51 protein-coding genes, 1 tRNA gene and 1 pseudogene (1 of these 53 running past the window's edge) are annotated in these 57671 nt (G+C 70.8%); 29 read left to right on the top strand and 24 right to left on the bottom strand.

The genetic code is table 11. The features are described 5' to 3' along the window. On the bottom strand, window positions 1–580 hold the 5' portion of the coding sequence (gene pstB / locus K6U06_RS12015; RefSeq protein WP_316044715.1) for a phosphate ABC transporter ATP-binding protein PstB. It extends 275 nt beyond the left edge of the window; only the first 580 of its 855 coding nucleotides appear in the window; it begins with the start codon at window positions 578–580; the stop codon falls past the left edge of the window. A 244-nt stretch (window positions 581–824) separates the two neighbouring features. Here pstB and K6U06_RS12020 point away from each other — a divergent pair, with 244 nt between their 5' ends. Together K6U06_RS12020 and K6U06_RS12025 are read left to right on the top strand one after the other, a co-directional pair. Then, window positions 825–2054, top strand: a complete 1230-nt coding sequence (locus K6U06_RS12020) for an ATP-binding protein (RefSeq protein ID WP_262322176.1) — start codon at window positions 825–827, stop codon at window positions 2052–2054. After that, on the top strand, window positions 2047–2760 hold the full coding sequence (locus K6U06_RS12025; RefSeq protein ID WP_262322177.1) for a response regulator transcription factor: 714 nt from the start codon (window positions 2047–2049) through the stop codon (window positions 2758–2760). The genes K6U06_RS12020 and K6U06_RS12025 overlap by 8 nt, the downstream gene beginning before the upstream one ends. Before the next feature lie 34 nt (window positions 2761–2794). Here the strand turns inward: K6U06_RS12025 and K6U06_RS12030 are convergent, their stop codons facing one another. Continuing rightward, entirely contained in the window at window positions 2795–3565 is a 771-nt protein-coding gene (locus tag K6U06_RS12030; protein WP_262322178.1) for a hypothetical protein, read from the bottom strand. A gap of 61 nt (window positions 3566–3626) precedes the next feature. Between K6U06_RS12030 and K6U06_RS12035 the strand changes: the two genes are divergently transcribed. Together K6U06_RS12035 and K6U06_RS12040 are read left to right on the top strand one after the other, a co-directional pair. Then, window positions 3627–5420, top strand: coding sequence for an MFS transporter (locus tag K6U06_RS12035; protein ID WP_262322179.1), 1794 nt, complete (start codon window positions 3627–3629; stop codon window positions 5418–5420). After that, window positions 5417–6001: a metallophosphoesterase family protein gene (locus tag K6U06_RS12040; RefSeq protein WP_262322180.1), complete on the top strand. Its 585-nt coding sequence runs from the start codon at window positions 5417–5419 to the stop codon at window positions 5999–6001. Before K6U06_RS12035 ends, K6U06_RS12040 begins: the two co-directional genes overlap by 4 nt. Window positions 6002–6034: 33 nt before the next feature. Here K6U06_RS12040 and K6U06_RS12045 read toward each other — a convergent pair whose 3' ends face one another. Next, window positions 6035–7210, bottom strand: a complete 1176-nt coding sequence (locus K6U06_RS12045; protein ID WP_262322181.1) for a zinc-dependent metalloprotease — start codon at window positions 7208–7210, stop codon at window positions 6035–6037. Window positions 7211–7280: 70 nt separating this feature from the next. On the opposite strand from K6U06_RS12045, the gene K6U06_RS12050 reads away from it, so the two are divergent. After that, entirely contained in the window at window positions 7281–8375 is a 1095-nt protein-coding gene (locus K6U06_RS12050; RefSeq protein WP_262322182.1) for an NAD-dependent epimerase/dehydratase family protein, read from the top strand. Between the two features lie 51 nt (window positions 8376–8426). On the opposite strand, the gene K6U06_RS12055 is transcribed toward K6U06_RS12050, so the two are convergent. Next, window positions 8427–9785, bottom strand: a complete 1359-nt coding sequence (locus K6U06_RS12055; RefSeq protein ID WP_262322183.1) for a S1C family serine protease — start codon at window positions 9783–9785, stop codon at window positions 8427–8429. Between the two features lie 51 nt (window positions 9786–9836). Here K6U06_RS12055 and K6U06_RS12060 point away from each other — a divergent pair, with 51 nt between their 5' ends. The 3 genes from K6U06_RS12060 to K6U06_RS12070 are packed head-to-tail and all read left to right on the top strand — an operon-like array spanning window position 9837 to window position 11573. Then, window positions 9837–10301: a molybdenum cofactor biosynthesis protein MoaE gene (locus K6U06_RS12060; protein ID WP_262322184.1), complete on the top strand. Its 465-nt coding sequence runs from the start codon at window positions 9837–9839 to the stop codon at window positions 10299–10301. After that, the gene (locus K6U06_RS12065; protein WP_262322185.1) at window positions 10298–10588 is read left to right on the top strand and encodes a hypothetical protein; all 291 of its coding nucleotides are present in this window, start codon (window positions 10298–10300) and stop codon (window positions 10586–10588) included. The genes K6U06_RS12060 and K6U06_RS12065 overlap by 4 nt, the downstream gene beginning before the upstream one ends. Then, window positions 10581–11573 carry a rod shape-determining protein gene (locus tag K6U06_RS12070; protein ID WP_262322291.1) on the top strand — a complete coding sequence of 331 codons (993 nt, stop codon included), beginning with the start codon at window positions 10581–10583 and terminating at the stop codon, window positions 11571–11573. Before K6U06_RS12065 ends, K6U06_RS12070 begins: the two co-directional genes overlap by 8 nt. Before the next feature lie 120 nt (window positions 11574–11693). Here the strand turns inward: K6U06_RS12070 and K6U06_RS12075 are convergent, their stop codons facing one another. Further along, complete coding sequence (locus K6U06_RS12075; protein WP_262322186.1) at window positions 11694–12332, bottom strand: HEAT repeat domain-containing protein; 639 nt, start codon at window positions 12330–12332, stop codon at window positions 11694–11696. Further along, on the bottom strand, window positions 12304–12726 hold the full coding sequence (locus tag K6U06_RS12080) for a hypothetical protein (protein ID WP_262322187.1): 423 nt from the start codon (window positions 12724–12726) through the stop codon (window positions 12304–12306). Before K6U06_RS12080 ends, K6U06_RS12075 begins: the two co-directional genes overlap by 29 nt. Before the next feature lie 212 nt (window positions 12727–12938). On the opposite strand from K6U06_RS12080, the gene K6U06_RS12085 reads away from it, so the two are divergent. The 4 genes from K6U06_RS12085 (at window position 12939) to K6U06_RS12100 (ending at window position 23098) form a co-directional block, all read left to right on the top strand. Continuing rightward, entirely contained in the window at window positions 12939–14657 is a 1719-nt protein-coding gene (locus tag K6U06_RS12085) for a PDZ domain-containing protein (protein ID WP_262322188.1), read from the top strand. Between the two features lie 98 nt (window positions 14658–14755). Then, window positions 14756–17359 (top strand): ATP-binding protein, encoded by a 2604-nt coding sequence (locus K6U06_RS12090; RefSeq protein WP_262322189.1) that lies wholly within the window; start codon window positions 14756–14758, stop codon window positions 17357–17359. Between the two features lie 46 nt (window positions 17360–17405). Further along, window positions 17406–19862 carry a DivIVA domain-containing protein gene (locus K6U06_RS12095; RefSeq protein ID WP_262322190.1) on the top strand — a complete coding sequence of 819 codons (2457 nt, stop codon included), beginning with the start codon at window positions 17406–17408 and terminating at the stop codon, window positions 19860–19862. A gap of 95 nt (window positions 19863–19957) precedes the next feature. Next, complete coding sequence (locus K6U06_RS12100; RefSeq protein WP_262322191.1) at window positions 19958–23098, top strand: UPF0182 family protein; 3141 nt, start codon at window positions 19958–19960, stop codon at window positions 23096–23098. Here the strand turns inward: K6U06_RS12100 and K6U06_RS12105 are convergent. Next, window positions 23076–23666, bottom strand: coding sequence for an alpha-ketoglutarate-dependent dioxygenase AlkB (locus K6U06_RS12105; RefSeq protein WP_262322192.1), 591 nt, complete (start codon window positions 23664–23666; stop codon window positions 23076–23078). The genes K6U06_RS12100 and K6U06_RS12105 overlap by 23 nt on opposite strands. A gap of 151 nt (window positions 23667–23817) precedes the next feature. On the opposite strand from K6U06_RS12105, the gene K6U06_RS12110 reads away from it, so the two are divergent. Together K6U06_RS12110 and K6U06_RS12115 are read left to right on the top strand one after the other, a co-directional pair. Further along, window positions 23818–24237: an Hsp20/alpha crystallin family protein gene (locus K6U06_RS12110; RefSeq protein ID WP_262322193.1), complete on the top strand. Its 420-nt coding sequence runs from the start codon at window positions 23818–23820 to the stop codon at window positions 24235–24237. 144 nt (window positions 24238–24381) lie between these two features. Then, on the top strand, window positions 24382–24741 hold the full coding sequence (locus tag K6U06_RS12115) for a MerR family transcriptional regulator (RefSeq protein WP_262322194.1): 360 nt from the start codon (window positions 24382–24384) through the stop codon (window positions 24739–24741). 22 nt (window positions 24742–24763) lie between these two features. Here the strand turns inward: K6U06_RS12115 and K6U06_RS12120 are convergent, their stop codons facing one another. Then, window positions 24764–25732 carry an aldo/keto reductase gene (locus K6U06_RS12120; RefSeq protein ID WP_262322195.1) on the bottom strand — a complete coding sequence of 323 codons (969 nt, stop codon included), beginning with the start codon at window positions 25730–25732 and terminating at the stop codon, window positions 24764–24766. 29 nt (window positions 25733–25761) lie between these two features. Next, window positions 25762–27210 (bottom strand): trehalose-6-phosphate synthase, encoded by a 1449-nt coding sequence (locus tag K6U06_RS12125; protein WP_262322196.1) that lies wholly within the window; start codon window positions 27208–27210, stop codon window positions 25762–25764. A gap of 31 nt (window positions 27211–27241) precedes the next feature. Here K6U06_RS12125 and K6U06_RS12130 point away from each other — a divergent pair, with 31 nt between their 5' ends. After that, on the top strand, window positions 27242–28093 hold the full coding sequence (locus K6U06_RS12130; protein WP_262322197.1) for an enoyl-CoA hydratase-related protein: 852 nt from the start codon (window positions 27242–27244) through the stop codon (window positions 28091–28093). A gap of 21 nt (window positions 28094–28114) precedes the next feature. Here K6U06_RS12130 and K6U06_RS12135 read toward each other — a convergent pair whose 3' ends face one another. From K6U06_RS12135 to K6U06_RS12145, 3 genes are all read right to left on the bottom strand, one after another. Beyond that, window positions 28115–30226, bottom strand: a complete 2112-nt coding sequence (locus K6U06_RS12135; RefSeq protein WP_262322198.1) for an acyltransferase family protein — start codon at window positions 30224–30226, stop codon at window positions 28115–28117. 83 nt (window positions 30227–30309) lie between these two features. After that, window positions 30310–31242 (bottom strand): PaaI family thioesterase, encoded by a 933-nt coding sequence (locus K6U06_RS12140; protein WP_262322199.1) that lies wholly within the window; start codon window positions 31240–31242, stop codon window positions 30310–30312. Further along, a complete protein-coding gene (locus K6U06_RS12145; RefSeq protein ID WP_262322200.1) occupies window positions 31196–32476 on the bottom strand; it encodes an MFS transporter in 1281 nt (426 codons plus the stop codon). Before K6U06_RS12145 ends, K6U06_RS12140 begins: the two co-directional genes overlap by 47 nt. Window positions 32477–32591: 115 nt before the next feature. On the opposite strand from K6U06_RS12145, the gene K6U06_RS12150 reads away from it, so the two are divergent. The 3 genes from K6U06_RS12150 to K6U06_RS12160 all read left to right on the top strand — a co-directional run bounded on the left by K6U06_RS12150 (window position 32592) and on the right by K6U06_RS12160 (window position 34754). Beyond that, a tRNA-Met gene (locus K6U06_RS12150) sits at window positions 32592–32668 on the top strand. Window positions 32669–33170: 502 nt separating this feature from the next. Then, complete coding sequence (locus tag K6U06_RS12155) at window positions 33171–34052, top strand: class I SAM-dependent methyltransferase (protein ID WP_262322201.1); 882 nt, start codon at window positions 33171–33173, stop codon at window positions 34050–34052. Between the two features lie 357 nt (window positions 34053–34409). After that, window positions 34410–34754, top strand: a complete 345-nt coding sequence (locus tag K6U06_RS12160; RefSeq protein ID WP_262322202.1) for a DsrE family protein — start codon at window positions 34410–34412, stop codon at window positions 34752–34754. Window positions 34755–34806: 52 nt separating this feature from the next. On the opposite strand, the gene K6U06_RS12165 is transcribed toward K6U06_RS12160, so the two are convergent. From K6U06_RS12165 to K6U06_RS12185, 5 genes are read right to left on the bottom strand one after another with little or no spacing between them, the layout of a single operon-like run. Then, the gene (locus K6U06_RS12165; RefSeq protein WP_262322203.1) at window positions 34807–35046 is read right to left on the bottom strand and encodes a rhodanese-like domain-containing protein; all 240 of its coding nucleotides are present in this window, start codon (window positions 35044–35046) and stop codon (window positions 34807–34809) included. A gap of 44 nt (window positions 35047–35090) precedes the next feature. Continuing rightward, entirely contained in the window at window positions 35091–35687 is a 597-nt protein-coding gene (locus tag K6U06_RS12170) for a MarR family winged helix-turn-helix transcriptional regulator (protein WP_262322204.1), read from the bottom strand. 17 nt (window positions 35688–35704) lie between these two features. Then, complete coding sequence (locus tag K6U06_RS12175) at window positions 35705–36322, bottom strand: class I SAM-dependent methyltransferase (protein WP_262322205.1); 618 nt, start codon at window positions 36320–36322, stop codon at window positions 35705–35707. Beyond that, window positions 36319–36756: a carboxymuconolactone decarboxylase family protein gene (locus K6U06_RS12180; RefSeq protein ID WP_262322206.1), complete on the bottom strand. Its 438-nt coding sequence runs from the start codon at window positions 36754–36756 to the stop codon at window positions 36319–36321. Before K6U06_RS12180 ends, K6U06_RS12175 begins: the two co-directional genes overlap by 4 nt. Next, a complete protein-coding gene (locus tag K6U06_RS12185; RefSeq protein ID WP_262322207.1) occupies window positions 36753–37421 on the bottom strand; it encodes a class II aldolase/adducin family protein in 669 nt (222 codons plus the stop codon). The genes K6U06_RS12180 and K6U06_RS12185 overlap by 4 nt, the downstream gene beginning before the upstream one ends. A 685-nt stretch (window positions 37422–38106) precedes the next feature. On the opposite strand from K6U06_RS12185, the gene K6U06_RS12190 reads away from it, so the two are divergent. After that, on the top strand, window positions 38107–38709 hold the full coding sequence (locus K6U06_RS12190; RefSeq protein ID WP_262322208.1) for a hemerythrin domain-containing protein: 603 nt from the start codon (window positions 38107–38109) through the stop codon (window positions 38707–38709). A gap of 324 nt (window positions 38710–39033) precedes the next feature. Here the strand turns inward: K6U06_RS12190 and K6U06_RS24695 are convergent, their stop codons facing one another. Further along, entirely contained in the window at window positions 39034–39240 is a 207-nt protein-coding gene (locus tag K6U06_RS24695; protein WP_410051031.1) for a hypothetical protein, read from the bottom strand. A gap of 327 nt (window positions 39241–39567) precedes the next feature. Here K6U06_RS24695 and K6U06_RS24700 point away from each other — a divergent pair, with 327 nt between their 5' ends. Both K6U06_RS24700 and K6U06_RS12200 read left to right on the top strand, forming a co-directional pair. Continuing rightward, complete coding sequence (locus tag K6U06_RS24700) at window positions 39568–39723, top strand: hypothetical protein (RefSeq protein WP_410051032.1); 156 nt, start codon at window positions 39568–39570, stop codon at window positions 39721–39723. 255 nt (window positions 39724–39978) lie between these two features. After that, window positions 39979–40356 (top strand): WhiB family transcriptional regulator, encoded by a 378-nt coding sequence (locus tag K6U06_RS12200; protein ID WP_316044716.1) that lies wholly within the window; start codon window positions 39979–39981, stop codon window positions 40354–40356. Window positions 40357–41248: 892 nt separating this feature from the next. Here the strand turns inward: K6U06_RS12200 and K6U06_RS12205 are convergent. Beyond that, a complete protein-coding gene (locus K6U06_RS12205; RefSeq protein ID WP_262322210.1) occupies window positions 41249–41860 on the bottom strand; it encodes a class I SAM-dependent methyltransferase in 612 nt (203 codons plus the stop codon). An 88-nt stretch (window positions 41861–41948) separates the two neighbouring features. Continuing rightward, window positions 41949–42212 carry a metal-sensitive transcriptional regulator gene (locus K6U06_RS12210; protein WP_262322211.1) on the bottom strand — a complete coding sequence of 88 codons (264 nt, stop codon included), beginning with the start codon at window positions 42210–42212 and terminating at the stop codon, window positions 41949–41951. A gap of 131 nt (window positions 42213–42343) precedes the next feature. Between K6U06_RS12210 and K6U06_RS12215 the strand changes: the two genes are divergently transcribed. From K6U06_RS12215 to K6U06_RS12230, 4 genes are all read left to right on the top strand, one after another. Next, window positions 42344–43069 (top strand): class I SAM-dependent methyltransferase, encoded by a 726-nt coding sequence (locus K6U06_RS12215; RefSeq protein ID WP_262322212.1) that lies wholly within the window; start codon window positions 42344–42346, stop codon window positions 43067–43069. A gap of 171 nt (window positions 43070–43240) precedes the next feature. Further along, window positions 43241–43738, top strand: coding sequence for a DUF2243 domain-containing protein (locus tag K6U06_RS12220; protein WP_410051033.1), 498 nt, complete (start codon window positions 43241–43243; stop codon window positions 43736–43738). Next, a complete protein-coding gene (locus tag K6U06_RS12225; protein ID WP_262322214.1) occupies window positions 43735–44607 on the top strand; it encodes a cytochrome c oxidase assembly protein in 873 nt (290 codons plus the stop codon). The genes K6U06_RS12220 and K6U06_RS12225 overlap by 4 nt, the downstream gene beginning before the upstream one ends. Window positions 44608–44648: 41 nt before the next feature. Continuing rightward, window positions 44649–45503, top strand: coding sequence for a GntR family transcriptional regulator (locus tag K6U06_RS12230; RefSeq protein ID WP_262322215.1), 855 nt, complete (start codon window positions 44649–44651; stop codon window positions 45501–45503). Here K6U06_RS12230 and K6U06_RS12235 read toward each other — a convergent pair. Further along, the gene (locus K6U06_RS12235) at window positions 45486–46820 is read right to left on the bottom strand and encodes a chloride channel protein (protein ID WP_262322216.1); all 1335 of its coding nucleotides are present in this window, start codon (window positions 46818–46820) and stop codon (window positions 45486–45488) included. The two genes, K6U06_RS12230 and K6U06_RS12235, sit on opposite strands and share 18 nt — an antisense overlap. A 271-nt stretch (window positions 46821–47091) precedes the next feature. Here K6U06_RS12235 and K6U06_RS12240 point away from each other — a divergent pair, with 271 nt between their 5' ends. Genes K6U06_RS12240 through K6U06_RS12250 form a run of 3 tightly spaced genes read left to right on the top strand, consistent with a single transcriptional unit; the run spans window position 47092 to window position 52935 of the window. Then, complete coding sequence (locus tag K6U06_RS12240) at window positions 47092–48462, top strand: MBL fold metallo-hydrolase (RefSeq protein ID WP_262322217.1); 1371 nt, start codon at window positions 47092–47094, stop codon at window positions 48460–48462. Between the two features lie 29 nt (window positions 48463–48491). After that, window positions 48492–50036 (top strand): 4Fe-4S dicluster domain-containing protein, encoded by a 1545-nt coding sequence (locus tag K6U06_RS12245; protein WP_262322218.1) that lies wholly within the window; start codon window positions 48492–48494, stop codon window positions 50034–50036. Window positions 50037–50067: 31 nt separating this feature from the next. Further along, on the top strand, window positions 50068–52935 hold the full coding sequence (locus K6U06_RS12250) for a molybdopterin-dependent oxidoreductase (protein WP_262322219.1): 2868 nt from the start codon (window positions 50068–50070) through the stop codon (window positions 52933–52935). A 303-nt stretch (window positions 52936–53238) separates the two neighbouring features. On the opposite strand, the gene trxA is transcribed toward K6U06_RS12250, so the two are convergent. Further along, the gene (gene trxA, locus K6U06_RS12255) at window positions 53239–53667 is read right to left on the bottom strand and encodes a thioredoxin (RefSeq protein ID WP_262322220.1); all 429 of its coding nucleotides are present in this window, start codon (window positions 53665–53667) and stop codon (window positions 53239–53241) included. Beyond that, entirely contained in the window at window positions 53664–54071 is a 408-nt protein-coding gene (locus K6U06_RS12260; protein WP_262322221.1) for a DUF302 domain-containing protein, read from the bottom strand. The genes trxA and K6U06_RS12260 overlap by 4 nt, the downstream gene beginning before the upstream one ends. A 126-nt stretch (window positions 54072–54197) precedes the next feature. Between K6U06_RS12260 and K6U06_RS12265 the strand changes: the two genes are divergently transcribed. Next, window positions 54198–56399 (top strand): MMPL family transporter, encoded by a 2202-nt coding sequence (locus K6U06_RS12265; RefSeq protein WP_262322222.1) that lies wholly within the window; start codon window positions 54198–54200, stop codon window positions 56397–56399. Window positions 56400–56637: 238 nt separating this feature from the next. Here the strand turns inward: K6U06_RS12265 and K6U06_RS24705 are convergent. Further along, a pseudogene (locus K6U06_RS24705) lies at window positions 56638–56859 on the bottom strand (integrase core domain-containing protein); the annotation flags it as partial. Window positions 56860–57671: the final 812 nt, after the last annotated feature.

Below are 57671 nucleotides of genomic sequence, written 5' to 3' on the forward strand. Positions count from 1 at the left end.
GCTTGACCGCGATGGCCCGGGCGATGCAGAGCCGCTGCTGCTGGCCGCCGGACAGCTCGAACGCGCTCTGCTTCAGCTTGTCTTTGACCTCGTCCCACAGGGCCGCCTGCCGCAGTGCGCCCTCGACGACCTCGGCGAGGTCCTTTTTGGGCACTCCGTTCGCCCGAGGGGTGAAAGCCACATTTTCGAAGATCGACTTCGGGAACGGGTTCGGCTTTTGGAAGACCATCCCGACCTTGCGCCGCAACTCGATCGGCTTCACCGTCGGCGCCTGTACATCCTGGCCGTGGTAGCGGATCGTGCCGTCGACTCTGGTGCCCGCGACCAGGTCGTTCATCCGGTTGAGACAACGCAGGAGGGTGGTCTTGCCGCACCCCGACGGGCCGATGAGCGCGGTGATCTCCTGGGCGTGCATCTGCATGGTCACGCCCCGAATCGCCCGGTACGACCCGTAGTAGACCGCCACGTCGTCGAGGTCGTAGACCACGTCTCGCAGCGGTCCCGAGCCGTCGTCCGGCACGGTCACGGCATCTTCTGCCGGCGCCGTGTTGCCGGTCCGGACCATGGCGTCGTTGCTCATACCCCGATGATGGCAAGCCAGCAGATCGTTCCGCTACCAGGTCCGGTACCTTTCCAGAACGTTCACCTTCAGTTCACCTAAAAGATGTGGTGCCGTAAGGGTCGACACGCCTATGGCCCCTACCGTGGTGCGGACGCGAGAGAGCCGGAGTGCAACGAACGTGCAAGATGATCCAGCCAGCCAGGTGGCGGTCGAACCGCCGCATGCTGGATTCCGCAAGCCGAGGCTCCGCCGGAGGGACGTCGTGAGGAAGGCCGAGAAGGCATCGCCGGAGGCGGGCACCAAGCGCACGCCGGGCGCTGAGACCGGTGCCGGTGACGGCGCTGGGATCAACCCGGCGGAACAAATCGACCGGCTCCAGGCCACCCTCGACCACCTCATCGAAGGCGTGATCGTCTGCGACGAGCAGGGACGGCCGGTGTATCGCAACGCGGCCGCAGCCGAGTTCGTCGGCAGTCGCTTCGGGGGTCCGGTCGCGGCCAGCGCCATCGACGAGTACCTCGGAACCGCCCGGCGCGGCCGCCAGGTCGAGCAGCTGCTGGAGCTGTTCTCGCCGACCCGGCGGACCCTGTCGATCAGGGCGTTCCCGCTCCACGGCGGGGTCGACCAGGGCATCGGGGCGGTCGCGATCGTCGAGGACGTCTCCGACCGCCAGCGCGTCGACGCCATCCGCCGGGACTTCGTCGCCAACGTCAGCCACGAGCTGAAGACCCCGGTCGGCGCGTTGAGCCTCCTCGCCGAGACCCTCGACGGCGAGGACGACCCCGACGTCGTCACTCGACTTTCATCGCGGCTGTCGACCGAGGCGGACCGCCTCGCCCGCATCATCGACGACCTGCTCGACCTGTCGCGGATCGAGGCCAACGAGGCCCCGGTGCTCGAGTCCGTGCCCGTCGCCGCCGTCTTGGCCCAGGCGGTCGAGGGCCTTCGTCCGATGGCCGACGCCAGCCGCATCGACGTCGCGCTGTGCGACACCGACCCGGCCCTCGAGCTGTACTGCGACCGGTGGGAGATGGTCTCCGCGGTGGCCAACCTGGTCGACAACGCCATCAAGTACTCCGAGCCGGGCGGACGTGTGGACGTCGGCGCCCACGCCGCCGCTGACCCCGTCGACGGGACGCCTGTCGTCGAGGTCTCCGTCGCCGACCGCGGCATCGGGATCCCCAAACGGGACCTGGAGCGGATCTTCGAGCGGTTCTACCGGGTCGACCGGGCCCGGTCGCGCACCACCGGCGGCACCGGCCTCGGGCTCTCCATCGTCCGTCACGTGGTCTCCAACCACGGCGGCACCATCCGGGTGGAGTCGAGCGAGGGGGTCGGGTCGACCTTCACGCTGGTCCTGCCGACGTCGGCTCGGCGCAACGGCGTGCCGGTCCCCGACGCCAGCCGGAGTCCCGCCGAGGCGAGCGAGGCTCCCGGCGATCCCAGCACCCCGGGCGGAGACGCCGAGCGAGGAGACACCAACCGTGGCTGATCCGCCTACCGTGCTCGTAGTCGAAGACGAGGAGTCCTTCGTCGAGGCGCTCGTCGTCGGCTTGAAGCGTGAGGGCTTTCTGGTCAAGGTGGCCCGCGACGGCGTCGAGGGCCTCGAGATGTTCGAGCAGGTCCGGCCGGACTTGATCCTCCTCGACGTGTGGCTGCCCCGCCTGTCGGGCATCGACGTGTGCCGGGAGATCCGCACCCGGTCGTCGCGGGTGCCGATCATCATGGTCACCGCCAAGAGCAGCGAGATCGACACCGTGGTCGGCTTGGAGGTCGGCGCCGACGACTACGTCACCAAGCCCTACCGGTTGCGGGAGCTGGTGGCCAGGATGCGCGCCGTGCTGCGCCGGGTCCCGGGGGACGCGGCGGCCGCCGGCGGCGGCGAGGTGATCGAGGTCGGCGACCTGCGCCTCGACCCGGAGCGCCACGAGGTGCACCTCGGCGGGGCGCTGGTGACCTTGCCGCTAAAGGAGTTCGAGCTGCTCGAGCTGTTGATGAGCAACGCCGGCCGGGTCTTGACGAGAGAGACGCTCATCGACCGGGTCTGGGGTCCGCACTATGTAGGCGACACCAAGACCCTCGACGTCCACGTGAAGCGGTTGCGGGCCAAGATCGAGGACGACCCGGGCCGCCCGGCGCGGATCACCACGATCCGGGGCCTGGGCTACAAGTTCGAGGGCGTGCGGGTCCCGACCTGAGCGGGCCTGGCGCGCCGGCGCCGGGGTGAGCTCGTCAGCGGGTGAGGCGGAACCGGCCCCGGTGGCGGGTGGCGCTGGCCGGAAGGATGTCGTCATCGGAGGGCTGCCAGGAGCGGATCGCGGGATGAGCCGCCGGCGCCGCGGGCTGCGGAGGGACGGCCGCGGGACGGGCCGCGGCGGCGGAGGGGAGCTCCGGCTGCCTCAGCGCAGGGGAGGGCCGCCGCCCGGCGGTCTGAGCGGCAGGTGCCGGCGGTGCCGGCGCGGCGGCGGAGGGCGCCGCTGCGGGAACGGCCGGGGGGGCCGGCGGGGTCAGCGGCGAGGCGACCGCCAAGGGCTGGGTCCGGGCCGCGGGGAGGCTGACCTCGCCGATCCCGGCGGGGGCCGACCCGAACTGCCCGCTGACCCGCAGGCGTCCGGCGTCGATGGCGCGGTCTTCGACCGTCGCGGTAGCGACCGAGAGCAGCGCCTGCGCCCCCGGTGACGGCAGGCGAGGAGCCGGGGTCGGGCCGCTCGCCGGCGGCGGGGTGAGCGCGGAGGAGCCGCTGCGCGGCTGGGGGAGCGGGGTGGGCGGAATGGGAGCAGGCTGGCTCGGCGCGCTGAACGGGGCGCCGAGGCCGCTGGAGGAGGCGTCGGCGGCCTCGCGCCCGAAGATGGCCGCGTCGCTGTCGGCGTCGACCCCGCCGGCGGCCTCCGCCGCTCGGGCGGCGTCGGCCAACGTCGCCTCGAGCAGGCTGCGGTCGAATGGACGCGGGGTTCGGGTGGTCCCGTCGGCGGGGGCGGAAGGTGCCGGAGACGGATCTGCCATGAGTATTCTTCGGCATCTCGGCGCCGGGCCTTAGCGATTCGCCGCGTACGCTGGTGCGGTCATGGTCATGCCGTCATCCCCGCCGGCACCGGCGTCCACCAGGTGGCGCCGGCTGATCACCTTGCCGCTGCGAGTCGGACCCTACGAGGGGCGCCTCAGCGCGACCCCGTTCCTGCGGCTCGCTCTCCTTCACGCCTGCTCGTCTGTTGGTGATGCCCTGGTGACCGTCGCCCTCGCCGGCTCGGTGTTCGTCAGCGTGTCGCTCAGCGCCGCTCGGGGCCGAACCGCGCTGGGTCTGGTCTGCACCGTGCTGCCGTTCATCGTGGTCGGACCGCTGCTCGGGCCCCGCATCGATCGGATGCGCGGCGGTCACCGGGCCGTGGCTGCCCTGTCGTGCCTGGGTCGGGCCGGGGCGTGCCTGGCGATGGCTCACGTGATCACGTCGCTGCTGCTGTTCCCCGCGGCCTTCTTCAGCCTGGTGTGCTCGAAGACCTACCTGGTAGCCAAAGCGTCGCTGGTCCCCGGCGCGGTGTCTAGCGACGACGACCTGGTCACCGCCAACTCGCGCCTGGCGGTCGGGTCCTCGGTGGTCACGTCGATCGCCGCGGTGATAGGCGCCGGTATCTATCGGCTGCTCGGCTCGGGGGCGGTCCTCTACCTCGACGTGGCGGTCTTGCTGGCCGGTGCGGTGCTGGCCCTCGGGGTGCGACCCGCTCGTCCCCGCCCGCTCGGTTTGCGGGTCAGCGCCGGGATCGGACGTCCCGATCCGCTGGCGGACCCCGCCCGCGCCGACCACGACAGCTCCGCCGAAGCGGTTGCGTCCCGCCGGTCGTTGCCGCCCGGCGGTCTGCTGGCGGCCGCGCTCACCATGGCCAGCATGCGGGCGGTGGCCGGCCTGATGATCGCGCTGGTGATCTTCGCGTTCCGTCGCGACGGGGCGCCGCTCATCTGGTACGGCCTGGTGGGGGTGGCGAGCGTCGGAGGCAACCTGGGTGGCGCCGCGATCGCCCCGGTGCTGCGAGCCCGGGTCCGAGAAGAACGCCTGATCCTCGGGTGCTCGGTGGCGATCGGCGTGCTGGCGCTGGGCCTGATCGAGGTGTCGGTGATGCACCGGCGGCCCGCGGCGCTGCTGCTCGGCGCCGGCGTCGGGGTCGGCGCCAGCGTGGCCAAGCTGGCCTTCGACGCCCTCGTGCAGCGAGAGGTGCCCGACGGTCGGCGGGCTCATCGCTTCGCCATGTACGAGACCGGCTTCCAGCTGGCGTGGGTCCTCGCCGCGCTGATCCCGGTGGTCATCCCTCTGTCGCTCGGCGCCGGGTTCGCGATCGTGGCGGTGTGCACCGTCGGCGGCGCCGCCGAGTTCAAGTGGGGCGTCGCCCGAGCCAAGCGGGGCGCGCTCCCGGCGTGGTGGCCTGACTCCCGGCTTCACCCCCAGGACCAAGACCGGGAAGGCGGACGGCTCCGGCCCGCGGCCGGGAGCGCGACGCCGGCTGGACCCGAGGGCGAGACTCAAGGCCCGCCGCCCGCGGTGACCGAGCAGCAATCGGCCGTCGCGGCCGTCGCGGCGACGCCCGCCGCCCCGACCGCGGTCGGCGCCTCGCCTGCTCCTGGGTGGGCGGCCATCGCGCCCGCCACCGCTCCCGGGCCCGGGCCGGGCGGCTCGATCGGCGCGGTCCCGGTCGGCCCCGCGGCGGCCGCCGAGCGAGACGCCGAAGGCACCCGGCAGATGACCGGGCCTGGGATGACCGCTCCGGTCGAGCGGGTGCCCGCATCGCTCGCCCCCGGCGCGGACCGCACCGACCAGTACCCGGCGTTCGGGGAGCCCCGCAGACGCTGGCACCGCCGCCGTTCGCGGTGACCGCCGACCCTGCTGCCGCCACGGTCGGTCCGGTCCCGGCCGACTGCCGGGTCGTGGTCGTCGCCGACACCCACCTCGAGACGTCCCGCGCCGGATCGGCCCGGGCCCGCAGCCGGGTGGGCAACCCGGTCCGGGGGAGGGGCCTGCCCGACGCCGCCCGCCGGCGGCTGGCCGCGGCCGACGCCATCTTGCACGCCGGCGATCTGCTCGACGAGGGGGTTCTCGAGGAGCTGGCGGCGATCGCCCCGACATGGGCGGTGCTCGGCAACAACGACCGGACCCTGATCGGGGTGTTGCCGGCGACGAGGATCGTCGAGCTCGGCGGGGTGTCGATCGGGATGATCCACGACTCGGGTCCTTCCCGGGGCCGGGCGGCCCGGCTCCGCCGCCGTTTCCCGACCTCGGACGTGGTGGTCTTCGGCCACAGCCACGCCCCTTGCGACGAGGTCGGCGTCGACGGCCAGCGTCTGTTCAACCCGGGGTCAGCGACGCAGCGGCGGGCCCAGCCCCATCACACCCTCGGCGAGCTCGACCTTCGCGACGGTCGGGTCGTCGGCCACCGCATCATCGACTTGGACTGAGCGTTACGCCGTCCCGCTGCCGGCCCCTGGCGCTCAGTCGCTCGGCAGGTCGATCCGGGCCAGCCACAGGCCCGGAGCGGCGAGCTCGGCGGGGGTGGGGAGCTCGGCTGCGGAGTGCCACAGCCGGCGCAGGCCGTCCTCACCGGCGCGCTCCAAGATCCCGGTGACGAACGACTGTCCCTGGTCGTAGCCGGCGGCGTCCAGCTCGACGCCGAAGAGCTGACCGAGGATCCGGGTGCCGGGGTGCTCCTCGAGCCGCCGGCGGCGCAGCGCCTCGGTCAGCGGACCGTATCCCCCGACCAGGCGACGGCCCACCGAGTCCATGACGTGATCGACGTAGCCGCTCAGGGCGCTCAGCAACGCCCGCAACGGGACCTGCAGCCGGCGTTGCTCGTCGGTCTGCATCTCGCCGAGCAGGGCGCTTGGGTCCCCGAACATGGACTGCATGGCTTGCATGTCGGTGGGGTCGAACTGCCCGAGGCGCTCCTCGAGGGCCCGGGGGTCGGGTTCGAAGGCGTCGACATAGCCCCGGATCATCTCGTCTAGACGGGCCCGGACGTGGGGGCGGCCGAGCACCGCGTGGTTGGTCACCTCCCGGAGGCAAACCCACATCCGCACGTCGTCGGGGGAGAGGCTCCACTCCGACGCGAAGGTGTCGATGGTCGCCGGAACGAAGAGCAGCTCGTCGGCGGGCGGGCGGGGCATCGGCAGGTCGTACTGGCCGAGGGCCCGCTGGGCGAGCTGGCCGACCATCGACCCGGCCTGCATCCCGAACAGGAACGGGCCGAGCACCTGCGGCAGGTTGCCGAGCAGCTGGCTCATCGGGTCGGGCGGCGGGGGGGTGTCGGCGGGGGCGGCGGTGTCGACCATCGACCCGGCTAGCGCCTCGAGCAGCGGCCGCCACGCCTCGAGGGAGCGCAACGCCCACTCGCTGCGGGTCACCGACCGGGCGGTGATCATCCCGTGCTGCGACACCTCGAGGCCGGTGGCCTCCGCGATGTGCATCTCCGCTACTCGGAGCAGCTCTTCGAGTCGGACTCGGGCCAGCGGATCGGGGTTGGCCTCGGTCTCCCCTCCGGTCGCGGTCCACGACGCCAGCTGGCGGGCGATGTCCCAGTTGACCGGGCCTTGAGAGGTCAGCATCTGAGCCAGGTTGCGCATCAGGTCCTCGAACGGACCCCCTGCGCCGAAAGGACCAATCTCACTCATCGACAGCCTCCTGCTCGGGCCCCGCACCGGGCACTCGCAGCGGAGCAGCGCATTGAGGCATCGTAGAGCGGTGGACACCATTGTCGTCACCGGGATCGCCGGCTCGCTCGGACGCCGGGTCGCAGCCCGCCTGGCGAAGGCTGGGTCCGCCTACCGGGTGGTTGGAGTGGACGCCCGGGAGGAGCCGTCGCTGCCCGCCACGATCGAAACCCACCGGCTGGATCTGGCCGCGACCGGCGCCCGCGGGGCGCGCGCGGTGGAGGAGCTGACCGCGATCGTGGCCGGCGCCGACGTGGTGGTGCACTTGGCGTGGCAGACCTCCGACGTGCTCGACGGGGCCCCTGACGCCGACGAGCACCACATGGCCGAGGCCAACCGGGTGGGGTTGGCCCGGGTGCTCGACGCGGTGTCGGGGTCCCCGGTGCGGACCTTGGTGCACCTCTCCAGCGCGACCGTCTACGGCGCCTGGGCTGACAACCCCGTCCCTCTCACCGAGGACAGCGCGCTTCGACCCAACCCGGAGTTCGCCTTCGCGGTCGGGAAAGCCGACGCGGAGCGGGTGGTGGCGGACTGGGCTGTCGACCACCCCGACGTGGCGGTGGCGGTCCTGCGCCCGGCGGTGACCGTCGGCTCCCCGGAACGCCCCCTGTACCTGGCGCTCGGCGGGACCCGGGTGCCCGCCGCCGGCGACGGCGGCCGTCCGGTGCAGTACCTGCACGTAGACGACCTGGCCGCCGCGGTGGTGGTCACCGCCGAGCAGGGGCTGCGAGGCGTCTTCAACGTGGCTCCCGACACCGGGATCCCCGAGGGCGTAGCCCGGTCGCTGGCCGGCGGAGTGGCCAAGCTGACGCTGCCGGCCCGCATCACCCGGCCGGTGGCGTCTTGGGGGTGGCGGCGGTGGCGTCGAGGGGTGCCCCGGGAGGCGCGGGCCTACACCGTCCATCCGTGGGTGATCGCCCCCGACCGGATGAAGGCGGCTGGATGGGTACCCCAGTACACGTCGGAGGAGGCTCTGGTGGCCACCGACGACCGGCCCCACTTCGACGACCTGCCCCCCGGCCGCCGGCAGAACCTGACGTTGCTGGCTGCCGGGGCGTCAGTCGCCGGCGCGGCGGCGGCCGCTGTCGGCGGGGTGTGGGCGCTACGGGCTCGCCGCCGGCGCTGAGCGCCACCCGCCCGGTCAGGTCACAGGCAGGCGCAGGTCAGCTGGTGCCGGTCAGGGGCTGCCGATGTCGGCGGGCTGCTCGGCGATACGAACCGAGGCGGTCCCCGACTTGGTGCCCTCCCGGTAGCCGACGGTGGCGACGGCGCCCGGCTCGCACCGGTTCAACAGCGCGGTCAGCTCCCCGCTGGAGGTGACGAGCTGGCCGTCGAAGCTGGTCACCACGTCCTGCGCCCGGAGGTGGGCTCGGGCCAGAGGGCTGCCCGGAGCGATGCTGATCAGTTCGGCCCCGCCGCTGACACCCATACGCGACGCGGACGCGCTGTCGAGGTCGGCGCTTTCGACCACGCCCAGCCACGGGTGGGTGACAGGCTTGGCGGCCAACATCTGGGCGGCCACGTGCTGCGCGACGTCGATCGGCACCGCGAAGCTCAGCCCGTCGTCTTGCGGGTTCGACGAGGTGGCCGACGTGGCGATGGCCACCACCTGACCCTTGTCGTCGACGACCGCCCCGCCGGCGTCGGCCTGAGGCACCGACGCGCTGAGGGCGAGCAGGCCGGAGAGGGACACGGACGTGGTCGGATCGGCGACCGTGCGGTCCAGGCTGCTGACCGACCCGGGCACCGCGGCGGCCATGTAGGACGCCCGGGCGCCGATGGCCATCACCTGGTCGGCCTCGTGAACCTGGCCGACGGTGCCCACGTCGGGTGCCGAGTGGCTGGACCCGTAGACCCACAAAACGGCGAGCCCGGTCTTGTCGTCGCGGTTGACCAGCGAAGCCCGGACCGGGGTGCTGCCGTTGAACGTGACGCTGATCGTCCCCGGCTCGTCGACCAGCCCGGCGTCGGTCAGCAGATAGGTGCGGTCGCCGGCGACCTCGTACACGACGCCGGAGCCGACCCGGGGGCCTCCGTCGGCGTCGACGCTCACCGAGGCCACCGAGTACGACACCGCGTCGACGAGGGTGGCCCAGCCCGGAGCCGACGCCAGGGGCACCGACGCCAGGGTGTTGGGGGTCATCGCCCGGACCTCGGGAGCCACGACGGTGGTCGTCCGGCTCTCGAAGTTGCCGACCACCACTCCCACCCCGGACGCCACCAGCGCGCCGATCACCCCGGCGAGGAGGGCGATGGTCCAGGTGCGGGCCACCCCCGGGCGGCTCAGGGGCGCGAGGGTGACGGGGTTGGGTCCGGTGGGGTGATCCCGCAGCTCCGACGGGTGCCGCCAGAGGCGATCGTCGGGCGGGAGGTAGGCGAAAAGAGGCCGGTCCTCGTCCGGGCTCTCGTCGGGTTCCACGCCTGTCGACACTATCGGCGGGTCCTCGCCGGCTGGCATCGCCCACCGCCCGCCCGGCGCTGCGGCCGGGGCCCGAAACCGTCCGATCGGCGCCGCCGCGCCCACCGTGTCGGACATGTCACGCCCGGTCGGCCACGCGGCGGCCGCCGGGGCCGTATCGTTGGGGGCGTGGAGCAACCAGGCAACGGCGACGACTGGGTGGCGCTGACCGCCGAGGCCCTGCCCGTGGCGGCTGCCCATGATTGGGTGGGCCGGCCGTGGTGCGGGGCCGAGGTGGTCTTCACCGGCACCGTGCGCGACCACGCGGACGGACGCAGCGGCGTCACATCACTCGACTACGAGGCTTACACCGAGGAGGTGGAGCCCCGGCTGGCCCGGCTGGCCGCCGCGGCCCGCAGCCAGTGGCCCGGGCTGGGGCGCATAGTGCTCTGGCACCGCACCGGGCAGATGGCTGTCGGCGAGGCGTCGGTGGTGGTAGCGGTCTCGGCTCCCCACCGCGGCGAGGCGTTCGATGCGGCCCGCTGGGCCATCGACACCCTGAAGGAGTCGATCCCGATCTGGAAGCACGAGACCTGGCAGGACGGGGCCGGTTGGGGCACCGGCGCCCGGCACATCACTGAGGTGGGATCGTGACGGTCGCGGCGTCGGGCGTAGTGCTGAGCAACCTCATGTACCTCATCGGCGCGGTGCTGCTCATGGTCGTGCTGATCATGATCATCGTCCTGCGGCAGCGCAAACCCAAGTCCGTCGAAGCCAACATGGAGTCGTTCCACCGCGGTTTGCGGGCGCTCGCCCCGAGCGCCACCTCCCCCAAACGGCAGTCTGTCGCCACACCGACCAGGCCTGCGGCTCGGCGCAGCCAGGTCCAGACCGTCGTAGACGCCCAGCCCGAGCCGACCACGGAGGCCGGCACTGGCTAGAGACCTCGCCATCGATCTCGGCACCGCCAACACCCTCGTCTACTCGAAGGGGCGGGGCATCGTGCTCAACGAGCCCACCGTCATCGCCCTCAACTCCCGGACCCAAGACGTTCTCGCGATGGGCCAGGAGGCGTGGCAGATGATCGGGCGGACGCCGGGCTACATCGTCGCTGTGCGGCCCCTACGCAAAGGGGCGATCACCGACTTCGACATCACCCAACGCATGATCCGGCTGCTGCTTCAACGAGCCGGCGTGTCGAGGTTCAACCGGCCGCGGGTGCTCATCTGCGTACCGTCGGCGATCACCGAGGTGGAGCGGCGCGCCGTCGAGGAGGCGGCTCGCGGCGCGGGCGCCAACGGCGCTTACCTGATCGAGCAGCCGATGGCGGCGGCGATCGGGGCCGGTCTGCCCATCCACGAGCCGCTCGGCAACATGGTCGTCGACATCGGCGGCGGCACCACCGAGACCGCGGTGATCTCCCTCGGAGGGGTGGTGGCCCTAGAGGCCATCCGGGTCGGCAGCTTCGACATCGACGCCACCATCCAGACCTACGTCCGCAGGGAGTACGGCATCGCCATCGGGGAGCGGACCGCCGAGGAGATCAAGGTGGCGATCGGCTCGGCGTGGCCTACCGACGACGAGGTCAAAGCGGAGGTGCGGGGCCGGGACTTGATGACCGGCCTGCCGAAGACGGTGATCCTCGCTCCCGAGGAGGTCCGCGAGGCCATCGAGGAGCAGACCGGCGCCATCGTCGACTCGGTGGTCCGATGCCTCGGTAACGCCCCGCCGGAACTGGCCCAGGACCTGATCAGCCAAGGCATCCACCTCGTCGGCGGCGGCGGGATGCTCTCCGGCCTCGACCGGCGCCTGGCGGAGGAGACGGCGCTGCCGGTGCACCTCGTCGACGCCCCGCTCGAGTGCGTGGTGCTCGGGGCCGGCAAGTGCCTCGAGGAGTTCGACGCGGTCAAAGACCTCTTCATGTAACCGCTTTTCATGTAACCGCTTTTCATGTAACCGCTTTTCATGTAGCGGTCGGCGGGCCGCGCCCCGGGGCGGGAGGGGCCGGCCCCGGAAGGGCCGTACCCGAGGGTCGTCCCGGCGGGCTCAGGTCCCCGCGGGACCGCCCGAGAGGTCCTCTGCTGCTTGGCGCACCTGCCAGTCTCGGTCCTCGAGCGCCCGGGCCAAAGCGGCGTCGACCTCGGGCCCGTCGAAGGGGGCCAGGGCCAGCACCGCACGGCGCCGCACCGCCGGCTTGTCGGTGGTCGCGGCCAGGATCGCCGGGAGGCCGCCCGGGTCGCCGATCGCGCCGAGCGCGGCGACGGCCGCCTCCCGGGCCAGGGGATCGTCGTGGCCTCCGGCGACGCCGGCCAGCGCCGCCACCGCGGGGGAGGCGTCAGCGCCGAGTTCCCCGAGGGCGAACGACGCCGCCTCGGTCACGCTGGCGTCGGTGTCGGCCAGGCGTTCCACGAGCTCGCCGAGCGCGCCGGGGCCGACGCCGACGCCCAGCTCGCAGGCCCGCCGGCGGACTTCGGGGGCCTCGTCGAGCAGCCCGGACCGCCACGCCGAAGCGGTCAGCTGTCCCAAGCGGGCCATGGCCCCCAGCGCGGTGGCCCGCACCGCCGGCGCCGGGTCGACAAGCGCCCGCCGGGCGGTGTCGGCGTCGCCGAGGTGACCGGCCAGGGCCACCTCACGCCGCCGGCGGACCACCGCAGGGTCAGTTGGTGCTGGCGTGGTGGATGGCAACCGAGAGACCCCAGACGATGGAGCTCAACGCTCCGCCCACCACGGCGCCGATGATCAGCGCGCTGACCAGCAGCACCATCCCCGAGCGGGCCCGCCGCCACGGACCGGTCTGCTGGTGCACCCGCTGCCACGCGAAGCGCTCCACCACCCGGACCCGGACCTGGCGCCCGGCGGGGCCGGGGCTAGCGGCTGGCCGGGGCGAACGGTCCCCTGTCATGGTCGCCCCGCCGGCGGGGACCCCGCCGGGCGCCGGGGTCTCGGGGATCGACCTCTCCGATGTCGGGCGCGCCGCGGGCGGGCGGGGCAGGGGACCCCGGTCGCTGGTCGCGGGCGGCGCCCAGACGGGAGCGCTCGGCGGCGCCTTGGGCCACTGGCCGTCGTCTGTAGTGCTCATCGCGGCGCTCTCCTTCTCTGCGTGGCCACCGTCGGGCGTGTGCCCCCCCGAAGACGTGCGCCCGTGGCAGGCTGGCCCGGCTTGCTAGCCACCAGACATTGACGGCGAGAGCCGCACCGGCACGGAAGATCACGCGTGACCACGACCCGATCGAGCCTACTCAGCGAACCGTCCCCCACGGGTGCCGCCCCGGCGCGCCAGGCGCGCCGCGGATGACCGACCCGTCACGCCAGGCGCTGGTCCTGGTCGACGTCGTCCCGCCCAGTCCCGATGATCCGGACATCTTCCAGCGGCTGAGCACCGCGCTTGCGGTGGCCCGCGACGCCGGCTTCCGCGTGGTGCACGTGTGGTCGGCGCCTCCCGGCGCCCCGCCGCCGCCCACCGACCCGGCGATCGAGCCCCGCCGCGGCGAGCCGGTGTTGCCCAACCCGGGGACCGGGGCGTGGGGGTCGGCCGGGCTGGGCCGGACCCTCGCCGCCGGCGGCGTGGAAAGCATCGTCCTGGCCGGGCGGCCCGACAGCCCGGCCTGGTGGCCGACCGTCGAGGAGAGCGCCGCGCAGCCCATCGCGTTGACCGTCCTGTCGGACCGTCGCCCCGAGCACGATCTGCGGGTCCGCCAGCTGATCGAGCGCGGCCCCGGCCGGCCCGGCGCCCGCCTCGTCGACGCCGGCGCGTGGGTGGCGGAGACCACCGGGCGGTGGTCTGGAACCGGCAGCTCCCGCCGTCGATGGAGGCTGCTCGGAGCGCTGGGGGTCCTGGTGCTGCTGCTGGCCGGCGGGGCGGCGGTCATCAACCACGATGCGAACGGCTACTACGAGTTCGCTCCCGGGACCGCTCCCGCGGTGACCGCCTCGCCGGATTGCAAGGTCCGAAACTCCTCGAGCACCAACCTGACGCTGCCGACCGGCGCTCCTTGCGCTCGCTTGATCATCCCGGGCGACAAGGCCCATCAGGTCGACGGCAGGCTGTTCATGGTCGACGTGCTCGTCGGCCCGGCGTCCCCGGTGGACTTCGTCCTCCACAAGCTGGGTCTGCTCAACACGTTCCACAAAGGCAATCAGCTGGTACCGGCCAGCGCGGTGCTCGGCACGACGCCGCCGTCGCAGCTCGGGTGCCTCGACGCGCAGCAGATGACCGGCTCCACCCAAGACGCGACAGTCGCCGCCCTGCAACGCCTCGGCTACCCGGTGAAGGAGAACGACCTGGGAGCGTTGGTGGTCCAGGTGTCGCCGGGCTCCGCCGCGGCCGCGGCGGGCGTGCAGTGCAACGACGTCATCACCGCCCTGGACGGCACCGCGGTGCACACCTACACCGATCTGGTCGACGCCATCCACTCCCGCCACCCGGGCGACAAGGTCACGATCACGGTGAAGCGCCCCGGCCCCAACGCCACGTCGTCAACCAAAACCCTGACCGCGACGCTGTCGGGGACGCCGGCCGAGCCGGCCGCCGACGGCAACCCGGCGTCGCCGGCCGACCCGAGCAAGGCGTTCCTCGGCGTCGGCACGCAGACCCAGCTCACCTACACGCTGCCTTTCAACGTTTCGATCCAGGTCGGCGACATCGGCGGGCCCTCAGCCGGCCTGGCGCTGACCCTCGGCCTGCTCGACACCCTCTCCAACGGTCAGCTCACCGGCGGCAAGGCGGTCGCCGCGACCGGCACCATCGCGCCCGACGGGACGGTCGGCGACGTCGGCGGCGTGGCGCAAAAGACCATCGCGGTGCGCCGGGCGGGGGCCGACGTGTTCCTCGTGCCGGCGGCGGAGTACGCCACCGCCAAACGGGAAGCGGGCAACTCCCTCAAGATCGTGCCGGTGACCTCCCTGAACGGGGCGCTCGCCGATCTCGAGCATCTAGGCGGCAATCTGGGCCGGCTGTCCAAGGTCCCATCCACCACCACCACGACTACGCCGCCGACGACCGTTCCCTGACCGGGGGCGGGCAGGGCGGGCAGTGACCCAGCCACGGACCGGAGAGGTGTTTCCGGCAGAATGAACCGGCCGCGCCACCCACGGCGGGCCACCGGGAGATGTCGACCACCACCGCCCAGTCCCAGTTCGCCGCCGAGCTCGTCACCATGGTGGTGGCCGCCGCCGGCCTGGTCCTAGTCGCCCTGAGAGGCCAGATCGCCGCCCGGCGGGGACCCGGGCGGCTGGCCCTGGCGGCCGGCTTCTTGGCCATCGGGACCGTGGCTTTCCTCCACGGGTCGGGCCTGGTGACGACCAACCCGCACGACGCGCTCAGCGTCGGTCGTCTGGTCGGCGCCGCGGCGCTGCTCGCCGGCAGCACCCAGTGGGCTGCCGGCGAGCGCACCCGCCTGGCCCTCCAGCTCGGCGCGCTGGTCGGCGCCGCGGCTGCTTTGAGCGAGATCGCCGGGCTGGCCAGCGGGGCGGTCGACGCCCTCCTCGTCGTCGGGGGGGTGACGGTGGCGGTGGCGCTGCTCGGCGCGGCCCGGCTCTCGGTGGCCGCCGCGGTCGCGGCCGGCGCAGCTTCCACCCTGCTGCTGGTGGTGCTGGTCCTGGCCGTGGCCCTCGGATCGGTGATCACCTCGTCGGTGCAACGCAACGAGCTCGACCAGGTGACCAGCCAGGCCCGAGCCGAGGTAGGGCAGGTCGCCGGCCTGTCGGCGACCGCGGTCAAAGACGCCCGCTTCGTCGCCGCCGACCTGGCCGGCTACTTCCGGGCGTCGACGCCGAACCCGCTCGTCGAGATCGGTGCCGGTGCATCGCCGGCGGCGGCCACAGCAGCCCTCGCCGACCGGCTGCGCCAGGTCACCGGTCTATATCCCCTCGGCAGCTTCGCGTACGCCGACCCGAGCGGTGCGGTCGTCGCCAGCACCGCCCGCCAGCAGGCGTCTCCGGTGCCGGCGGTGCTGCGCGACCCCCTGATCGTCGGGCAACGCTGCTCCGGTGACGGCCACGGCAGCGTCGTGGTCACCGGCACCTCGGCGTGGGTCGCCGCCGCCTACCCCGAATGCCTGGCCGGCCAGGACCGCCTCCTCGGCACGGTGATCAGCATCCGCCCCCTCGACTCCGCGTACCTAGCCGGCCGCCTCGACGTCGAGTCGGGCGTGTCCCTGGCGCTGGCCACCCCCGCCGCGGTCGTGGCCACCGCCGGCCCGCAGCCGGGCGGCGCCGCGCTCGAAGCGCTCGCCCTCGGCGCCATGTCGCAGGGATCCACCACCCGCGCGTCGGGGGGACGGGTGCTGAGCGTGCAGCCCGTCCCCGACGCGTCCGGCCACCCGGCCGCGTCGTTGATCCTCTCGCTGCCGTCCACCGCGCTGGCCGCGGCGCGCGACCGGCTGTTTCGGACCCTGTCGCTCATCGCGCTCGGCGGCACCGCCCTGGCCCTGGTCCTCGCCGCCCTCATCGGCGATCGCATCACCGTCGGCATCCGCACCCTGACCGCCGCGGCGAAGCGGGTCCAAGCAGGCGACACGACCACCAGGGCCGGCCTCGAGACCGACGACGAGGTCGGGGTGCTCGGCGCCGCTTTCGACTCGATGGTCGTGGCGATCGAGGAGCAGACCATCGCCCTGCAAGGCGCCGCCGACGACGAAACCCGTTTGCGTAACCGCCTCGAGGCGGTCGTCGCCGGTATGGGAGACGCGCTCGTCGCCCTCGATGCCGGGGGGCGGATCACCGACTTCAACCGGGCGGCCGAGGAACTGACCGGGCTGCTCGCCGCCGACGCGCTCGGCGCCCCCGCCGCGCAGCTGCTCGACTTGAGAGACGACGGCGGCGCCCCGCTCGACGCCGGCATGACCCGTCCCGGCCCCGCCCGATGGGCGGTCATCGCGACGTTGCGCCCGGTTCGAGGGCCGGCGGTGCCCGTCGCGGTGTCCTCCGGCGCGTTGCACGGGCCGGCGGGCGAGGTGGCCGGCGCGGTCTGGGTCCTAAGGGACCTGCGCCGGGAGCACGAGCTGGAGCGGATGAAGACCGAGTTCCTCTCCCGGGTCGGCCACGAGCTGCGTACCCCTCTCACCGGGATCCTCGGTTACGCCGACATCCTCGTCCGCCGGCCGGTGCCCGCCGAACGGGCCGCGGCGTGGCACGAGGAGATCCTCCGCTCCGCCAAACGGCTGGTGCGGATCGTGGAGATGCTCGAGTTCTTCGCTACTTCCGGGGCCGGCCGGGTGCTGCTGCGCCCCGAGCCGCTCGACGTGCGCGAGCTGGTGGACGACGTCACCGGCGGGTGGCGGGAGCGGATGCCGGAGGGAACCGAGCTTCTGCGCCGCGTCGCCCGCGGCACCCCGCCGGTCGTGGCGGACCGTCGCTGGGTCGCCCTCGCGGTCGACGAGCTGATCGACAACGCAGTGAAGTTCTCGCCGGGCGGGGGACGGGTCCGGGTCAGCGCCCGCCCCGCCGGCAACGGCGAGCCTCACGCGGGCGGGTGGGTGGACATCGAGGTGAGCGACCGGGGCAAGGGCATGACCGCCGAGGAGCGGGCCGGCGCGTTCGGTGAGTTCACCCAAGGCGACGAGTCCGACACGCGCTCCTACGGCGGCCTCGGCCTGGGGTTGGCCCTGGTCCGCCGAGTGGTCGAAAGCCACGGCGGGTCGGTGTCGTGCACCTCCAGCCCGGGCCGGGGCTCCACCTTCACGATCCGTCTCCCGGCGGTCGCGCCGAACTGAGCAACGTCCGCCTGCAGGGACCCGGCGGCCATCTACTCTGGTGAAAATGACAGGCGACGTGACACACGGTGGAAGCTCCAGGCCCCGCCTGGCTGCCGACCTGATCGCCCAGCGCGGCTTCATGGTGGTCCGCAAAGGCTACGACCAAGACGAGGTCCGGGCCTTCCTCGACCAGGTGGCGTCCGAAGTGCGGGCCCTGCACCGCCAGATCGACGAGACCCCCGCGCCGGCTCCGCCCGCCCCGCCGGCGCCTCAGCCCGCCCCCGCTGCCGAACGCGAGCCCCTCGACGAGGAGAGCATCGTCGCGTTCGTCGGGGAGGAGACGGCCAACGTGCTGCGCGCCGCCCGCTTGGCGGCGTCGGACCTTCGTCGCCGGGCGGCGGCGGAGGCAGAGCGGATCGTCGACGAGGCCCGCCAGTCGACCGGGGACATGCGCCAGGAAGCCGAGACGCTGCTGGCCCGGGCCCGCCAGGAGGCCGGCTCCATCGCCGAGGACATCGTGCGCGCCGCCAGAGCCGAGGCCGAGCAGCTGATGGCCAAGGCCCGGGTCGATGCCGAGGGCGTCAAGGCCCAAGCCGAGCAGGAGCGGCGCCTCACCGTCGAGGGCGCGCAGGCGGTCAGGGAGAAGATCCTCGGCGACCTGTCCCGCCGGAGGCGAGTCGCGACGGTGCAGATCGAACAGCTGCGCGCCGGGCGGGAGCGGCTCCTCGAGTCCTACGCCGTGGTGCGCCGGACCCTCGAGGAGGTCCACGACGAGCTGCAGCGGGCCGACGCCGAGGCCAGGGTCGCAGCCGACGACGCCGGCCGCCGAGCGGAGGCGGAGCTGGACCAGGAGCGGCCCGAAACCCCCGGGAGCAGCGACCCCAGCCCGAAGCCGGCCGGTCCCGGACCCGGCCACCCCGACAAACCAGCGGACACCGACGTCACCGACGCCTCGAGCGACGCGACTGGCCGGCCGGACACCGACGCCGCCCCCAAGCCCGGCGGCGCCGCCGCCCCGGGACCGGCCCCGGCCGCGGCGCCCGCCTCTACGGGGGAAACATCCCGCACCCCTGACCCCGGACCGGGCCCGGTCGCGTGGCAGCGGGGAGGTAACCGACCTGACGCGGCCGGGCCGGGGCCCGGCCGCCCCGCGACCGGCTCATCCTCGCCCGCCGGGCCCGTCGCCTGGTCAAGGGGGTCCGGCGACACCGTCACCGTCACCGACGACGGGATCGAGCGGGTACGGGTGCTGCGCTCCGCCGCCCCCACGCCGGCCGTTGACACCTCCGCCCGAGACGACAGCGGCCCGGCCGGGGCGCCGGTCCTCCGGTCGATCCCCGGCGGGCGGCTCGCGGCCGGCGGCCAACCCCCCGTCGAGCTGGCCGTCGACGACTTGGCCGGCGACGACTTGGCCGGCGACGAGGCAGCCGACGGCGACGAGTCGGCCGCCCCGGCCGAAGCGGTCGCCCCGGCCGAAGCGGCCGCCCAGGGCGAGACGGCGACCGAAGCGCTCGAGGAGCGGACCGAGCCGAGCCCCGGGTCCGACCCCGAGGACCTGGAGGTCGGGTCCCCGGCCGGTCAGCCCACCGGCGCCGTCGAGGGGTTGTTCGACCGGATCCGGACCAGCCGCCAGGCGTCGGTCGACTCCGCACGCCAGGTGCTCGAGGGCGTCCCGACCGACCAAGACGCCCCGACCGGCGTCGCCGGTCCGCCAGGCGCGGCGCCCGACCAGGCTGCTGTCGCCGCCCACCCCGCCGGCAGCCTGGCAGAGGCCCCTGACCAGCCGCTGAAGCCCACAGGCGGGGGCGCGGCGGTCGCCGGCGTCGAGGAAGGCCTCGAGCCTCTACGCAGCGACGAGGACGAGGCGCTGCTGCAACGACGCGACGCCCTCGTCGGCGACATCGAGGCCGGGCTGACCAAAAAGCTCAAGCGCAGCCTGCAAGACGAGCAAAACGAGCTGCTCGACCAGCTGCGCGGCGTGCGAGGGACGCCGCGGGCCGCTGCGCTGCTACCAGACCAGCCGGAGCACACCGGCCGGGTCGCAGACGCCGCCCGCCAGCTCCTCGACCAGGCGGTGCGGGCCGGGATGACCTTCGCCGGCGTCGAGGCCGGCGACGACCTGGCCCCGCTGAGCGCGGAGGTGGCCGACGAGCTGGCCGCCAACCTGGTGATCCCGCTGCGGCGCCGGCTGAGCGAGGCCATCCGAGACAACGCCGCCGACGAGCAGGCGGTGCTGGTCGAGGCCATCGGCGCCGTCTACCGGGAATGCAAGACCCAACGGGTCGAGTCTGCGGTCCTCGACGCGGTGGCGACCGCGTTCTCCAAGGGGACCTACCGTGCGGTGCCGCCGACGACCCGGCTGCGCTGGGTAGTCGAGGACACCGACGGACCCTGCCCGGACTGCGACGACAACGCCCTGGCCGGGCTCCTGCCCCGCGGCGAGCCGTTCCCCACCGGTCAGCTGCACCCGCCCGCCCATGCCGGGTGCCGGTGCCTGCTCAGCCCCGAAGGGCCCGCCTGACCCGTCCCGGCGTCGGCGCGCCGCTGTAGTCAGCGCCACCTGCCTGGCGCCCCGATGGTCGGGGCGCGGGCCCCGCCGATAGAGTCGCCGTCCGCATGCGCACACCCGCCGAGATGCCCCGCCGCCTTCCCGTCGCATCACGCCGGCTGCGCATCAGCCTGCTCGTCGCGGTGCTGGTCGTCATCATCGGCTTGATCTCGCTGCGAAGCCTGGCCCGGTTCTGGACCGACTACCTGTGGTTCCAGGAGGTCCATTTCACGTCGGTGTTCCGCGGCGTGCTTTTGACCAAGGTGTTCCTGGCCGCGGTGTTCATCGCGGTGTTCTTCGTGATGATGCTGGCCAGTCTGACCGTCGCCGACCGGGTCGCGCCGGCGATCCTCGGCCCGGGTCCCGAAGACGAGCTGGTGGCGCGCTACCGGGAGGCCGTCGCGCCGCGGGGGCGTCTGGTGCGGCTCATCACCGCCGCGGTGTTCGCGGTGTTCGCCGGGGCTGGTGCCAACAGCCAGTGGAACAACTGGGACCTGTTCCGCTACCACGTCAGCTTCCACACCGCCGACCCGCAGTGGCACCGCGACGTCGGCTTCTACGTCTTCCAGCTCCCGTTCATCAAGTTCCTGCTGGACTGGTTCTTCGTCGCGGTGGTCGTCGTGCTCATCGTGACCGCCGTCTCCCACTACCTAAACGGCGGCATCCGCTTCCAGGGGACCGGGCAGCGGGTCAGCAACGCGGTGAAGACCCACCTGTCGGTGCTCCTCGCCGTCCTGGCGCTCATCAAGGCGGTCGACTACTACTTCCAGCGCCTCGAGCTGGTCCTCTCCACCAACCACGTGGTCGACGGAGCGACCGCCACCAACGTCCACGCCGACGCCCCGGCCAAGCAGCTGTTGATGGTCATCGCCATCCTGGCGGCGGTGCTGTTCATCGTCAACGTCCGCCAGAAGGGATGGACCCTGCCCGCGGTCGCGGTCGCGCTCTGGTTGTTGGTGCTGATCCTGGTCGGCGCGGTGTACCCGGCGCTGTACCAGGCGCTGCGGGTCAGCCCCTCGGAGCTGACGCGGGAGGCCCCCTACCTGCAGCGCAACATCGACGCCACCCAGGCCGCGTACGCCCTGACACCCACCGACGTCGGGGTCACCAAGAACTACGCCGGCAACGCCCAGCTGACCCCGGCCGACATCAACGACAGCCAGCTCAACCAGGACACCATCGCCAACATCCGCCTGCTCGACCCCAACCAGGTGGTCAACACCTTCGACAAGCTCCAGGCGATCCGCAACTACTACCAGTTCAACAAGCTGAGCGTCGACCGATACGACATCAACGGGCAGCTCACCCAGGCCATCGTGTCGGCCCGGGAGCTCAACCCCGGCGGCGTCCCGTCCGGCTTCGTCAACCAGCACCTCGAGTACACCCACGGGTACGGGGCGGTGGTGGCCCCCGCCGGCCAGGCCGGGGTCAACGCCGACGGCACGCCGGCGTTCTCGCTGCAGAACATCCCGCCCGCCGCCGGCAGCCAGCCGTCGCTCAACACCGGCAGCGGATCGCAGATCTACTACGGCTACGGGCAGCAGTCGCCGGGCAGCTACGTCGTCGCCGGGTCCAAGCAGCCCGAGCTGGACTACCAGGACCCGAAGACCAACAACCAGATCAGCACCACCTACACCGGCAGCGGCGGCGTCCCGGCGGGGAGCATCATCCGCCGCCTGGCGTTCGCGTTGCGCTTCGGGGACCCCAACATGGTCCTCTCCGGTCAGATCACCTCGTCGTCGCGGGTCATGTACATCCGCAACGTGTCCGACCGGGTGCAAAAGGCCGCCCCGTTCCTCAAGTACGACGCCGACCCGTACCCGGTGATCCTCAACAACCAGGTGTACTGGATCCAAGACGCGTACACCACCACCGCCAACTACCCCTACAGCCAGCTGGCCAACACGTCACGGGTACCCCAGGCGAGCGGCCTGTCGGGGACCTTCAACTACGTCCGTAACTCGGTGAAGGTCGTGATCAACGCCTACAACGGCAAGATGCGGTTCTTCGTGATGCAGCCGAGCGACCCGATCATCCAGGTCTACGAGCGGGCGTTCCCCGACCTGTTCACGCCGGTCTCGCAGGCCGAGAAGTTGATCCCCGGCATCACCAGCCACTGGCGCTACCCCGAGGACCTGTTCCGGGTTCAGACCAACATGTTCGGCCGGTACCACCTGGCCAAGCCGAGCGACTTCTACACCCAGGCGCAGGCGTGGGCCATCAGCCAGGACCCCGGCAGCGGGCAGCTGTCGAGCACGTCGACGGGCGCCGCGGTCAGCGTCAACGCCAACGGCACGATCAACATCCCGACCATCCCCCGCCTCGACCCGGAGTACCTGCTGGCCCAGTCGCCCAAGACCGGCGGCGGCAGCGGCGGCAGCGGCGGGAGTGGCGGCTTGACGTTCATGGCCCTGCAGCCCTACGTGGCGCTCACCCAGTCCGACAAGCAGCAGAACCTGACCGCGTTCATGACTGCGTCGATGACCAACAACGGCACGCCGCAGTTGCAGGTGTATGAGACCATCCCCGGAGCGAACGTGGACGGTCCGGCGTTGATCACCAACGCCATCCGGTCCAACAATGAGATCTCCAGCGAGCTGACCCTTCTCAACCAGGGCGGCTCCGAGGTGGTCCTCGGCCAGGTGGAGGCCATCCCGATCAACCAGACGCTCCTCTACGTGGAGCCGATCTACGTCGAGTCGACCGGTAACCCGGTCCCGACGCTCCACGACGTCGTGGTGGTCTACGACTCGACGGCGTTCCACTCCGGCAACGCGTCGCTCGACAAGGCCCTCTGCAACGTCACCAACGCGGACGGCACCACCCACCCGTTCGCGATGTACTGCAACACCGCGGCGGCCAAGGCGCCCAGCACGCCGATCAGCACCTCCGGCGGCACCGGGACCGGTTCCACCCCGACCACCACCACCACGACGACGCCGTCGTCGACGGCGACCACGGTGCCCGGCGCCCCGTCGGGGTCCACCGCGCAGGGTCTGCTTGCCCAGGCCCAGGCCGCGTTCAGCGCAGCCCAGGCAGCCCTCAAGAACGGGGACCTGGCCGGCTACGCCACCGACGTCGCCAAGGCCCAGCAGCTGGTCAACCAGGCCCAGGGCCTGCTCGGCGCCTCGTCGACGCCGACCTCGACGGCCCCAACGACGACCGCGACCACCCTGCCGATCCCGACTACGACCTCGCCCAGCGGATAGACGCACTGATGCGCGGCCCGGCCGCCGCCACCTTGGGCACCGCGTGGTGCCATCCCAGCTGGCACGCGCCGCCCATGACGATCAGGTCGCCGCTGCCGGGGCGCAAGTCGCGCGACGGGCCGCCGGCGGCGGGGCGCAGCAGGAACGGGCGGGCCGCCCCGAAGGTGACGATGGCTACGAGCGTGTCGTCTAGGTGCCGCAGCTCCCGGTCGGCGTGCCAGGCCACGCTGTCGGAGCCGTCGCGGTAGTAGTTGAGGCCGAGGGGACCGAAGCGCACCCGGTAGCGGACGGTCATCTCGTCGCGGAACTGGGCCAGGGCCGGGTGGGGGAGCGCGTCGCCGGCTCGATGCCAGCGGGTGAGGCGCGGCTCGTCGACCACCCGGTCGTACATCCGCCGCCGGCGCTGGCGCCACTCGACGGTCCCGGCCAGGCACTCGAGCACCTCGTCGGCGCCGCCCATCCACGATCGGCTGACCTCCACCCAAGCGCCGGCCCCTAGCTCGACGCGCTCGACTGGCTGGTCCGGGCGGGGCCCCACGGCCCCGAGGGTGAAAAGGTCGCCCTGCACACCGTCAGCGTATCGAACACATGTTCCCAGAGGCCAGCGGTGGGGCGTGACCTCACGTGCAAGGACATAAAACCTGCAACTTGGGTTGTAACTTTCCTGTTGATCGGGTAGCATGTAGGTACAGCAACGAAGTTCAAGAAAGGAGCCCGCGATGCTGTTGCGCACCGATACTTTCCGTGACTTGGACCGACTGACCCAGCAGGTGTTCGGCACGCCGGCGCGGCCGAGCGCGATGCCGCTCGACGCGTACCGCAGCGGTGACCGCTTCGTCGTCGAGATGGACCTCCCAGGGATGGCGCCCGACGCCATCGATGTCACCGTCGAGCACGACGTGCTCACCGTGAAGGCGACCCGCATCCGTCACAACGAGAACACCCAGAGCCTGATCGAGGAGCGCCCGTACGGATCCTTCGAGCGCCGGGTGTTCCTCGCCGACGGGCTCGACACCGAGCACATCGCCGCGTCCTACACCGACGGTGTCCTCCGCCTCGAGCTGCCCGTCGCGGAGCAGGCGAAGGCCCGCCGCATCGAGATCAACGCCGGCAAGGCCCCTGTCGCCATCGACGCCTGATCGACGCTCAGGCACGCGGCGCCCGGGTGGCTGCGATGCGCCGGCCGCCCGGGCGTCGTCGCGTTGGCGGCCGGCCGGCCGGCCGAGCCGCGGCGGTCAGGCCCGAGCCGTCATTTTCCTTGACCCTGCCGAGGAGGTGGGCTGATGTCTGCGTTCGGCCTCGATGATCACGACGCCCCGCTCTACACCGTCGGGCAGGTGGCCTCGCTCCTCGGGGTGGCGCCGTCCTACCTGCGCCGCCTCGACGAGGAGAGGGTCGTCGAGCCGGCGCGCACCGACGGCGGGCAGCGTCGCTACAGCCGCAACGAGATCCATCGCGCCGAACGGGTCGTCGAGCTGGCCGGTGAGGGAGTGACCCTGGCGGGCATCGTCAGGATCATGGCCCTCGAGGTGGAGGTGGCCCGGCTCCGCAAGGAGGTCGCGTCTCTCCAAACTGCCATGGATGGCGACCCGGGCACCGGCCGCGGCGCGCCCCGCGATGCGAGCCCGCCCACCGGCGCTTAGGCATCGCCCGCCCCGGCGGCGCTTAGGTGTCGATCGTGCTCATGTCGGCGTAGCGCTCGCCGGCCGGACGGTCGATGTTGGCGTCGATCCACGCCAGGTCCTCGGCGTCGAGGGTGACGTCGAGCGCAGCGAGGTTCTCCTCGAGGTAGGCCCGGCGTTTGGTGCCCGGGATGGGCACGATGTCGTCGCCTTGGGCCAGGACCCAGGCGAGCGCGACCTGCCCGGCGGTGGCGCCCTTGCGGGCGGCCAGCTCCTTCACCCGCTCCACCAACGCCAGGTTCGCCTCGAGGTTGGCGCCCTGGAAGCGGGGGTGATGGGACCGGAAGTCGCCCTGGCCGAACGCGTCGGCGCTGGTGAACCGGCCGGTGAGGAACCCTCTCCCGAGCGGGCTGTAGGCGACGAACCCGATCCCAAGCTCGCGCACCGTCGGCAGGATCTCGGCTTCCACGTCCCGGGTCCAAAGGGAGTATTCGGTTTGAAGGGCGGTGATCGGATGGACCGCGTGGGCCCGGCGGATGGTCGCCGCGGAGGCCTCTGACAAGCCGAGGTGACGGACCTTGCCCGCCGCGACCAGTTCGGCCATGGCGCCGACGGTCTCCTCGATCGGGACGCTTCGGTCGACCCGATGCTGGTAGTACAGGTCGATGTGGTCGACGCCGAGGCGCCCTAGCGACGCGTCGCAGGCCGCCCGCACGTACTCCGGGCGCCCGTTGACCCCGACGCGCGAACCGTCCTCGCGTCGCTCGTTGCCGAACTTGGTGGCCAGCTGCACCCGGTCGCGCCGGCCGCTGATGGCCTTGCCGACCAGGCGCTCGTTGGTGAACGGGCCGTACATGTCGGCGGTGTCGAGGAAGCTGCAGCCGAGCTCGATGGCCCGGTGGATGACCGCGATCGACTCGTTGTCGTCGCCCTCACCGTAGAACTCCGACATGCCCATGCAGCCGAGGCCGATGGCGGAGACGGTGAGCGACGACAGGGTGCGGGTCTGCATTCCCTTCTCCTACCCAGCGCCGCCCCGGTCTAGCTGGTGGTCACCATGTCCAGCGCGCCGAGGAAGGTGTTGGCCCAGTGGTGGACGTCGGCCTCGATCACCCGCCGGCGCAGCGGGCGCATCCGCCTCGACTGCTCGACTGGAGTGGCCCGCACCGCAGCCAGGATGGCGTCTTTCATGCCGTCGATGTCGTAGGGGTTGACGAGGAACGCCTGGCGCAGCTCGTCGGCGGCGCCGGTGAACTCCGACAGGACCAGCGCCCCGTGCAGATCGTGGTGGCACGCGACGTACTCCTTGGCCACCAGGTTCATGCCGTCGCGAAGCGGGGTGACCAGCATCACGTCGGCCAGGAGGTACAGGGCGGCCATCTCCTCCTTGGGGAACGACTGGTGCAGGTAGTGGATCGCCGGGTTGCCGACCGAGGAGTGGTCGCCGTTGACCCGGCCGACTATCAGTTCGACCTCGTCGCGGAGGTTCTGGTATTCGCCGACCCGTTCCCTCGACGGGCTGGCCACCTGGATCAGCACGGTGCCGGGCGGACCGAGTTCCCCGTCGTCGAGCAGCTCCCCGTACGCCCGCAAGCGGTGCAGGATCCCCTTGGTGTAGTCGAGGCGGTCGACGCCGAGCAGCACGGTGGAGGGGTTGCCGAGTTCGCTGCGCAGCTCGTTGGCCCGGCCGACCACGTCGGGCCGCCGGGAAAGCGCCTCCAAGCCGGCGGTGTCGATGGAGATGGGGAAAGGAGCGGCGCGCAGGTGGCGTCCCGGCGCCCCGTCCTTAGGCGCCACCTCGATCACCGACCCTCGGGTGGTCGCGCCGGTCAACACCCGGGCCGCCCGGAGGAAGTTCGACGCGTCGTCGCGGCGCTGGAAGCCGATCAGGTCGGCGCCGAGGAGCCCCTCCACCACCTGTGTGCGCCACGGCAGCCGGGAGTACAGCTCGTAGCCGGGGAAGGGGATGTGGTTGAAGAACCCGATCCGCAGATCGGGTCGCTCGGCTCGGAGGAGGGCGGGCACCAGTTGCAGCTGGTAGTCCTGCACCCAGACGATCGCTCCGGTGGCCGCCTCCTCGGCGGCGACCGCCGCGAACCGGCGGTTGACCTCCCGGTACGCGTCCCACCAGCGCCGCTCGAAGACCGGGGGTGCGGTCACGTCGTGATACAGCGGCCACAGCGTCGCGTTGGAGAAACCCTCGTAGTAGTCGGCCACCTCGTCGGCGGACAAGGTGACGGGGACCATGCGCAAGTCGTCGGCCTCGAACGGCGGCTGTTTGTCGTCGGGCGCGCCGGTCCAGCCGACCCAGGTGCCGGAGTTCTGGGCCAGCACCGGCTCCAGCGCGGCGACCAGACCCCCTGGGCTGGTGCGCCACTCCTCCCGCCCGTCGGGCCCGATGGACCGGTCGACCGGCAGGCGGTTGGCGACGACAACAAACGAAGCCTTGCTGCGCTTGGGTCTTCCCGCGGTCTCGGACTTTCGAGGCATGGCTTCACGATAAGGGGTCAGACTGGCGATCGTGCACTACCAACAGATCGATCTCTCCGTCGACGGGCCCGTCGCCACCTTGACCCTCGACCGCCCGGACCGGCTCAACGCGTTCACTGCTGTGATGGCGGAGGAACTGGTCGACGCGTACGACCGCGTCGACGCCGACGACGACATCCGGGTGGTCGTGTTGACCGGGAGGGGTCGGGGGTTCTGTGCCGGCGCCGACCTGGGAGCGGGGGCGGCGACCTTCGCCGGCGGCTCCCAAACCGGCGGGGAACGGGTCCATCGCGACACCGGCGGCGTGGTCACCACCCGGATGTTCCGCTGCGCCAAGCCGATCATCGCCGCGGTAAACGGACCCGCGGTCGGCGTCGGCGCCACCATGACCCTCCCCGCGGACGTGCGGCTGCTGTCCACCACGGCGCGCATGGGGTTCGTCTTCGGGGCCCGAGGGATCGTCCCCGACGGCGCGTCGGCATGGTTCCTGCCTCGGGTGGTGGGTATCTCCCGTGCCCTCGAGTGGTGCCTGACCGCCAGGGTCTTCCCGCCGTCGGAGGCGCTGGAGGCCGGCCTGGCCCGCAGCGTCCACGAACCCGACGATCTGCTGCCCGCGGCGTACACGCTGGCCGCTGAGATGGCCGGCGCCGTCGCCCCGGTGTCTGCTGCCATCACCCGCCTGATGTTGTGGCGGATGCTCGGCGCGAAGCATCCGATGGACGCCCACCGTGTCGACTCGGTGGCCATCGCCCAGACCGGGTCGATGGCGGACGCGGGAGAGGGAGTGACCGCGTTCCTCGAGAAGCGACCGCCGCAATGGAAGCTGCGTCCCAGCGTGGACATGCCCGACTGGTGGCCGGGCTGGGAGGAGCCGGCGTACTAGTCGCCGCTCGGCGCCTGGCGGTCACGCGCCGAGGGCCACGAACCACCGCCACATCAGCGAGGTCTCTCCCGGTGTCGCCCCGACGGTCTCCGGCCAGGAGTGGCTTCCGCCGGCGTAAAGAGCCAAGGCCACCCTCCGCCCAGCCGCGCACGACCACGTGGTGGTTTGGAGGGTGCCGCTGCTTGTGAGCGAACCGGTCTGGTCGCACTGGGCGGCGGCCCGAGCCGAGGCCACCTCCGCGGTTATCGTGGGCTCGACGAAACCGTCAACGGTATGCGGCGTCCCGGCCGGTCCGATGGTCAGCTCCGGGTCGCCCGACGACGCGCTGACCTGGAGGGACACCGCAGGACGCGACGGGCACGCCGACGTCGCGGTTGCGCCGTAGACCGCCACGCCGTTCCAGCGGGCCGGATCGTCGCAGGCCAGTTCGAGGGCCAGCTTGCCGCCGTTGGAGTAGCCGGCCAGGAACACGCGGGACCGGTCGGCGACGGGGACGGTGGCGAGGACCCTGGCGGTGACCGCTTCGACGAACCCGACGTCGTCGACGTGGGACGCGGCGGCCGACCCGCAGCAATGCCCGGCGTTCCAAGTGGCGCCGGTGCCGGTGCCGGTGTCGGCCGGGAACACGACCACCGCGGCGGTCGTAACTGCCGGCCAGTCCATGCGCTGGGCGTCGCCTGCGGCGCTGATGGCGCTGCCGCTTAGGTCGACGATCAAAGGGAGCGGTCCGCTGGCCGCTCGGGGGAAGAACACCAGGTAGCTGCGGGGCGCTCCGTCGTAGGTCATCGCCACCGTCTCCGACACCCACGAGACCTCCGCCCCGGTGCGGCTGCTGTTGGCCAGGCCGACCCGCCCGGCCACCGGCCGGCTCGCCGCAGCCTTCTCCGCCGACAGGGTGGTTGCTCCGGAGCGGCGCTGGGACACGGTCCAAAGCGCCGCGGCCGCGACGACCGACACGACGGCCACCGCCGCGCCGGCCCGGACCGCCGTGGCCCGGGTAAGAGAGGCCACGGTGCGCGGCAGCGCCGGCAGCGAGGCCCCACGCTGCGCCCGCCGGCGACGCCCCGTCAACATCACGCTGGCCGGTGTCCGGCGCAGCAGCGCGGTCGCGGCCGCGGCCGCGGCCAGGAGGGCGGGGGCGACGACGAGGACCACCGCCGCCACCGCGGCGACGGGCGCCAACCCCGCCAGGGCGGCGGCGACGCCCAGGTGGATGGCCAACTCCAGAAGCATCGGGTGGAGGAGGTAGATCCCGAAAGAAAGATCCGAGCCGGTGCCGATCACTCGCATCGCGGCGGGCCGCGCCCTGGCCGTCCAACGCTCGCAGGCGCCCAGCTCGAGCGCCGCGAGGGCCAGGCTCTCGAAGACCACCGCGGGCTGGAACACGTCCGACGCCTGTACCGGGTTGGTCCCCAACACCCTCACGTCCACGCCGTACCAGGCCAGCGACGCGCCGACCACCGCCCCGGCGAGAACGGCGAGGGCCCGGACGTGACGGCTGCACCACTGCGTGACCTCGTGGATGTGGAGGCCGGCGGCGATCCCGGCGATGACGTAGAGCTGGTACGACGCCAGCCAGGAGCCGGGGTGGGCCGACAGCCAAGACAGCGGCGGAGGCACGTCGAGATGCCAGCGGGTCACCGCGGTGAACGCCACCTGGAGCGCCAGGCTGGCGGCGCCCAGCCGGAGGAGGCGGCCCTCGCGGGCCCGTACCCAGCGCAGCAGCCACGGGAACACCAAGTACAGCTGGAAGGTCAGCAGCACGAAGTACAGGTGGTAGCGGGCGTGCCCGGTCAGCAGGTCGAAGCCGAGCCGGGACAGGGCGTACCCCGGTGAGCGCAGATCGCCGTCGGTCAGGAGGTAGATCACCGACCACGCCACGTAAGGCGCCGCGATCAGCGGGAACCGGCGCCGCCAGAACCGGCCGGCGTCTACGGGGCCGGAGCCGGCGGTGTAGGTGAGCACCAACGCGCTCAGGAGGAGGAACACCTCCCGGCTGGAGTGGAACACGCTGAGCAGCGCACCGGCCGGGCCTCCGTCCTCGGGAACCAGGATCGACAGGGAGTGGACGACGATGACGCTGAGCACCGTGAGAACTCGCACGGCGTCGAGCGCCGGGAGCCTGGCGCGCACTCCTCGTGTTTACCCCGTCGCTTTGTGCACCGTATGAGAAGTTCGTAAAAAATGTGTGAGGGTGCCGGATCCGCCGCTGCGGATCAGGCCTCGGCGGGCGCGACCATGGCGATGCTGGTCGCCACCGCGGCCAGCTTGCCGTCGGGGCGCACGAAGTCGGTGCGCACCGTCGAGAACCGCCGTCCCTGCCGGACGACCGTGCTGCGGCACTCGACGGTCTCAACGGCGATCGGCACCGGACGGATGTACTCGATCGATGCGCTCAGCGTCGACGCCCCGTCGGGGTGCACCCGCCGCTGCGCCCGCTCGGCGATGGCGAGCAGGACGCCGCCGTGGACCTGCCGGCGCGGGTTGGACATCGTCTCGTCGAGGGGGACGTTCGCGGTCAGCGGGTCTCGGCTGTCCCACACCGAGAGACCGTCCAGGGCGACAGGATCGAAGCGGACGGCCGGCGAGGAAGGTGCCTCGAACAGGCCGCCTCCCGGGTCCGAGGCCCCGCCGGCGGAGGCCTTGGCGCCGACGACCGCCATCGTCGCCATGGCGTGGGCCACCACCACCCCCGTGTCGTCGGTGAGCACGGCCCGGCCGACCCCGCTCGAGGCCACCCGGTGAGAGAGGACCCCGTCCACTCGCAGCGCCGCCGCGCCCGGGCCGAGCGGGGCCGAGCGGTCGACGCGCATCTCGACGGTGGACCCACCAGTCGGCGTCGAGAACGCGGAGAACACGCTGACGCCGATGGCGCAGTCGGCCAGGCAGGACAAGACGGCCATGATCGGCTGCCCGTGGCGGTCAAGGCGCCCGGGCAGCAGGTCGCAGCCAAGCGTCACCGCTCCCGGCTCGACCCGCTCGACGACTGCGCCGAGACCTCGCTCCACCGGCCACTCGGTGATCAGCGAACCCAGGATCGCCGGTCCTGAACCGCTGCGTCCCCCATCCGCGCGACCTCGAACGCCGGCTGGACCCTGGTCCTCAGGGGAGGGCGGCAGATGGGCGCGCGACGCCGGCTGAGAGCTCACCGGCGAGCACGGTATCGGGCGCGTCGACGTCGGCGACAACCGGCGGGGCACCCCTCCCGTTCCTGCTGACCGCCACGCCGGCGAGCCCGGCCAGCACCGCCAGCCCCCCGACCAGGGCGCCGGTGAGGCTCACCCCCATGGCCGCGACCAGCAGCCCGGCGACGGGGATGGCGACCACGTCGCCGAGCGAGCTCATGGTCGAAGATAGAGACATCACCCGGCCGTGAGCGCGGGCCGGGGTGGCTCGCTGCAGCAGCGTCTGCATCGGGGGCAGGAAGAACGCCACGTCGACGCCCCACAGGAACACCCCGACCATGGCGACGGCGATGGAACGGGTCCCGACGTAGAGAGCGGCTGCCACCCCCGACACCGCCACCGAGATCGCCAGCATCCGCACCGACGCCACCCGGTCGCCGACGCGGGGAAGAAGGGCGGTGGTGGCGAGCAGCCCGACCCCGAACACCGTCTGGAACAATCCGAGGACCGCCGGTGAGCGGTGCAGCACGTCGCGGACGTAGAGCGGCTCGATGACGAAGAATGCTCCCCAAGACAGGAACACGGCGCCGGCCAACGCCAGCGTCCGGCGCACCTCGCCGATACTGCGGGCCAAGCGCAGCCCTTCGACGAGTTCCCCGATGACCGACGTGGCGGCCGTCGCCGCTTCGCGGCCCGCCACTTCCCGGAGGCGTACCCCGATGAGCGCCAGCGCGCCGACCGCGAAGGTCGCGGCGTCGAACACGAACGCAGCACCGATACCCCACAGGCCGATGGCCAGCGACCCCACTAGCGGTCCGATCACCAGCGCTGACTGCTCGGCCCCGCCGAGCAGGCTGTTCGCGGCCAGCAGATCCTCGTCGCCGACCAGCCGGGCCGGCAACGCCAGCGCCGCCGGTTTGCCGGCTGCGGCCACCACGCCGATCAGCAACGCGAGCAGCAGGAGTTGGGGAAAGGACGCGGCGAAGGCCAGACCCAGCGCGGCCACCACCCCGACGAGGTCGGACACGACCAGCACCCGCTTCGGCCCGAAACGATCGACCGGGACGCCAGCGAGGGGGCTCAGCACCGCGCCCGGAAGGGACCACGCCAGCCCGATGAGCGCGATGCCGTTGGCCCCGGCGTGGAAGTGGACCGCGGCGAAGCCCCACAGTGCGATCAGCGCCGCCCAAGAGCCGATGGCGTTGAGGGCGCTCCCGAAAACCAGGCGCGCGAAGACCGCCCGGCGAAGCAAGTGCATGCGGCAATCGTACCGTTGGCTCCTTACTGACCGCAGGCGAATAACGCCCGCCGCCGGCCCGGCGCGGGCCGGCTTGCCGGAGCGGTGAGAGTGTCTGGTATGGTGAACGGACCGCCGCGGGGTGGAGCAGTCTGGTAGCTCGTCGGGCTCATAACCCGAAGGTCGTTGGTTCAAATCCAACCCCCGCCACCATTGGTTGCCGATTTTGGGCGCCTCCTGCATACGCACAAGCCGCTGACCAGCAGTTTTGGGTCGGCGGCTTGTCGTTTATGGGGCGAGTATGTGGGGTCCTACTCAACTTCTGCATAGGGCAAAAAGGCGGCGCGCCAGGGCAGGCGCGGGCCGGCACGCTGCGGGTTCGCGCCTCGACGTGGGTGCCGAGCGAGCGCTGCACAGGGCGTGCCCTGCGCAGCGCCATGCGGCTGCTCTGATCAAAGGCAGTCAGAGTCGCCGGCGTTTCGAGGCCGCTGATCGTGGGGCTGAGCAGTGATCGAGGGCTTTTGCCGGCTCGATGTTCGTCGCTGGCGCCGCAAGCGACCAGAAGCTCAGCGCCGAGCCAGCACTCCGCCGTGGCCGGCCCTTGGCAGGAGGTCGAGGTACTACACGCCGCGCGGGTCGACGCCCGGCGGTTTGTAGTGTCCTTCGTTGAGGGCTGGTGTCGATGGTCGGCGAGTACATTGCGAGGAGACCCATTGTGACGATCAACATGCCAGCTGGCGCTTCGGCCAACGAGGAGCAAGAGCGGTTCTGGAATGACGTGGCCGGCCCGTTGTGGGTGGCAGCCGAGGTGGATATCGAGTGCCACACCGGGCCCTTTGGCGATGTGGCCCTCGCTGTGGCTCTGCCAGCAAACGGTGAGGCTGTTCTCGACGTTGGCTGCGGATGCGGCTCGACTGCGGTCGCTCTGGCGGAGGCTGTTGGAGCTGGCGGCACGGTGCTTGGCGTGGACCTGAGTGCTGCGATGCTCGCCCGAGCCGAGGAGCGCCTTGCGGCGGGCGAAGCCCCACAGGTCCGGTTCCGCCGCGCTGATGCGCAGAGTGCCGATCTCGGGTCTGGATCAGTTGATCTGGCGTTCAGCCGGTTCGGGGTGATGTTCTTCTCGGACCCGGTGGCGGGTTTCGCCAATCTGCGCCGGGCGCTACGATCCGACGGGCGGATGGTGTTCGCCTGTTGGCAGGCTCCCTCTGCCAACCCGTGGATGGCGGTCGTTAACCGGGCCGCCGCCCGGATCTTCGGTGTGGATCCGCCACCGCACGACGCGCCGGGACCCTTCTCGCTGGCCGATCCCGAGCGGATCAGGGCTGTCCTTGACGCGGCAGCGTTTCGTACTGTCGAGATCACTGCTCACCAGGAGCGGCTCCGCCTCGGCGTGGGGCAGGCCGTAGAAGACTGGGTCCACCAGCGCCTGATCATGGGGCCGGCCCGTCCTGGCTACCTCGGCGCGGATCCGGCCCGCCAAAGCGAGGTTCGCGCCACAATTGCTGAGGCGCTCGCCGGGTACCGGGTCGACGCCGACGATCCGATGAGCGGTCTCGCCATGGACGCCGCAGCATGGATTGTCGCCGCCCGGACCTGAGCGAACTGTCGCGGACCGGATCGTGGTGGTGAGGGCCGGCCAGGGCACCAACCACTACCGTGATGTCGTGTCTTGCATCGCCACCCGTCTGATGGTGGCCACCTCCGCCGCCTACCTCTTCGCAAGCCCCTCGCACGATGGGGTAGTGACGTGGGTCTTCGTTGCCGTGTCTGTGGTAGCGGTGCTGGCGTGGTCCCGTCGGCATGGAGCCTGGCCGCGTCTGGGGGGCCAGTGCGGTCCTTTATGCGCGAAGCGCGACCAGACCGGGGTGTCTGCGGACCGGCCGCTTCCAGTGTTCGTGGATGTGCCGGCGGGCAGTACAGAGCTGTCTTTTGTCCCTACCGAGGAGCGAAACCGATGACCACGACAACAAGTCCGGCCCGGGTGGCCTTCTTGATCTTGAGTGAGGATCCGGCCCGGGCGCTTCCTGGCTTGGTGATGGCGGCGCGGATGAAAGTGAATCGTGGCGCCGACGTGCGCGTCCTGTTCTTCGGTCCGGGCGTGAAGCTGGCGGCCAGTGGGGCGGCCGACGAGCATCTCGACGCTCTTCGCGCCGCGGGCATCGGGGCGAAGGCATGCTCGGCCAACGTCGAGCAGTACGGCCTTGCCGCCGAGGTTGCGACGCGCCCGCTGGAGCTGCTCGCTGCCGGAGCAGAGGTCGAGGAGTACGCCCGCCAGGGCTACACGGTGCTCAGTTTTTGATCCTCCGATCAGGGGCGTCGGTCCTCCCGGAGCGCAACGAGTCGAGACCCGGTCAGGCAACCCCTTCGACTGGCTGGCCACTACTGGTCCAGGCGACGAAGCCACCAGCGATCTCCCTCGCACCCCGAGATGCTGGGAGCTTGCTGCGCACCGCGTGCTGGCAGAGATAGATGGCGTCGCGGCGTGGCGCCGTGGCGTGCCAGAGGAACGAGACCTTCACCGATCCCGGCGGGAACCCGAATTTCCGCCGCTCGGCGCGGGTGCGAAGGTCAAGGATCGGCTGGCCGGTCATCTCGCACTCCTGCCACGCTTGTTCGGGTGAGATAGCCCGCACGTTCATAACGCCCTCTGGGTTCTCCCGCTCCTTGGGGAACATGTCGGCTGCGTCGAGTCTGCGCTGCCTCTCAAGGCATGCTCCACTTCAGTGCTCTCCTGGCTTGTGAAGACTTCGGAGGTGGGGTGACCTTCGGTTTTCGTGTCGAGTTCGATGACGGCGCGTAGCGCATTGGTGAGCGATCGGTAGGTGTCGGCTCCGAGGGTGTTGGCGAGGTGAAGCTCGGCGTCGCTGGCTCTCTCGGCGACCCGCTCGGCGAGCTGCGTTCCCCGATCGGTGGGGTAGAGTGGCCGCCTTCTGGCGTCGGCGGGATCTCGCCGGGCAGAGCAGAGCCCTCCCGCGACGAGGGTCTCGACGATCCGCTGGGCGTTCATCGCGTCGGTGCCAAGCCGGCGGCCGAGGCCGCGCACGCCCTGGCCGGGCTCGGCCGTGACGAGTCGGAGCATGGCTGCCTGAGGGGCGGTGAGCCCGAGGTCGGATAGGCGCCCCTCCCATTGGCGGCGGCGGGCCCGGTGGGCGACGCCGAGAAGGAACCCGACGCCGGCGAGCCCGAACCCCTCCCCCTCCTGGCGTCTTGGATCGGAGCTCGCGGCGGTCAACGGCGCGGTCGTCACCGCTAGCCGCCCGGAGCCTCTGGTTTGATGGCCCAGGCGACCACGACCGTGTCGGCCGTGGCCGCATTAGCGCCCTGGCCGTGGCCACCTCGGCGGTCACGGATGGCGAGCACCTCGATCCTGAGCTCGGTTGGCAGGGCATCACGGAGCCGTTCGGGAGTGAGGAGCCGGTCGGGGTCAGGCGGCCCTTGACGGCCGAGGCTGGTGACGTGGTGGCCGACGACGTAGAGATGGCCACCGGGGCGAAGCGCCAGTGCGGCACCGGCGAGAACGGCGACCAAGGCATCCTGGTCCGGATGGATGTTGGCCACGATCACGAGATTGAAACTGGCCTCTTCGGGGCGCCAGTCGAAAAGGTCGGCACAGACCGTGGTGATGGTGAGGCCGAGCGCGCCGGCTGCGTCCCTGGCTTGGTCGAGCCCGACCCTTGAGGCGTCGAGAAGGGTCATGTCCCAGCCCTTTTGTGCGAGCCACAGGCTGTTGCGCCCGGGGCCCGCCCCGAGGTCAAGGCCCCGGCCAACCGGCTGGCCTTCGGCCAGTTCCACCAGGTAGGGGTCGGGGTCGGTCGGCCAGCCTTTTTCGGAGAATCGGTGGTCCCATATCTGTCCGGCGGACGTCACCGCCCACCACTGTCGGTTCGGGCAACGTCGGTTCCGTCACCGTTGGGTGCCCCGTCACCGCTGACGCCGGCGATGATCTCGACGGCGAGACCGTAGGCGGGCATGCCGGAGGTCACGAGGGATGTTTCGGCTACGCCGACTAGGTCGGTGAGCGTGGCCCCGGCGCGAAGCGCCCCCCCGGCGTGCAGGCGGGCGGGACCCTCCCGGCCGAGGGCGACGAGCTGGGCGAAGTGGACCAGCTGCTGGACTCGTGGCTCGAGCGGGTTCTCCGCCAGCAGCGACCGGCGCAGCGCCTCGATCGCCTCGACGGCACCGAGTCGTCCGGTGGCCTCCGCCACAGAGAGGCGTTCGTCGATTCCTGCCGGGACGTGGCCGAAGACCTGCCGGTAGCGGTCCCGAAGGGACTCGGCGCGGCCGGCAGTATCCGCGCTCACGAGCGGACCCGGGCCATCGATGCGCGTACCTGCGCCAAGGCGCCAGAGGGAAAATCGACCGCCCCGCCGATCCCGGTGGCGGCGAGCTCGGCCTCGGCAGATTCTTCGATGGCGACGACGAGCCGGGCGGCGGCCATCGGATCAGCGCCGAAGGCCAGCAGGCCGTGGTTGGCCAGCAGCACCGCGGAGGTCGTCGGGTGCTCACCGAGCGCGGCTTCGATCCCCCAGACCGAGACGTCCGAACCGCGGGGTCCCCAGGCGACGACCGGGACCGGTTCGGCCTGGCCGAAGCGCAACAGCGGCTCGGCCCGACACGGCAGCTCCTTGTTGGCCAAGGCGAACGCGGTGGCGGAGGGGGAGTGGGTGTGGATGATCCCGCCGACCCCGGCCCGGGCACGGTAGATGACGGCGTGCATGGCGACGATCTCGGCGTTTTCGGGAGCGAGTTCCCCCTCGAGGACGTCGCCGTCCACGTTGACCGTCGCCACCTGGTCGGGGCGCAGGTCGCGGACCATCCCAGTGGTGGTGAGGGCGAAGCGGTCAGCATCCAGCCTGGCGCTCAGGTTGGCGTGGCCGGCATGGGACATCACGTCGGAGGCGAAGAGATGGCGGGCGGCGGCGACCACCGCCTCGCCGGGGCTGGGGGTATCGGATCGAGTGATCATGAATGGCTCCTTCGTCGCAACGGGATCAACGTAGCGGTGTCTACGATTGTTCCCCCGTGAACGCCAGCCCCACAGCGGACGAGTATCTCCCGCCAAGTGGGTACGACCCCGGACATGAGGCCGGCCAGCCCACCCAGGCGTCCTGCAGTGCACCTGCACGGCAGGGCCGATACCTGTGCGTGCGGAGCAAACATGTGCCCGATGCTGCGCTGAGGAGCCGAACGCGCGGATGAGCCGAAGACGGCACCGGTGAGCACCGGCAGCGCCGCCCGGGGCGGTAGCGCCGGGGCGGTGGTCCACCTGGACGAAGGAAAGCAGGCCAAGCACGAGGCAGTGATCCGCAACGTGGGAACCTGCTCGACTCGCCGCCATCCCCAAAGCCACCCACCTCACCAGCTACTCCTACCGGAGGAAGCGGTCCTCCAATCTCGCGCTGTTCGAAGGCCTCGCCCGACAATGCCGAGCGGTCGGGCTGTACTCGGGCGACCCGGGAGCGAATCCGACGAGGACGCGTTCGCGCGGAACTGATCACGCCGACGATGCCTGGTCCTTCGGCGAGCGGTCGTTGCGTACGGCTCGGCGCCCGCCGACCAAAGACGGGGACGCCAACTTTGGCGCGTTGAGGGTCGAAGACATTGGTTTGTGTTGGCGTTGTCGATCTCCCATCGTGGGAAGAACTCTCCTCGTGACCAACGACCATCCCAGCGACCGGCACGAACCTCACCAAGATCCTCGTGGCGGCCAGAGCGCCATCGACGTTTTAGGTACCGAGCACGACCGACTCCAGGCGCTCTTCGCGCGCGTGTCGAGCCCTGACGAGGATCGCCCGGCGGTTCTCAAGGAGTTGCTGCAGGCCCTGGCGAACCACATGGCGATGGAGAAGCAGGTCCTGATTCCTATATTGGAGGATCAGATCGAAGGCGGCTCGATGTTGGCTGATCGTATGACTGACGAGCACGACCGCGTAGAGCGCTGTTTGACGTTGCTCGAACGGAGGAAGGTTAACTCCCCTGATGTCCCTGCGCTGGTCACCGACCTGCTCGACATCACCGATGCCCACATCAGCGGAGGCAACTCGGCGGTCTTCCCGGCGTTGCGAGACGCGTTGTCAGCGGCGGAGCTCGACGAGTTGGGAGCGGCCATGGTCTCCGATGAGCGCAGGCGCTTGACCCATTCGCATCCTGCGTTGCCCGACACCGGTCCGGTGGCCGCTGTCACGCGGAAAGTTGCCGAGGTCGTCGACAATGTGCGTGACCGCTCAGCGGACATCGGCCGCACGACAACCTGATGGCCATGCCGTCTGTCACGTTTACTTGTCGTGACAGACTCCTAGAATGTCCGTACAATGTCGGTCGGAATTTCGGCGGCAGGGCCGTCCGGTTAGACCCGCTGTGGTCAGTGCCAGAAGGGTGGTCTCGTGGACGAAGTGGGAGCAAACGGGGTGGTCGTCCACTTGAGCGAAGCAGGGGCGGATAAGCATGCCGCGGTGCTGCGGAACGTGGCCAACCTGCTCGACGAGATGGGTCCGGGGCTGCAGATAGAAGGGGTGGCCCACGGCCTTGGGATCGAGGTGTGCCTTCGCGATAGCCCGGTGGCGGAGACTCTGAGCGGCCTAGTCGCTCGAGGAGTGACAGTCGCAGCGTGTGAGAACAACGATCGCAGCGCCGGTGAGCGGGAACGAGAAGGCCGAGACGGTGGTACCGGTCGTTCCGTCCGCGCAGGATCGCCATGGCGTACCGCTGGCGACACCGAACCCCGCAACCATCAAGGCGGCAAGGATCATGTGGGTGGTTTCCGGGCCCGTGGCCGGGTTGAACATCGCCGCCCACGGATTGGTGGTCTCAGGAGGCCATGCGGTGGTGGGTGGTGATGGTCGCTGCCGACTGGGGGGTCGGTGGCGGACCCGTTCCAGGCGTGCCGCGGCGGGAAGCCAGCGCCGACACACCCCGGCGCGATCCTGGCGGCGGTCATGTGGGTAGGCGTCCGGCGTACGCGCTGTTCGGCGGCACCGACTTCGGCGCCGGGTTCTGGGATCTCATCGCCGGCGGGCCGCAACGCGGCGGCCGGCAGCGTAGGTTGATCGAGCACCCCACCGGACCGGTCTGGGAAGCCAACCACGTGGTGGCTCATCTTCATCCTGGTCGTCATGTGGACCTGCTTCCCGGGCCTGGTCGGCGCGGGATCGTCGACCCTGTGGATACCGCTGACGCTTGTCGCGTTCGGGGTCATCGGGCGGGGTTCCGCTTTCGCGTTCCGCAAGGCTGCAACCGCTGTCTGGCCCACCGCGGCCTGCTGCTCGTGATCATCTCTGCCATCCCCGGCGTCACTTCCCTCCTGCTCCTCTACCGCGGCCGGTTCCTCACCGCTCGAATCACGGCCGCCGTCGCCGTCACCCGGTGCTGCGGGCCTGGGGCGCAGCCCAGTACCCCAAGGCCCGCCAACCTGCTGACCGCCACCCTGATCAGGCCCGGAGCCGGGACCGTCCTCCTCGTCCAATCTCTCATCTGGCTCTACACCATCTTCCAACGCAACCCAGCCCATCCTGAAAGCCGACGAGATGACGCCCGTGCGACCTGACCCGGCACTGAACACTGTCCCGCTCTCGGACCTCGACGCGACCCAGAGATCGTTCGGTCAGCTGCGGGTACTCCGATCCGGCCTCTTCGACCGTTCCCGGTCATGGACCGAAAGCGCCGTGTGCCGACACGTCGACACAGAACTGTTCTTCCCGGTCGGGAGCAACAAAGCGGCCACCGACCAAGCCAATACCGCAAAGGCGATCTGCGCCGCATGTCCCGTCCGCGCGGCGTGTCTCGAATACGCCCTCGCAACCAACCAAACTGACGGAATCTGGGGCGGCCTCGACGAGGCCGAACGCCTGGCTATACGCCGACGGGCCCGCCATGGTCAACGAATGCCCTTCCAGGGAATATGACAGGCCACCCGACGTCCCCGACAGGACTGAGTCGGGCCGTGTGGTCCCACGGGGTTGCCAACCGCGCCAGCCAGTTGGGGGTGGCCTCGCCGGTGAGCCGGGTGAGCAGCGGCTGATGGACCGTGCGGGCGAGGACGCCCGGCGAGGACGAGCAGCCTGGGTCGCTGGCCCGGCGGTCGGTGCCGGCGCACTGGTCGTGGGCTGTTCGGCGGCCTCCTTCACAGGCGGCGGAGAGTCTCGGCTGCCCGGGCGAGTTGACGGTCCGGTGGACGAGTCGGTAGTAGGCGCGGACGACACGCGTTTCGCCGATCGCGGCACCGCTCGGTGACCAAGCTGCTGTCGGCACCGGCCGACTCGAAGGTGTAAGGACCATTCCGTGTTTGGTCGCTCGGGGTTGTCCGGTCGCCACTTACCGTAAAGGTGTTGGCAGGAGGTCAGGTCGCTGCTATTCACGTGAGCCCCATCAGCTCGGAGGCTGACAGTAAGGCGGGCGACCGAGCGGAGGTCGATCCCAGTGCGCGGGTGAACCGTGTGCGTCGCGGTCGGCCTCGTGCGCAACCCGCGGTGTTGCGTTCGCTCCAGAGTGGGGACCTCGCCGGGTGCCGCAGCGACCCTAGATAGCCCTACGGGTAGGGGTAAAGTCGGTGCGCTACCACTTAGAGGGAGATGCCCGGGTATGTGTCGATCAGTGGCGTGCAAGGTTTGCGGGAAGACGACTTGGGCCGGTTGCGGCCAACACGTCGACCAGGTCATGATGGCGGTCCCGACTTCGCAGCGCTGCCCGGGCCACCCCCAAGAGGCTAGGGGCGACCGGTCCTTGCTCCGCCGCCTGCTGGGCCGACGCTGACGCATCGACGCTGACGGTGCCGCCTCGCGGGGGCGGCGAAGGGGCTCATCGCTTGGCGGCGATGCCTTGGTAGAAAGATCCGAAGGTGCCAGGCCCGGGTGTCTGGTAGGTGTTGAGTTCGGAGATGACCAGGCCTGACGTCTCGATCAGTTCGGCTATCGGTCGGTTGAGATGGCATCCGCCGGCAACCTTTCCCCAGATCGGAGTGAGGCGGTCCTGCCACGCCGCCACCCTGCGATCAGCCGAGCGGCCGTGCTCGACGAAGTGGAGGCTCCCGCCGGGGCGAAGCACCCGGCGGACCTCCAGGAGCGCGCGGTCGACGTCAGGAATGGTGCAGAGGGTCCAGGTCACCAGGACGCTGTCCATGGACTGGTCGTCGAGAGGGAGGTCCTGGCCGTCGAGGCCGATGTACTCGACGGGTATCGGGCTGGCCGCGACGCGGCGGGCGGCGATCTTGCGGGCCGCCGTCGCCGGGTCGACGGCGCGCACTGCGGTGACCGCTGCCGGGTAGTGGGGGACGTTGCGGCCTGAGCCGAAACCGACCTCGAGGACATTCCCGCTGAGCCCGGATGCCACCTCGGCGCGGATCGCGTCGAAGGGCTTACCCAAGGCTACGTCGACGAGCCGCGGGAGTACGACGTCGTCGTAGAAGCGCACGCTCAAATCCCCTCGGTGGCCGGTCGCATTCGAGTTTTGGTGGCCACGGCGTCCAGTGTGCGACAAGACCCTGGCCGGTGCCACGGCCTCAGGCCAGGGACAGGAAAACCTTTTCCATCTTGGCGATGTCGGCTTCGGAGAACGCGCCATCCGGGGCCAGGCACTGCTTCATCCCCGAAGCGACGATCTTGAAGCCGGCGCGGTCTAAAGCCTTGCTGGCAGCGCACAGCTGGGTGACCACGTCCTCGCAGTCGCGGCCCTCCTCGATCATGCGAGCCAGACCGCCTACTTGGCCTTCTATCCGACGCAACCGCTTGAGCACGTCGGTGACGATGTCATCGTCTATCTTCACGCCCCCACTGTACCCAACCTCCCTGGGTATACCGAGGCCCACGAGAGGCCACGCGAGACCGGTGCGGCGGGCGGGGGGTCACAGGGGAGCGCGCATGTCGCTGCCTGTGGCCGCCCGCCTAGGGTCGGAGGGTGGCCGATAGCGCAGAGTCCAATGCAGCCGTCTGGAAGTCCGATGCGGGCATCGTCCAGTGGGTAGCGACCGCCGAGGAGCGGGAGCGGGGGCGGGTGTGGCCGCGCCGGTTGCTGGCCGAGCTGTTGCCGTTCTCGGAGGCGGATGCCTTCGAGTTTGTCGATCTCGGCGCCGGGACAGGCGCCGCTGCTCGTGCTGTGCTCGACCGTTACCCCGGGGCGACGGCTGTCCTCGCCGACTACTCCTCGCAGATGATGGAGGAGGGGAGCCGAGCCCTCGTCGGGTACGACGGGCGGTACCGCTACGTCGAGTTCGACCTTGAAGCTGGTCGCTGGCCGGCTGAGATCACCGGGGGTTTGCAGGCTGTGATCAGCTCGCTGTGCGTCCATCACCTACCCGACGAGCGCAAACAGGCACTGTTCGAACAGATCCTGGAGCGCCTGGCGCCCGGTGCGTGGTACCTCAACTACGACCCGGTCGCGGCCGACGACCCGGCGGTCGAGGCCGCCTGGCGGCGCGTCGTCGACGAGCGCGATCCGGAGGCGGCGGCCAGGAGAGCCCACCGTGAGCCAGCCGAGCAGGAGCGCTGGGACAACCACGTACGGCACATAGTCCCTCTGGCGCTTCAGCTGGGCTTCTTGCGAGGGGCCGGTTACGAAGGGGTCGACGCCTACTGGAAAGAGCTCGACCACGCGATCTTCGGGGGACGGCGCCCAACGGGCTGAGAGCGGCGCGGACGGCGGTCGTCGGTGCCAGCGGGGCAGCCGGGTTCGCTCGCCGCTGCGCCGGGGTATCAGTGCCGGCGCTGCGCCGGCTACGGGGGCCAGCGCGCTGGCTGGTCGATGCTTCAACAAGCTGGGTCCGTCGGGCGCTCGTCATGGACAGGAGGAGGAGTTGTGTCGACAGTCGGGGATTCGAGAGCCGTCGAGCTGACATGGAGGTCGAGGCCGGTCGGCTCAGGGGCCTTGGTTGGTGTGGGCGCCGCCGCGTTCTTGGACGAGACGCTGTTCCATCAGATCCTTCATTGGCATCACTTTTGGGACGGAGGCTCCCAAAGTGCAGGGCTGGTGTCCGACGGCTTGTTTCACCTGGCGGGCACCCTGTGCCTCGTCTCCGGTCTGTTCCTCTTCGCTGACCTCCGACGTCGCGGCACCTTCAACCGGCCCTTGTGGTGGGCCGGATTCTGTTTCGGCAACGGCGGGTTCGAGCTCTACGACGGGATCGTCCAGCACAAGATCCTGCACCTCCACCAGATCCGCTATCACGTGACCCTGTGGCCCTATGACGTCACCTGGAACGTCATCGCGGCGATCATCCTAATCGTCGGGTTCGTCCTCTACCGGAGAGCTGTCCGGGCGCCGTCCGGGCGACAAGCGGGCGACCTGCATCGATGAGCTCGGCGGCGGGCTGGCAATCCGGCGCCACTGGCCTCGTCGTAGTTGCGCTCCCCGCGGCCGGCTACCTAGCCGGGCGAGTGCGCCTTGCGAGCCGAGGTGGCCACTGGCCGCTGGCAAGGGATGGAGCATTCGCTGGAGGATGGCTGTGCGTCGCCATCGCCGTCGCCTCGCCGCTAGCGGCCCGAGACGAGCAGTTCCCGGTGCATGTCGTGCAACACATCTTGCTCGGGGTGCTCGCGCCGGTCCTGCTTGCCCTCTCCGGTCCGGTCACGCTGCTGTTGCGGGTCTCGACGCCGGCGGTGCGTCGTTTCGTGACCCGAGTGCTGCGCAGTCGCGCAGTGGGATGGTTGTCCTGGGCGCCGGTGGGGGCCGTCCTGTCGGTCGGGGCCATGTACCCCCTGTACCTCACCGGGATCTACCGCTTCACGCTGCGCCATCCACTGGCCCACGCCGCCTTGCACGCCCACATGCTCCTGGCGGGGTGCCTGTTCGCCTGGGCGCTGGTGGGTGTCGACCCGGTCCACAACCGAGGATCATGGCGGGTGCGGCTCGTCGCGTTGACCGGGGCCCTCGCGGCGCACGCCATCCTGGCTTTGTACCTCTACGTACATGCCGGCGCCCTGGCCCAGCCGGGGGTGACCGGTACCAGCGGTGACTGGAGGCTTGGCGCGGAGATCCTGTGGTACGGCGGGGATGCGGCCGACCTGGCTGTGATCGTTGCGTTCTTCGGCCAGTGGTATCGCCGTGGTGGACGTGAGCTGCGGAGGCAGCGAGAGCTGCAGGCGGTAGGCGTCCGTGGGGCAGCCAGCACCGATCGGCCGCGCCCTTATGAGCCGCAGGCTGGAGCCGGCCCGCTCCCGGAGTAGGTGGGTGGTCGACCTCGAGCGCCGGTGCGCATACTTGTGACGTGCGCGTGGATCGCAGGAGTGCTGTGCCGTTGTGGAGCCAGGTGCTCGACGACCTGCGCGGTCGTTTGTCGGCAGGGGAGTTCGCCGAGGGTTTCCCTGGTGACGTGGAGCTGACGTCGCAGTACCGGGTTAGCCGTCAGACGGTCCGCGAGGCGCTGCGACGCCTGCAGCAAGAGGGCGTGATCGAGCGGGGTCGCGGGCGCGGCACCTTCGTGCGCCAACGCCCGGTCGAGCAGCAGATGGGCACCCTCTACAGCCTGTACAGGTCGGCGGAGGAGCAAGGCTTCGTCCAGGAGAGCCAGGTCCGCTTCCTCGAGGTCCGCCGGGATCCGGAGGCGGCGGCGATGCTGGGTCGGGGGCCGGCGGACCCGCTCGTCTACCTCGAGCGGGTCCGCATGATCGACGGGCACCCGGTGGTGCTCGACTGCTCGTGGTTGCCGGCACAACTGGCCTCCCCCCTCTTGGACGCCGATTTCCACCGCACCGCCCTCTATCAAGAGATGGATGCCCGCTGCGGCCTGCGCCCCGATGCCGGCTGGGAGCGGGTGTCGCCGGTGTTGCCCACGCCCGAGCAACGGGCCCTGCTCGGTATGCGGGTCCGCAGCCCGGCCTACGGGATCGAGCGGCTCGCCTGCCAGGGCAACCTGGCCGTGGAGTGGCGCCACGGCGTGATCCGGGCGGACCGGTTCCGCTTCGTCGCCCGCTGGGGCGGTGGCCGGGTCGACGCCGCCTTCGAGTCCCCCTCGGGAGGGCGGGCAGCAGCGTGCTCGCAGCCTGTGCCGGCCGCGACCGCAGAGGTCGAGTCGCCTCCCCAGCGACGGGGCGGCCGACGAGGTTCAGCGGTGGGCGGGTAGGCGGGCCGAATAGATGGAGTAGCCGTCGACGTGGCGCGCCACGGCAGTGGCGATGAACGTGGCGGCCATGATCGGCACCATCAGCTGGAAGCCACTGTGGGTCAGCTCGAGGACCAGCACGAGCCCGGCGAGGGGTGCTTGTATCGAAGCTCCGAGCATGCTGGCACCGCCGACGATGGCAAAGGCCCCGACCGGAGCGCCTGGCCACAGCATCGACCAGGCGATCCCGGTGAAGGCCCCAAAGACCGCCCCGGTGCTCATGAACGGGGTGAACAGCCCTCCGGACGCGCCCCCGCCGATGCAGAGAGCGGTGACCAGGGGCTTGAGGGCAAACAGAGCGAAGAGGGCCAGCAGGCTGCCCTGGCCTAAAAATGCCCTGTGGGCCATGTCCTTGCCGTTGCCGAACAGGCCCGGGTAGGCGATGCCGATGACGCCGAGGACCGAGAAGGCGAGGAGGGGACCGGCTATGGCGGCTCGGCCGCTCAGTCGATGGTGCGACACCCAGCCGATGAGCCGGATGTAACCGGAGGCCAGCAGCCCGATTATCGGGGCAGCGAGGAGGGCCCAGACGAACAACGACGTCGTGAAGTGGTAGCTGGGGATGTCGAGGTAGGTGGCGTGCTGTGGCAGATAGAGCCAGGCGACGGCGGTGGCGATCCAGGCGCACCCCACCGCCGGCAGGACCACGGGCAGGGTAACCGAGCCGACCAGGAGCTCGGCGGTGAACAGCGCCCCACCCAAGGGGACGTTGTACACCGCGGCCAGCCCGGCGCCGGCTCCGCAGGCCACCAGCAGACGTCGCTGCGCGGTGTTGAGCCCCAACCATCCTGACGCGACGCTGCCGGACACGCCGCCCATCAGCTTGGGAGCGGCCTCCCTGCCGATCGAGGCGCCCATACCGATGACCACCTCGGAGATCAGCCCGGTCAGCAGGCTGCGCCGCGGCGACAGGCGGCCGTCGCCGGTCCAGATCACCTCGTCCACTTCTGAGTGCTCGCCCTTGGTCCACTTGCGCAGCAGGTACCAGGCAGGACCGGCAAACGCCCCGGCAGCGGCGAGCGACGCCACCCGGTGCAGACCGCTGGCTCGCTCGACGTGGTTCTGGAAGTCACCGGGTCCTGTTCCGAACACGAGGTGCTCCAGGCCGAAGAGCACCACCATCATCAGGTCCCCGGCAAGGCCTGTCGCCACCCCGGTGATCGCCAGCGCCAACCAGAAGCGGGGGGTGAGGGTGGCGTCACCCTCGTCGGTGTTGTTGGGCTGCTCAGTGGCCCCGCGCCCCGACGGCAGGCGTCGAGGTACCAGAGGCGCGGGCACCCGGACGCGCCGGAGGTGCGGCGGGGCGCCACCGGACCACAGTCGTGCTGCCCGTCGCCGGGGGCGGGAGCTGGGTGGGTTAGTGGGGTCGTCCATGGTTGGGTGTGCTGATCAGGCCGGTGGCTCGGCCCCGAGCCGCCGGATCGCACCTGGCTCGTGCGATCGATGGTTGACAGACGCGGACCGAAGCGATTTTATAGTACTGACATTCGCACATAGCCGGCTGGGCCATGGCCCTGGCGGCGTGACGGTAGTGGCGAAAGGTGGTGTCGTGGCTGAGATCGTGACGATCGAGACACCGGCGTTGGGGGACCGCAGCTACCTCGTGCATGACGCCGAGGTGGCGGTGGTAATCGATCCTCAGCGCGACATCGACCGGGTGCTCGACGCGGCGGAAGCACTCGGCGTGCGCGTCACACACGTGTTGGAGACGCACCTGCACAACGACTACGTGACCGGGGGGCTGGCGTTGGCGCAGCGGCTCGGCGCTGCTTATGTAGTGCCGGAGGGAGATCAGGTTGCGTTCGATCGGGTGCCTGCTCGGGATGGTGACCGCATCGCTACCGGTCGGTTAGTGGTCACGCCAGTGCATACCCCCGGGCACACACCCAACCACATGGCGTACGTCGTCGGCGAAGACGGGGGGCGGCAGGTGGCGGTGTTCACGGGCGGCTCAATGCTCTTCGGGGCAGTCGGGCGCACGGACCTGGTCGCCGACGAGCGCACCGACGAGCTGACCCGGGCCCAGTACCGGTCGGTGCGGCGTCTCGCCACCGAGCTGCCCGACGAGGTGTCGGTTCACCCCACCCATGGGTTCGGGAGCTTCTGTTCGGCCACCAAGACCAGCGGTGACGCGTCCACGATCGGCCAGGAGCGCACCCAAAACCTGGCGTTGGTGACCGAGGACGAGGATGCCTTCGTCCAACAGCTCCTCGCCGGCTTGGGCGCCTACCCGAGCTACTACGTCCACATGGGGGCGCTCAACGCCGCCGGACCGGAGGCGCCGGACCTGTCCCTGCCACAGGAGGTCGACGCCGAGGAGCTGCGCCGACGGGTCGCCGCGGGCGAATGGGTCGTCGACCTGCGCCAACGACAGGCGTTCGCCCGGCTGCACATGGCGGGGACGGTGTCGATCGAGATCGGAGATCCCTTCGCCACCTACTTCGGTTGGACGCTGCCCTGGCATGCACCGGTGACGTTGGTGGGCGACAGCAGGGAGCAGGTGGCTGCGGCGCGCCGCCAGCTCGTCCGGATCGGTGTGGACCACCTGGCCGGTGCCGCGGCGGGCGACATCGAGGAGATGGCCGGCGGGCACACGTCGCGCTACCGGGTGGCCAAGTTCGCCGACCTGGCCGAGACCTACGGCCGCGACGGCGTGGTGGTCTTGGACGTGCGCCGCCCCGACGAGTGGAGCGAGGGCCACCTGGCCGGTGCCGCCCACATCCCGTTCTGGGAGTTGGCTGACCGGGTGGGCGAGGTGCCTGACGGTGAGGTGTGGGTGCACTGCGCCAGCGGGTTTCGGGCCTCGATCGCGTCGTCCATCCTGGACCGGGCCGGCCGCCAGGCTGTGCTGATCGACGACGACTGGGAGCAGGCCAGGGACGTGGGCCTGCCGATAGCCTCCCCGACCGGCGCCGCTTAGCCCACCCGAGCGACCAAGAGGGAGGACTCTTGCGTTACGGCTTCGCAATTGACCAGCGGACATGTATCGGCTGTCACGCGTGCACGGTGGCGTGCAAGACCGAGCATCAGATACCGGTCGGGCAGTTCCGCACGTGGGTCAAGTACGTCGACAAGGGGGAGTGGCCGGCCTCGACCCGTGCGTTCGGGGTGATGCGTTGCAACCACTGCACCGACGCCCCGTGCGTCAAGATCTGTCCCACGCAGGCGCTGTTCAAGCGTGACGACGGGATCGTCGACTTTGACAAGGATCGTTGCATTGGCTGCAAGAGCTGCATGCAGGGTTGTCCGTACGACGCGATCTACATAGACGAGGACACACACACCGCGGCCAAGTGCAACTACTGCGCCCATCGGGTCGACGACGGCCTCGAGCCGGCGTGCGTGGTGGTCTGCCCTACCCATTCCATCTGGGCCGGCGACCTCGACGACCCGACGAGCGGGGTCGCCCGGCTGGTGGCCACCAACCCCACCGCGGTCCGGTCCCCGGAGCAGGACACCGGACCCAACGTCTTCTACCTCGGAGCCGACCGGGCGGTGCTCGACCCGACGCTGGCCCCCGTGGACGGCTCGTACCTGTGGGCCGAGCCCGACGCCCAACGCCGGGCAGTGGCCGCCGAGTTTGCCCCTGACGCGGTCAGCGGTGCCAAGACGACGCTCAACACCGCTCACCCACGCCCTTGGGGCTGGCGGGTCACCACCTACCTGTGGACCAAAGGGGTCGGGTCCGGGGCGCTCCTCGTGACCTCCGGGGCTCTCCTGGCAGGCATCCCCCCGATGGGGGTGCTGCGCCTCGCCGCGCCGGCGGTGGCCGTGGGCTTCACCGCCGTCACCGGCGGCCTGCTGGTCTGGGACCTCAAGCGTCCCGAACGGTTCTTGTACATCTTCACCAAGCCCAACCCGAGTTCGTGGCTGTTCTGGGGCTCGGTGTGCCTGGCCGGCTATTCAGCGGTGGGGGGGACGTGGTTGGCCGCTGCCCTGGCTGACTCCGCTGGCCTCCTCGGACCCGCCGGTTTCGCCCGGGTCGTGGGCTCCCTGCGCTGGGCGGCGATCCCGACTGCGGTGGCCGCCGCCGGCTACACCGCCTTTCTCTTCGCCCAAGCCGAGGGCCGGGACCTTTGGCAGTCCAAGATGCTGCTGCCGCACCTCGTCGTGCAGGCCGTCCAGGGCGGCTCGGGCGTACTGCTGGCCCTGTCGGCGGTGACCGGCGGGCCGCCGGCTGTGACCCGGATGCTCGCCGGGACCTTCGTGGCGGCGTCAGCCGCCAACACTGCTTCGCTGGCCCTCGAGTACGGCACCGGGCATGAGACCAAGCAAGCCGCGGCCGCCGCGCGGATGATCACCCATGGTCGCTACCGCAAGCTGTTCTGGGCCGGGGTGGTCGGTGTCGGGGGCCTGGCGGCCACCTTGGCGGTGCCGGGTATCAAGGGCCGCCATCTGCGCCGTGCTGCGCTGGGCGGCCTCCTCGGCCAGGCCTCCCTGATCGCCTACGAGTCGGTGTTCGTCCGGGCCGGACAGGACGTGCCGCTCTCGTGAAACCAGCGCCGTCGTCGTGAAAGGGGACCACGTGCCCACCAACCAGCCGCGCCCGACAGTCGTGGCGCCCGACCCGTCCGGGGTGGCACTCCCCGGGGCTCGCCGCCACGAGCAGCTCGCCAACTTCCCGCCGGTCGGCGATTGGGACCACCACGTCGAGCACGACGCCAAGGCCCATCCCCGCAAGGTGGCGCACGAGTACATGCTGGTGCCGACCACCTGCTTCAACTGTGAGTCGGGCTGCGGCCTGCTGGCCTACGTCGACAAGTCCGACCTGTCGATCCGCAAGCTGGAAGGCAACCCTGCCCACCCGGGCTCCCGTGGCCGTAACTGCGCCAAGGGGCCGGCGACGGTCAACCAGATCGACGATCCCGAGCGGATCCTTTATCCGCTGCGACGCGTCGGCGCCCGCGGTGAGGGCAACTGGGAGCGGGTGTCGTGGGACGAGGCGCTCGACGACATTGCCGGGCGGATCCGTCGGTCGATCACCGAGGGCCGCCCCGAGGAGGTGATGTACCACGTCGGTCGCCCCGGCGAGGACGGGTTCGCCGAACGCTTCCTCACCGCGTGGGGTGTGGACGGGCACAACAGCCACACCAACGTGTGCTCCTCGGGGGCCCGGTTCGGGATGACGCTGTGGACCGGCTACGACCGGCCCAGCCCCGACCACGCCAACGCCAAGGTGATCCTGTTGCTGTCGAGCCATCTCGAGACCGGCCACTACTTCAACCCGCACGCCCAGCGGATCATGGAAGGCAAGCTCGACGGCGCCAAGCTCGTCGTCGTCGACCCCCGCCTGTCCAACACCGCCGCGCACGCCGACCTGTGGCTGTCGCCGTGGCCGGGTTCGGAGGCCGCCATGCTGCTGTCTGTGGCGTCGTTCCTGCTCCGCACCCGCCAGATCGACACCGACTACATGCGCCGCTGGTTCAACTGGTCGGATTACCTGGCCAACCTCCATCCCGACGACCCGGTGGACTTCGACGTCTTCCTCGACCGGCTCGAAGCCGACTACTCGCAATACACCTTCGAGTTCGCCGCCGCGGAAGCCCAGATCGAGCCCGAACGCATCGAGGAGCTCGCCCGGCTCGTCGCCGGGGCCGACCACCGCCTCTCCGCACACGTGTGGCGCTCGGCGTGTGCCGGCAATCTGGGCGGTTGGCAGGTGGCGCGAGCCCTGTGGTTCTTGCTGGCGTTGACCGGCAGCATCGGGACCGTCGGTGGCACCAGCCCCAACGGATGGGACAAGTTCATCCCCAAGGGACCCACCATCCCCGAGGGCCACGACCATTGGAACGAGTTGACGTGGCCCGGTGAGTACCCCCTGGCCACCAACGAGATGTCGATCCTCCTGCCGCACTTCCTGGAGGAGGGCCGCGGGAGGCTGGAGGTGTACTTCTCCCGGGTGTGGAACCCGATCTGGACCGCCCCGGACGGGTTCACTTGGCTCGACGCCCTCACCGATTCCGACAAGGTCGGCCTGCACGTGGCGCTCACCCCCACCTGGTCGGAGACCGCCACCTTCGCTGACTACGTGCTGCCGATGGGCCACGCCCCCGAACGCCACGACACCATGTCCTACGAGACCCACGCCGGCAAGTGGCTGAGCTTTCGCCAGCCGGTACGGCGTGTGGCCATGCAAAAGCTGGGGATCCCGGTCGACGACACCCGCGACGCGAACCCGGGTGAGGTGTGGGAGGAGAACGAGTTCTGGTTCGACCTGTCATGGCGGATCGACCCCGACGGGGCTTTGGGGATACGCCGCCACTTCGAGTCGCCGTACCGTCCCGGTGAAAAGGTCACCGTCGACGAGTACTACCGCTGGATCTTCGAGAACCAGGTGCCGGGGTTGCCCGAACGGGCAGCCGAGGCCGGCCTCACCTGCCTCGAGTACATGCGCAAGTTCGGGGCGGTGGCGGTCGGTGACGCCGCTTACCGCCTCGACGAACGCACCCTCGACGGCGCCGAGACCGAGGGCGCGCAGGTCGATCAGCTCGGGGTGCTGCGCCGCCCCGTCGGCCTCGACGACGAGCCGCCGCTAATCGGCGAGGCCGGGTCGCTCGGCGTGCGCCACGACGACGGCACCGTGACCGTCGGCTTCCCGACCCCCTCGCGGCGGTTGGAGATCTACTCGGCCACGATGCGCGACTGGGGCTGGCCCGAGTACGCGGCCCCCGGCTACATCGAGTCGCACATCTCCCGCCGCCAGATCGACCTCGAGGCCGGCCAGCTCGTGTTGGTGCCCACCTTCCGCCTCCCGGTCCTCATCCACACCCGCTCCGGCAATGCCAAGTACCTCAACGAGATCGCCAACAGCCACCCCTTGTGGTTGCATCCCGACGACGCCCAACGCCACCAGGTCGGCACCGGAGGCCTGGTGAGGATCAACACCACCATCGGCTACTTCGTGGCCCGGGTCTGGGTGACCGAAGCCATCCGTCCGGGGGTGTGCGCCCTCAGCCACCACATGGGTCGCTGGCGCCTCCACGACACCGACGGCAGCCGGTGGGTCACCGGTCAGGTCGACCTCACCCACCCCGACGGCCCCGACACTTGGCTGTTGCGCTACCGCAGCGGCGTCGAGCCGTTCACCTCCGACGATCCCGACAGCGAGCGAATCTACTGGACCGACCCCGGCGTCCACCAGAACCTCGCCTTCGCCGTCCAACCCGACCCACTGTCGGGCATGAACTGCTGGCTGCAGAAGGTCACCGTCGAGCACACCCAAGCCGGTGACCACTACGGCGACGTGTACGTCGACCGGCGCCGCTCGCGCCAGGTCTACCAGGAATGGCTGTCTATGACCCGCTCCACCACCGGCCCCGAGGGCCAACGCCGTCCCGAGTTCATGATGCGCCCGGTCAAGCCCAAGCGCAGGGCCTACCGGGTCGCGCAGTGAGAAATCCCTTCCGGGTGCTTCGCCGGCGACGACCGGCCAGCGTGACCCCCGAGGGATCACGGAGCGACCGGGTGAGGGCGCGCCTGCCCGGACCCCCGGCGGACATCCACACCGCACGCAATGCCACCGACACGTGGCCGGGTCGGCCGCCGACGCTGCCGGTGGGGGCGACGGGATCGTCCCGCCGCGCCCACCAGCAGCCGATGGGCTCCGGTGGCGAGGGACCTTCTGGCTAGCGCGCCGTCGCTCGATGGCGGCCCGCTGGCCTGACGCGGCCCGCTGGCCTCAGGCGGCCCGCTGGCCTCAGGCGGCCGGCCGGTCCAGGTGCCGGCTCAGCCACGATTCGAGCGCCGGGCGGCCTGCCGCGCCGACCTGGCGGTCGACCTCCTCGCCGTGGCGCAGCAGGACGAGGCACGGGATGCCCTGGACCCCGTACCGGGCGGCGAGCCCGGGGGCGTCGTCGACGTTGACCTTGACGACCTTGAGCCGGCCGGCCAGGTCGGCGCCGAGGGCCTCGACCGTGGGGCTGACCGCCCGGCAAGGCCCGCACCACGGGGCCCAGAAGTCCACCAGCACCGGCACCGACGTGTCGACCACGGCATCGAATGACGGCGCGCCCGCCTCGACCGACCAGGGCAGCGCCACCTTGCATTTGGCGCAGCGGGGGGTGCCGCCGGCGGCGTCGGGCACCCGGTTGCGGGCATGGCACGCCGGGCAGGCGACGGTGCTCACCCGCGGTCCCGGTCGGCGTCGGCCAGATCGGTGAGGGCTTCGCCGATCAGACGGGCTGCCTCGTCGGCGATAGGCCCGAGCGCCGGGCTGTCGGGGACCGTCGCCAAGATCGACGGGTCCAGCGCGTCGACGATGATGCCGTTGTCGCCTTGGCGGACCACCACGTTGCACGGCAGGAGGGCCCCGACCTGGCGATCGGCGTCGAGGGCACGCTTGGCAAGGCCGGGGTTGCAGGCTCCGATGATCAGGTAAGGCTCCATGTCCGCGCCGAGCTTGTCGTGCAGCGTGGCTCGGACGTCGATCTCGGTGAGGGTACCGAACCCCTTGGCTTTGAACGCCTCTTTCACCTTGGCGACGGCCTCGTCGTAGGTGGCGTCGAGGGTGATGGTCTTGACATATCCCATGGCTTGCTCCTCCTTGGTTGGGGGTACTTACCCATCGGTCGGGTCAGCGCACCTGCGGTCCCCGGTTGTATGAATCATACCCCAGGGGGTATGATTCAGTCATGGGAAGACCGAGGAGGACGACCGTTGTCGACAACTGAGCGGACCCAGGCCAGGGTGGCCAAGCCCGGCAACCCCGAGGCAGGTGAAGGGCCTACAGGGCTGTTCGCCAGGATCGGGCATTGGACGGGCCTGCACCTACGTCCCGTGCTCGTGGTGTGGTTGATGGTGCTGGTCGTCTTCGGCGTCTTCGCTCCCAAGGTGGAGTCGGCGCTCGCCGGGGCCGGCTGGCAGGACTCGACCAGCCAATCGGTGCACGCCCGCCAGCTCATCCGCCGAGACTTCTCCGGTCTCGGCTCGAGCGCCCTGCAGGTGGTCGTGGTCGACCGCAGCGGCCCGATCGCCGCGGACCCGGCCGCAATTGCGACGCTCTCCAAGGTCGAAGCGACCCTGCGCGCCAACAAAGATGTCTCGACCGTGGTCCCCCCCCAGGCGGGCTCGTCGATCTCAGCTGACGGGCGCACCGCTGTGGTAATCGCCGGCGCGGCCGCCAGCACTAACCAGATGGTCACCGCCGCCGATCACCTTGCGACACCCCTCTCGCGCCTTGGCCACAGCCACATCAGCGTCACCCTCACCGGTGACAGCGCCCTGTGGGCCAACTTCAACTCGGCCAACCACTCGGCGATGCTCCGCTCGGAGATGTTGTCCTGGCCCGTCACGTTGGCAATCCTGGCCGTGGCGTTCGGCAGCCTGATCGCTGCCGGCCTGCCCCTGATGCTGACAATGGCCGGACTGCTCGTCGCCGCCGGCGCCCTGGTGCTGGCCAACCACATCGCTCCGGTGTCGATCTGGGCCCTCAACTTCGCGCTGATGTTCTCCCTGGCACTCGGGATCGACTACGCCCTGTTCCTGGTCGTGCGCTTCCGCTCCGCGCTCGAGCATCGCGGAGTTCAACCCGGGGACCGTGGCGCCGCAGCCGCAGCCGCAGCCGAGACCCTCGCCACGGCCGGCAAGGCGGTGGCGTTCTCCGCGGTCACCGTGCTGGCCTCGCTCGCTTCGATCCTCATCGTGCCGAGTCCCGCATTCCGCTCGATGGCCATAGGGATCATGCTGTCGGTCCTCGCCGTGCTGGCCGCCACCCTCACCCTGCTCCCCGCAGTGCTGGGCAAGCTCGGGACCCGCATCAACTCGGGGCGCGTGCGCCTCCGTCGGGGCGGCCCCGACCTCCCCGCCGGGCACAAGCTCGAGCAGCGCCTCCACGCCTGGGGCCGGTTGCTGTGGGCTCACCCCTGGCCGGCGGCCGTCGCCGGGCTGGTGGTGCTTCTCCTCGCTGCCGCTCCGGTGATCGGCCTGCGGACATCCATGCCGTCGATCACGATCATCCCGGCTTCTTCCAACGCCCGGGTCGGCTACAACCAGGTCTCCGCCGCCTACGGAGTTGGGTTCCCCGGCACCCTGCAGGTGGTGGTGCCCGCCGGCGAGCAGGCTGCCGCCCTCGCAGCGGCACGCCGCACCCCCGGTGTCGCCGCCGTGATGCCCGGCCCGACCAACGCCGGCTCGACCATGGACCAGGTCGTCCCCACCACCGGGCCGTCCGCCGCGGCGACGGGTGCAACCATTGACCGGCTGCGCCGCAACCTGCCTCCCGGCGCCCTGGTCGGAGGGGCGGCGGCAGAAAACCATGATCTGCAGCACGCCCTGGCTAGCCGCACGCCCATCGTGTTCGGGATGCTCGCGGCCATGGGCTTCATCCTGCTGCTGGTCGCCCTCGGCGCGCCGCTGGTGGCCTTCGGCGGGGTGGTGATCACCGGGCTTTCGGTTGCCGGCGCCTTCGGGATCGCCCGGCTGATCTTCCAGAACGGGGACTTGTCGGGGCTGTTGGGCTTCACGCCGCAAGGCTTCGTCGACGCCTGGGGCCCGCTGTTCTTCGGGGCGATGGTCTTCGGCGTCGCCATGGATTACACCCTGTTCCTCCTCTCGGCGGCCAAGGAGCGCTACGAGACCCACGCCGACCCCGAAAAGTCGATGGTGGGATCGGTCCAGACCTCCGGGCGGGTGGTGGTCTCAGCTGCGGCCGTGATGATCGCAGTGTTTCTCACCTTCGCCCTCTCTGGACCGCTCGCCCCCAAGGAGATGGGTGTGATCCTCGCCGTGGCCGTAGCGCTCGACGCCCTAGTCGTCCGCCTGGTGCTCCTGCCGGTGCTACTGCGCCTCACCCATCACGCCGCATGGCACCAACCCCACTGGCTCGGTCGGATCCTGCCGACCGTCCGCTTCGCCCACTGACCGGAGCGATCCGGTGATCGTGAGCAGGACGGCCGACGCACCGGCCGTCCTGCTCTTCGATGCAGACGAGCAGAAAGCGAGTCGCATGCCAGACCTCCGACACGGCGTAGTCCCTCCGACCTGGCCGGTTCGCCTCCCCTTGTGGGTGTGCCGAGCACCCCGTCCGCCCCGCTCAGGCAACCATCCGGTACTCGTGGATGAGGCCACCAGACGATCGGCTCTTCGTAGCCAGGCCGCGTCAACGTCGCCGATGGTGTGGGAGGGGTCGCATCGGAGTATGCGGGCGGTCGTTGCCTGAGGGGCGGTGGGGCCGGTGGGGCCGGTGGGGGTCGTAATGCTTGACATAGTTGGCAAGGACTGCTTCGAGGTGACGGCGACCGAAAAGGAGCATCCGGTCGAGGCACTTGCGCCGGATGGTGCCGATGACCCGCTCACAGACGGCCTTAGCCCGGGGGCTCGGCGGGGGGTGGTGAACACGCTGGCGCCCTCGCTGCGAAGACGGCGTCGAAGGAGGCGGTGAACGGTGTCACGAATGCGGATGAGGAACTTCACGGCGTTGACTTGTTCGGCGAGTTACATCGAGAGAATCCGGGCTTCCTGGTCACCCAGGCGGGAGACCCGCTTCGCGGTCACGCCGGCGATCCGTACGAGAGCGTGTCGTAAACATGAGGACGTAGAGCCTGCGGATAAGAACGGTGTCAACATGGAAAGAAGTCCCACGCCATCAGCCCCTTCGCCTGTGCGGCAAGGGACTCCGCCCAGGTCGGTGCTGCCGCGGCGACGGTTCGACGCCGTGACCCTTCAGGTCACCCAGCTGCTCGATGACGATGCCCATGGTGGCCAGTTCGCCGTGGATACGGCGGTAGCCCCACTGGGGCTCTCCTTCGCCAGTCGGAGCACCAAGGCGGTGGTGCCCTCGGGATCGCCGGTCGACCGGGCCGGCCGCGCGGTAGGCCCAGCGGTTGGCGACCAGGTCCCGGTGCCAGTGCAGCAAGGTCGACGCTTGACGAAGGAGCGTTCGAGGCGGCGGCGCGGAGCAGTCGTGCCAGCGCGGCCAGCACCGCTCTCTGCCGGCTCCAGCGCGGGTAGCTGCACCTGGCGCCGAAGCACCGCCGCCCCGGCGCAGCACGACGATCTCGATCGCGAGCTCGGTATCGCTCGGACCGATGAGGCGGACCAACCGAAGTACCCCGCAATACGCCCGGAAGAGGACCAAGAGAGTCACGGCCCGGGCGCTCGCTGCGCGCCGCCGCCATCGGTCAAAGTCCGGCT

The sequence above is a fragment of the Acidiferrimicrobium sp. IK genome, assembly GCF_025499425.1.
GTDB lineage: Bacteria > Actinomycetota > Acidimicrobiia > Acidimicrobiales > Palsa-688 > Acidiferrimicrobium.

Bases quoted from the DNA above. Each gene is read 5' to 3' on its own strand.
- K6U06_RS12030 (WP_262322178.1), bottom strand. From the start codon at position 3,565: ATGGCAGATCCGTCTCCGGCACCTTCCGCCCCCGCCGACGGGACCACC.
- K6U06_RS12035 (WP_262322179.1), top strand. From the start codon at position 3,627: ATGGTCATGCCGTCATCCCCGCCGGCACCGGCGTCCACCAGGTGGCGC.
- K6U06_RS12045 (WP_262322181.1), bottom strand. From the start codon at position 7,210: ATGAGTGAGATTGGTCCTTTCGGCGCAGGGGGTCCGTTCGAGGACCTG.
- K6U06_RS12055 (WP_262322183.1), bottom strand. From the start codon at position 9,785: ATGTCCGACACGGTGGGCGCGGCGGCGCCGATCGGACGGTTTCGGGCC.
- K6U06_RS12080 (WP_262322187.1), bottom strand. From the start codon at position 12,726: ATGAGCACTACAGACGACGGCCAGTGGCCCAAGGCGCCGCCGAGCGCT.
- K6U06_RS12085 (WP_262322188.1), top strand. From the start codon at position 12,939: ATGACCGACCCGTCACGCCAGGCGCTGGTCCTGGTCGACGTCGTCCCG.
- K6U06_RS12090 (WP_262322189.1), top strand. From the start codon at position 14,756: ATGTCGACCACCACCGCCCAGTCCCAGTTCGCCGCCGAGCTCGTCACC.
- K6U06_RS12095 (WP_262322190.1), top strand. From the start codon at position 17,406: ATGACAGGCGACGTGACACACGGTGGAAGCTCCAGGCCCCGCCTGGCT.
- K6U06_RS12100 (WP_262322191.1), top strand. From the start codon at position 19,958: ATGCGCACACCCGCCGAGATGCCCCGCCGCCTTCCCGTCGCATCACGC.
- K6U06_RS12110 (WP_262322193.1), top strand. From the start codon at position 23,818: ATGCTGTTGCGCACCGATACTTTCCGTGACTTGGACCGACTGACCCAG.
- K6U06_RS12115 (WP_262322194.1), top strand. From the start codon at position 24,382: ATGTCTGCGTTCGGCCTCGATGATCACGACGCCCCGCTCTACACCGTC.
- K6U06_RS12120 (WP_262322195.1), bottom strand. From the start codon at position 25,732: ATGCAGACCCGCACCCTGTCGTCGCTCACCGTCTCCGCCATCGGCCTC.
- K6U06_RS12125 (WP_262322196.1), bottom strand. From the start codon at position 27,210: ATGCCTCGAAAGTCCGAGACCGCGGGAAGACCCAAGCGCAGCAAGGCT.
- K6U06_RS12145 (WP_262322200.1), bottom strand. From the start codon at position 32,476: ATGCACTTGCTTCGCCGGGCGGTCTTCGCGCGCCTGGTTTTCGGGAGC.
- K6U06_RS12160 (WP_262322202.1), top strand. From the start codon at position 34,410: ATGACCACGACAACAAGTCCGGCCCGGGTGGCCTTCTTGATCTTGAGT.
- K6U06_RS12165 (WP_262322203.1), bottom strand. From the start codon at position 35,046: ATGACCGGCCAGCCGATCCTTGACCTTCGCACCCGCGCCGAGCGGCGG.
- K6U06_RS12185 (WP_262322207.1), bottom strand. From the start codon at position 37,421: ATGATCACTCGATCCGATACCCCCAGCCCCGGCGAGGCGGTGGTCGCC.
- K6U06_RS24695 (WP_410051031.1), bottom strand. From the start codon at position 39,240: ATGTTCAACCCGGCCACGGGCCCGGAAACCACCCACATGATCCTTGCC.
- K6U06_RS24700 (WP_410051032.1), top strand. From the start codon at position 39,568: ATGTGGACCTGCTTCCCGGGCCTGGTCGGCGCGGGATCGTCGACCCTG.
- K6U06_RS12200 (WP_316044716.1), top strand. From the start codon at position 39,979: ATGACGCCCGTGCGACCTGACCCGGCACTGAACACTGTCCCGCTCTCG.
- K6U06_RS12225 (WP_262322214.1), top strand. From the start codon at position 43,735: ATGAGCTCGGCGGCGGGCTGGCAATCCGGCGCCACTGGCCTCGTCGTA.
- K6U06_RS12260 (WP_262322221.1), bottom strand. From the start codon at position 54,071: ATGGGATATGTCAAGACCATCACCCTCGACGCCACCTACGACGAGGCC.